Origin of the sequence: Enterobacter sp. 241F3 (assembly GCF_034106785.1) — a bacterium.
Taxonomy (GTDB): Bacteria; Pseudomonadota; Gammaproteobacteria; order Enterobacterales; family Enterobacteriaceae; genus Enterobacter; species Enterobacter vonholyi.
In genome coordinates this window covers 230,686-284,221 of the sequence record NZ_JAWNDD010000006.1, presented here as the reverse complement: position 1 = coordinate 284,221, position 53,536 = coordinate 230,686, and the positions used below count along the sequence as shown (strand labels likewise).

The window sequence follows — 53,536 nt, the reverse complement described above, 5'->3', positions numbered from 1 at the left end:
TGTCTGATAAATTGTTAAAGAGCAGTGCAACGCGGCTTTCGCTCACCGTTGCGAGGTGGCGTATATTACGCTTTCCTCTTTCAGAGTCAACCCGTTATTTCAGGATTTTTTCTCTTCAACCGATCGGGCTGTTTGTGAAGTGATTCACATCCGCCGTGTCGATGGAGGCGCATTATAGGGAGTTCCCGAACGACCGCAACCGAAAAGTTGCAAAAAAATGACTGACTGCTGCATTCCCCAGCAAAACCCCGCCTTATACCCTTTTATGCACAAAGTTATCCACAGTGATGCGAAAAAGTGAAAATGTGCGAGCGTTGCGCAAACGTTTTCGTTAAAATGCTCGCGCTTAACAAGGATGCCTCGTCAGGTGTGTTAGATGAGTTTTTCGCAGGAAAATTCATCTAACGCTCTCTGTAATCGTGAAATCCAGGGGATTTACCATGCAACAACGTCGTCCAGTCCGCCGCGCTCTGCTCAGTGTTTCTGATAAAGCCGGTATCGTTGAATTCGCTCAGGCACTTTCTGCACGCGGTGTAGAACTGCTTTCTACAGGCGGTACCGCTCGTCTGTTAGCAGATAAAGGTCTGCCGGTAACCGAAGTGTCCGATTACACCGGTTTCCCGGAAATGATGGATGGACGCGTCAAAACCCTGCACCCGAAAGTGCACGGCGGTATTCTTGGCCGTCGCGGTCAGGACGACGCTATTATGGAACAGCATGATATCGCCCCAATCGACATGGTTGTCGTTAACCTCTACCCGTTTGCCCAGACCGTTGCCCGCGAAGGCTGTTCTCTGGAAGATGCCGTAGAGAATATTGATATCGGCGGCCCAACCATGGTGCGCTCAGCAGCCAAGAACCATAAAGATGTGGCTATCGTGGTGAAGAGCAGCGATTACGAGACCATTATTAATGAGATGGATGCCAACGAAGGGTCACTGACTCTGGATACCCGTTTCGACCTCGCCATTAAAGCTTTCGAGCACACCGCGGCGTATGACAGCATGATCGCCAACTACTTCGGTAGCCTGGTGCCGGCTTACCACGGTGAAAGCAAAGATCCTTCTGGCCGCTTCCCGCGTACCCTGAATCTGAACTTCATTAAGAAACAAGATATGCGTTACGGTGAGAACAGCCACCAGCAGGCTGCCTTCTATATAGAAGAAGAGGTAAAAGAAGCCTCTGTTGCGACCGCTCAGCAGGTTCAGGGCAAAGCGCTCTCCTATAACAACATTGCCGACACCGACGCGGCGCTGGAATGCGTGAAAGAGTTCAGCGAGCCGGCCTGCGTTATCGTCAAGCACGCCAACCCATGCGGCGTGGCGGTAAGCACCTCTATTCTGGATGCCTACGATCGCGCCTACAAAACCGACCCGACCTCTGCGTTCGGCGGCATTATCGCCTTCAACCGCGAGCTGGATGCTGAAACCGCACAGGCCATTATCTCCCGCCAGTTTGTCGAAGTGATTATCGCGCCATCGGCCTCCGAAGAAGCGCTGAAAATCACCGCGGCAAAACAGAACGTGCGCGTACTGATTTGCGGCCAGTGGGCAGAACGCGTGCCGGGCCTGGACTTCAAACGCGTAAACGGCGGCCTGCTGGTTCAGGACCGCGATCTGGGCATGGTGACAGAAGCCGACCTGCGCGTGGTGACCAAACGCCAGCCGACCGAACAGGAACTGCGTGACGCGCTGTTCTGCTGGAAGGTCGCGAAGTTCGTGAAATCCAACGCCATCGTCTACGCGAAAGAGAACATGACCATCGGGATAGGCGCAGGCCAGATGAGCCGCGTTTACTCTGCGAAAATCGCGGGTATTAAAGCAGGTGACGAAGGTCTGGAAGTCAAAGGCTCCGCCATGGCCTCTGACGCCTTCTTCCCGTTCCGTGACGGTATCGACGCCGCAGCCGCTGTGGGCATCACCTGCGTGATCCAGCCAGGCGGTTCAATCCGCGACGACGAAGTGATTGCCGCTGCCGACGAACACGGCATCGCGATGATCTTCACCGACATGCGCCACTTCCGCCATTAATTTCCGGAGCTGAAAATGAAAGTATTAGTGATTGGTAACGGCGGACGCGAGCACGCGCTGGCGTGGAAAGCGGCGCAGTCTCCGCTGGTGAAAACGGTCTTCGTGGCACCGGGCAACGCCGGTACCGCACTGGAACCCGCGCTGCAGAACGTGGCTATCGGCGTGACCGACATTCCGGCGCTGCTGAGTTTTGCCCAGAGCGAGAAAATCGACCTGACCATCGTCGGCCCGGAAGCGCCGCTGGTGATTGGCGTCGTTGACGCATTCCGTGCAGCGGGCCTGACAATCTTCGGCCCAACGGAAGGCGCCGCGCAGCTGGAAGGCTCCAAAGCCTTCACCAAAGATTTCCTCGCGCGTCATAACATCCCGACGGCGGAATATCAGAATTTCACTGAAGTGGAGCCTGCTCTGGCCTACTTACGTGAGAAGGGCGCGCCGATTGTTATCAAGGCCGACGGTCTGGCCGCCGGTAAAGGCGTGATCGTCGCGATGACGCTCGACGAAGCCGAAGCCGCAGTTCAGGATATGCTGGCGGGCAATGCTTTCGGTGATGCGGGCCACCGCATCGTGATCGAAGAGTTCCTCGACGGTGAAGAAGCAAGCTTCATCGTGATGGTCGACGGTGAGCACGTTCTGCCGATGGCCACCAGCCAGGACCACAAGCGTGTGGGCAATGGCGATACCGGCCCGAATACCGGTGGAATGGGCGCTTACTCCCCCGCTCCGGTAGTGACTGACGAAGTTCACCAGCGCACCATGGATCGCATCATCTGGCCTACCGTGAAGGGAATGGCGGCAGAAGGGAATACCTACACCGGTTTCCTTTACGCAGGTCTGATGATCGACAAGCAGGGTAACCCTAAGGTCATCGAATTCAACTGCCGCTTTGGCGATCCGGAAACGCAGCCAATCATGCTGCGCATGAAATCCGATCTGGTGGAGCTCTGTCTGGCAGCCTGCGATGGCAAGCTGGACGAGAAAACCTCCGAGTGGGACGAGCGTGCGTCTCTCGGCGTGGTGATTGCTGCGGGTGGTTATCCGGGGAACTACAGCACCGGTGATGAAATCCACGGCCTGCCGCTGGAAGAGATTGAAGGTGCGAAGGTGTTCCACGCGGGTACGAAGCTGGCTGGCGACGATCGCGTCCTCACCAACGGCGGCCGCGTGCTGTGTGCAACCGCGCTGGGCCATACCGTGGCAGAAGCGCAGAAGCGCGCCTATGCGCTGATGGCAGATATTCACTGGAACGGTAGCTTTAGCCGTCAGGATATCGGCTATCGCGCGATTGCACGCGAGCAGGGGGAGTAACGGAACCGTCTGTTCCCCCTCACCCTGACCCTCTCCCTCAAGGGAGAGGGGATTTACCTCAGAAACTCTTCTCTGTCGGCTGCCAGGTGCAGAAGTCTTCGTTCGCCACCAGCAGCAGCTGAGAGCCTTCCGGCGCCTCAAGCCACGCCACGCTCACTTCCATTGATGAATGACGCTGACGGCGTTGAATGTGTTCGGTTGCCCAGGATTCGAGCTCAGGCTTGACCGTCTGCCCTTCGCAGGTTGTCACCGACCCATCGGCATGCCAGCGCCCCTGGCGCAGCACAACGCGTCCCAGACGAAGCGCATCGCTGGTCTGGCGGATTTGTTCGGCACGATAACGGTAGAGGGCGATTTGATCGCTGGAAAGCTGCTGTTTTTGACCGCTGACTTCGCGCTGCATAAAGCTCAGCTCGCCATGGTCGTCAAAACGCACTTTCACATGTTCGGGGGTTTTGCTGTAGACGTTCAGTTCAATCAGCGACAGGTCATCTCCCTGCCAGCGATATTCCGCAGTCGACGTATTGCCGTTATGCCACGGGCTGAAGGCAGAAAGCAGATGAACTTCGCCGCCGGAATCTTTGCGCCAGACCCTAACCGCGCCCTGGTTGTCCGCGTAACCGCTGGCGGTAAACGGCGGCAGGGAGGTGTCGTGGCTACAGGCTGACAGCAGCAGCATGCCTGCCAGCGCGAGCGTTCCACGCCAGAAAGACAAAAGGGGCGTTACCGCCCCTTCGCTAAAACTGTTCACTGCCACGCGTCTTACTTAACAGCGTCTTTCAGTGCTTTACCAGAAACAAATGCCGGCACGTTAGCTGCGGCGATTTTGATTTCTTTACCGGTCTGCGGGTTGCGGCCAGTACGCTCAGCGCGGTGGTTCACTTTGAAGGTACCGAAACCAACCAGTTGTACAGCATCACCTTCTTTCAGAGACTCAGTAATAGCAGCCAGGGTAGATTCCAGAGCAGCTTTAGCCTGCACTTTAGACAGATCAGCCTTGTCCGCAATTACATCAATCAGTTGAGTCTTGTTCATAAGTTATCCTTTCAATGTGTTTATCGCTTGCTAAGCATCGAGTGCGACGAAAATGCCAAAAAAGCACTCTCCTGCATACACGCACCGATAGCCACTTTTTTTCGCCCCCCAAATGTAGACCAGACAAGGGGCGAAAGGGAAGAGTCGAGGAGCGACAAAACGGGCGTTATCTCAAGATTTATTGTCTCATTGGTTAAAAATTATACCAATATTGCTCTCGCCAGCCTCTCGTAAGTCCGCGCGCAGCCCTTTTATCAGCTCAATATCGCGTTCTTCACACTCTGCTAACAGGCGGAAAATTTCCCACTGAATGTCCCATTCTTGCTCAACCGCCGGGTTCGCACGCAGCTCTTCGTCGGTCATTTCCCGACCTTCCTGGGTCATTTCCAGCATCGCGACGGTCGTAATAGATGCCTTACTGACTTCAATAGCGTGCTCCAGCGTTTCACCGCTCAGACGGGAGTGAAGCAGTTCGCTTAACGCCACGCAGGCATCAATTGCCGGGTAGACGCCGTACAGGTCAAAATCATCCGCCACCGGGATCGCCTCTTCCAGCTTTTCGAGCTGAGAGTCGAAATTCACCTTCGCGTCTTTCACCGTCAGCGTTTCCCAGATCAGATCCAGAATGCGGCGGTAGATATGGCCATCACCAAAACCCGTCTGCTTGCAGAACGCGGCATAGTTGGGATACATACGCTCGCACAGGCAAGCCATAAAGGTGACGTGCTGCCAGCTTTCCAGCTTTTCAAGGCGCAGGTGAATTGGGTTTTGTAGCATGATGATCTCTCGAATCGAAAATTAGGCGCAGTTTACCTGAATCATCGCTGAATTTCCTGCCAACGAACAAAAGCCGGACGTGAAGACGCCACGGCGTCTGCCCAGCGCGTCGGCTCCGGCAAGCGGTAGCCTTTCATGCAGCGCTGCACCCACGCGAGGGCGCTGTCCATGCTCACACGGTGCCCGGTAGCGATAAAGAGCGGGTTACAGCGTGCCTTGCTGCGCCAGACCCACGCCAGCTGCTCGCCTTTATGGATGAGCGGCGCCAGCGCACCCGGCTCGGGTGAAAGTGGTTCAAACGCGCCGCACAGGCGTTTCTTGGCGACGCCAATGGTCGGCACATCCACCAGCAGCCCAAAATGACTGGCAACGCCTAAACGACGCGGATGTGAGATCCCGTGCCCATCGACAAACAGCAGGTCAGGTTTTTGCGAAAGCTGCTCCCACGCTGCCAGCAGCGCGGGATATTCGCGGAAGGAGAGAAAGCCCGGAATGTACGGCATGGTGGTCGCGATACGCGCGACCTTGTACTCCACCAGCTCAAGCGAAGGGTATTTCAGAACCACCATCGCCGCTCGCGTCACGTCCCCACCCTGCTCGAACCCGACGTCTGCTCCGCCAATGTACTGCGGAGGGTCCTTATCCAGACGATCCTCGCGGATCACCGATGAGGCCAGTTCGATTTGTTGAGCGCGTAGCGACGCGAGATCCATAACGACTCCTTACTTGTGATACTGGGCAGAAAGCCGATGCACCGCCTCCACAAATACGCCTGCGTGTTCTGGCGGCACATCCTGATGAATGCCGTGGCCGAGGTTAAAGACGTGGCCTTCCCCCTGGCCGAAACCAGACAGTATAGTCGACACTTCTTCTTCAATGCGGGCTGGCGGCGCATAAAGCATGGACGGGTCCATATTGCCCTGCAGCGCTACTTTGTCGCCCACGCGACGACGCGCATCGGCAATATCGGTGGTCCAGTCGAGACCCAGCGCGTCGCAGCCGGTTGCCGCCATCGCTTCCAGCCACTGGCCGCCACCTTTGGTGAACAGCGTCACCGGCACGCGGCGACCTTCGTTTTCACGCAGCAGGCCATCAACGATTTTATGCATGTAATACAGGGAGAACTGCTGATAATCGCGCCCGGTCAGCACGCCGCCCCAGGTATCGAAAATCATCACCGACTGCGCGCCCGCCTTAATCTGCGCGTTCAGATAGAGCGTAACGCTCTTCGCCAGCTTGTCGAGCAGCGCATGCAGGGCCAGCGGCTCGGCGTACATCATCTTTTTAATCATGGTGAAGGCTTTGCTGCTGCCCCCTTCCACCATATAGGTCGCCAGCGTCCACGGGCTGCCTGAGAAGCCAATCAGCGGCACTTCACCTTTCAGCTCGCGGCGAATGGTGCGCACGGCGTTCATCACGTAGCCCAGTTCGCCTTCCGGATCGGGGATCGGCAGCTTGTCCACGTCGGCTTTGCTTTTGATCGGAGAGGTGAAACGCGGACCTTCACCGGTTTCGAAGTACAGGCCAAGGCCCATCGCATCCGGAATGGTCAGAATATCCGAGAAGAGGATCGCCGCATCCAGCGGGAAGCGGCGCAGCGGCTGGAGCGTCACTTCACAGGCCAGCTCGGCGTTTTTGCAAAGCGACATAAAATCGCCCGCCTGCGCGCGCGTGGCTTTGTACTCTGGCAGATAGCGTCCCGCCTGGCGCATCATCCACACCGGGGTGACATCAACGGGCTGGCGCAGCAGCGCACGCAGATAACGATCGTTCTTCAGTTCGGTCATTTTTGCAGTTCCTTAAGCGTCATGGCCTCAGTGTAACACTACTCATACTCGGCCCGACACATCGCCACGGTATCTTCTATCAGCCGACGCGCCACGGTACCCGCTGGGGGGAGCAGCGGTAGATCGTCATAGCGATACCAGTTCGCATCCAGCAGCTCTTTCCGATCGATAACGATCTCGCCGCTGTCATATTCGGCCATAAAGGCCGTCATCAGCGACTGCGGGAACGGCCACGGCTGGGAGGTGACGTAGCGCAGGTTCTTCACTTTGATGCCGCTCTCCTCCATCACCTCGCGCGCCACCGCCTGCTCCAGCGTTTCGCCCACCTCGACAAAGCCGGCCAGCACGGTATGGACGCCGTTGCGATGACGGGTATGCTGCGCCAGCAGAATGGAATCATCCCGGCGAATAGCGACGATGATGCACGGCGCAATCTGCGGATAGTAGCGCTCTCGGCAGTGGCTGCAGAGCATCGCCCACTCGGTTTTGCTCGGGTGCATGGTATGACCGCAGTAGCCGCAGTATTTGTGCGAGCGATAAAACTCCGCCAGCTGCACGCCGCGCCCCGCCAGCTGGAACAGGCCCACGTCCAGATCCAACACCTGGCGAACGGATCCCATATCCTGACGACGCGCTTGCTGGATCAACCACACGGGCTCACCCTGCCACTCGCCGATCTCTAGCGCAGGCTGGCCCACGAGATCGAACGTTTCCGCCGCACCGTAGGGCAGTTCTCCACCGGGCAACCATAATTTTTGTTCGTGGCTGACGATCCACCAACCCAGATCTGATTTTTCAATAATACGATCCATATCTATTGCACTACCTTCGCTTCACTGACATGTTGTTAGCATTGTGGTTACATTCTGGATGAGCAGATTCAATCCTACACTTTGCGGAGTCTACCATGTTAAACCAGCTAGAAAGCCTGACTGAGCGCGTTAGAGGAAGTAACAAACTGGTGGATCGCTGGCTGCATGTGCGCAAGCATCTACTCGTGGCTTATTACAATCTGGTCGGCATTAAGCCTGGCAAAGAATCGTTTATGCGGCTGAACGAAAAAGCGCTGGATGATTTTTGTCAGGGCCTGGTCGACTATCTGTCCGACGGCCATTTCAATATTTATGAACGCATTATCCGCGAAATGGAAGGGACAACGCCGTATTTAGCGGCCAGCAAGCTCTATCCGCTGCTGGAAGCCAATACCCAGCAGATCATGGATTACTATGATTCCACGCTCGAGAATGCCATCGATCACGATAACTATCTTGAGTTCCAGAAAGCGCTATCCGACCTCGGCGAAGCGCTGGAGGAGCGATTCACGCTGGAAGATAAGCTGATCTCTCTCGCCCTGGACAATGATTTGAACATCAGTAACGAAGAGAACGTCGCGCGCCCTGCTTGAGTTCTTAATCGTTAACGAGTAATTTACAACCATTCGCCCCTCTCACGAGGGGGATTTTTCTTGTCGGAGTGCCCAGAGCGAAAGCCGGGCTGAGACCGTTAATTCGGGATCCGCGGAACCTGATCAGGCTAATACCTGCGAAGGGAACAAGAGTCACACTGCTGTTGTATCGCCCCCCGGGCGATCCTCTCTTGCTTCATCCGTCGTCTGACAAGCCATGTCCTTCACTTTTGGAATGAGCTATGTCTACTGTAAAACTGACCCGCCGCGAACAGCGCGCACAGGCCCAACACTTCATCGATACCCTGGAAGGCACTGCTTTCCCGAACTCGAAACGCATCTACATTTCCGGCTCGCAGGACGATATTCGCGTTCCGATGCGCGAAATCCACCTCAGCCCGACGCTTATCGGCGGCAGCAAAGAGAATCCGCAGTATGAAGACAACGAAGCCGTGCCGGTGTATGACACCTCCGGCCCATACGGCGATCCTGATGTTGCCATCAACGTCCAGCAGGGGCTGGCAAAGCTGCGCCAGCCGTGGATTGACGCGCGTAACGACTGCGAAGAGCTGAGCGTGCTCAGCTCTGCGTACACCAAAGAGCGCCTGGCCGACGACGGTCTGGACGAGTTGCGCTTTACCGGCCTGCTGACGCCAAAACGTGCTAAAGCAGGTAAATGCGTGACCCAGCTGCACTACGCCCGCCAGGGTATCGTCACGCCGGAGATGGAGTTCATCGCCATCCGTGAAAACATGGGTCGCGAGCGTATCCGCAGCGAAGTGCTGCGCTATCAGCATCCTGGTGAAGGCTTTGGCGCGCGCCTGCCGGAGAACATCACGCCGGAATTTGTACGTGACGAAGTGGCCGCCGGCCGCGCAATTATCCCCGCCAACATTAACCACCCGGAATCCGAGCCGATGATTATCGGCCGCAACTTCCTGGTGAAGGTCAACGCTAACATCGGTAACTCGGCCGTCACCTCCTCCATCGAAGAAGAGGTGGAAAAGCTGGTCTGGTCCACGCGCTGGGGTGCGGACACGGTAATGGATCTCTCCACCGGCCGCTATATCCATGAAACCCGCGAATGGATCCTGCGTAACAGCCCGGTGCCGATTGGCACCGTCCCGATTTATCAGGCGCTGGAGAAGGTCAACGGCATTGCCGAAGACCTCACCTGGGAAGCGTTCCGCGACACCCTGCTGGAGCAGGCCGAGCAGGGCGTGGACTACTTCACCATTCACGCGGGCGTGCTGCTGCGCTACGTGCCGATGACCGCGAAGCGTCTGACCGGCATCGTCTCGCGCGGCGGCTCCATCATGGCGAAGTGGTGCCTCTCCCATCACCGGGAAAACTTCCTCTACGAACACTTCCGCGAGATCTGCGAAATCTGCGCCGCCTATGACGTCTCCCTGTCGCTGGGCGACGGCCTGCGTCCGGGCTCCATCCGCGACGCGAATGACGAAGCGCAGTTTGCCGAGCTTCATACGCTGGGCGAACTGACCAAAATCGCCTGGGAGTATGACGTGCAGGTGATGATTGAAGGCCCGGGACACGTGCCGATGCAGATGATCCGCCGCAACATGACCGAGGAGCTGGAGCACTGCCACGAAGCGCCGTTCTACACCCTGGGACCGTTGACCACCGATATTGCGCCAGGCTATGACCACTTCACGTCAGGCATTGGCGCGGCGATGATCGGCTGGTTCGGCTGCGCCATGCTCTGCTACGTGACGCCGAAAGAGCACCTCGGCCTGCCAAACAAAGAGGACGTGAAGCAGGGGCTGATTACCTACAAAATTGCCGCCCACGCGGCGGATCTGGCCAAAGGCCACCCGGGGGCGCAAATCCGCGATAACGCCATGTCGAAGGCGCGCTTTGAATTCCGCTGGGAAGATCAGTTCAACCTGGCGCTGGACCCGTTCACCGCCCGCGCCTACCACGACGAAACCCTGCCGCAGGAATCGGGCAAAGTCGCGCATTTCTGCTCCATGTGCGGACCAAAATTCTGCTCGATGAAAATCAGCCAGGAGGTGCGCGACTACGCCGCCACGCAAACCATCGAAGTCGGTATGGCGGACATGTCTGAAACCTTCCGCGCCAGAGGCGGCGAAATCTACCTCAAAAAAGAGGAGGCGTAATGTACCAGCCCGATTTCCCTCCCGTCCCCTACCGTTTAGGGCTCTATCCGGTGGTGGACAGCGTGGCGTGGATAGAGCGCCTGCTGGAGACAGGCGTTCGAACGATCCAGCTGCGCATCAAGGATAAACGCGATGACGAGGTGGAAGCCGATGTGGTTGCCGCCATTGCGCTTGGGCGCCGGTATAACGCCCGTCTGTTTATCAACGACTACTGGCGGCTGGCCGTTAAGCACAGGGCGTACGGCGTGCATCTGGGTCAGGAGGACCTGGAAACAACGGATCTCAGCGCAATCCGTGCAGCCGGGCTGCGTCTGGGCGTGTCAACGCACGATGACATGGAGATTGACGTGGCCCTGGCGGCCCGTCCCTCTTACATCGCGCTCGGTCACGTTTTCCCGACGCAAACCAAGCAGATGCCCTCCGCTCCGCAGGGTCTGACGCAGCTGGCAAGTCACGTTAAACGCCTTGCTGACTACCCCACCGTCGCCATCGGCGGAATCAGCCTTGAACGTGCCCCAGCGGTGCTGGAGACCGGCGTCGGCAGCATCGCCGTCGTCAGTGCCATCACCCAGGCCGCAGACTGGCGGTCCGCCACCGAACAGTTGTTACAGCTGGCAGGAGCAGGCGATGAACGATCGTGACTTTATGCGCTACAGCCGTCAGATCCTGCTTGAGGATATCGCCATTGACGGGCAGCAAAAACTGCTCGCCAGCCGGGTGCTGATTGTTGGACTCGGGGGATTAGGCGCACCCGCCGCGCTCTATCTGGCAGGCGCGGGTATCGGCACGCTGGTGCTGGCCGACGACGACGAGGTTCACCTCAGCAATCTGCAGCGGCAAATCCTCTTTACTACTGACGATATCAGCCAGCCGAAAGCGCAAATCACCCGGCAGCGCCTGGCGCAGCTCAACCCGGATATCGAGCTGATTGCCTTACAGGAGCGGCTTAGCGGTGAAAGCCTGCGCCGTGAAGTCGCCCTTGCCGACGTGGTACTGGACTGCACGGACAACATGGCGACGCGCCAGGCGATTAACGCCGCCTGCGTGGCAAATCATACGCCGCTCATTACCGCCAGCGCGGTGGGGTTCGGCGGGCAAATGATGGTCCTGACCCCGCCTTGGACGCAGGGCTGCTATCGCTGCCTGTGGCCAGACGATACCGAGCCGACGCGCAACTGCCGTACGGCGGGCATTCTTGGCCCGGTGGTCGGGGTGATGGGCACCATGCAGGCGCTGGAGGCCATCAAGCTGCTCAGCGGCATGGAGACGGAACGCAATACGCTGCGGCTGTTTGATGCCCGCTCCAGCAGCTGGCGCCAGCTGGCGTTACGCCGCGCCAGCCGCTGCCCGGTATGTGGAGACCGCGATGCGCATTCTGTTTAACGATGAGCCGATGAGATGCGACGACGGGCTTACCGTTGCCGCACTGCTCGACAAGCTGCGTCAGCTCAAGCCGGGAACGGCGCTGGCGCTCAATCAACAGATCCTGCCGCGCGAGCAGTGGGAACATCAGCAGGTCAATGAAGGCGACCAGATCCTGCTGTTTCAGGTTATCGCAGGGGGCTGAGATGTTACGTATTGCCGATAAGGTTTTTGATTCGCATCTGTTTACCGGAACCGGAAAATTCGCCTCGCCGCAGCTGATGGTGGATGCCATTCGCGAAAGCGGCAGCCAGCTGGTGACGCTGGCGCTCAAGCGCGTGGATCTGCGCCACCACAGCGATGCCATTCTGGCTCCGTTGCTGGAAGCAGGCGTCACGCTGTTGCCCAACACCTCCGGCGCCAAAACGGCCGAAGAGGCGATTTTTGCCGCGCAGCTGGCCCGCGAGGCGCTCGGCACCCGCTGGCTAAAGCTGGAAATCCATCCGGATGCCCGCTGGCTGCTGCCCGACCCGATTGAAACGCTGAAAGCGGCTGAAAAGCTGGTGCAGCAAGGGTTTACCGTTCTGCCTTACTGCGGCGCTGACCCTGTTCTGTGCAAACGTCTCGAAGAGGTCGGATGCGCTGCCGTCATGCCGCTGGGGGCCCCCATTGGCTCCAACCAGGGGCTGGAAACCCGCGCGATGCTGGAGATCATCATCGAGCAGGCCACCGTGCCGGTGGTCGTTGATGCGGGCATTGGCGTGCCCAGCCATGCCGCGCAAGCGCTGGAGATGGGCGCCGACGCGGTGCTGGTCAACACGGCCATCGCGGTTGCCGACGACCCGGCCATGATGGCGCGTGCATTCCGCATGGCCGTAGAGGCTGGCCTGCTGGCAAGGGGAGCCGGCCCCGGTTCGCGCAGTTTCCAGGCGCAGGCCACCAGCCCGCTGACCGGTTTTCTGGAGGCGATCTCATGAGCACGTTTACCGAGCGCTGGCGGCAGCTTAACTGGGACGACATTGCCCTGCGCATCAACAGCAAAACGGCGGCTGACGTGGAGCGCGCGCTGCATGCCCGCCATCTGACCCGCGAGGATCTGATGGCCCTGCTCTCCCCCGCGGCGAGCGCGTACCTCGAACCGATGGCCCAGCGAGCACAGCGGCTCACCCGCCAGCGTTTTGGCAACACGGTGAGCTTCTACGTGCCGCTCTATCTCTCCAACCTGTGCGCCAATGACTGCACCTACTGCGGTTTTTCCATGAGCAACCGCATCAAGCGTAAAACGCTCGATGAAGATGAGATTTCCCGGGAGTGTGCGGCCATTCGTGAAATGGGCTTTGAACATCTTCTGCTGGTTACGGGCGAACATCAGGGAAAAGTGGGAATGGACTATTTCCGTCAGCACCTTCCCGCCATTCGTCGTCAGTTTGCGTCGTTGCAGATGGAAGTGCAGCCCCTGTCGCAGGAGGAGTACGCAGAGCTCAAAAACCTCGGGCTGGACGGGGTCATGGTCTACCAGGAAACCTATCATGAGGCGACGTACGCCCGGCACCACCTGAAGGGTAAGAAACAGGATTTCTTTTTCCGGCTGGAAACGCCGGACAGGCTCGGCCGCGCGGGTATCGACAAAATCGGTCTGGGTGCGCTGATCGGGCTCTCCGACAGCTGGCGGGTGGATTGTTATATGGTGGCGGAACATTTGCTGTGGCTCCAGCAGCACTACTGGCAGAGCCGTTATTCCATCTCCTTCCCGCGCCTGCGCCCCTGTGCGGGAGGGATCGAACCGGCTTCGCTAATGGATGAACGCCAGCTGGTGCAGACGATCTGCGCGTTTCGCCTGCTCGCCCCGGAAGTTGAATTATCGCTCTCAACGCGTGAGTCCCCGGCGTTTCGCGATCGCGTTATCCCGCTTGCGATTAACAACGTCAGCGCGTTTTCCAAAACGCAGCCTGGCGGCTACGCCGACGATCGTCCGGAGCTGGAGCAGTTTGTGCCGCATGACGGGCGACGTCCGGAAGCGGTCGCCGCAGCCCTGACGGCGCAGGGCCTTCAGCCTGTCTGGAAAGACTGGGACAGCTGGCTGGGAAGGGCCTCGCAATGACGTTGAAACGCACAGCAACATCATAGAAATTTGTCGAGACGCTACGAAAAGGCAAAACCGGATGATTGTCATCGATCGTCCGGTTTTTTATTGTCGCAAGGTCAGCAACGGATGCTGACCGGGGCGAAAAGCTTCTTCCTCGTTTCGCCCTGCTTCTGATTCATTTCACAAACTGCCCCCGGCAAATGAATAAGTATTTTCTTAATGATTCTTAAGATAAATCATCTCGTCAGAAATCGTGCGCCGTATAATTCACCGCTAACCGCAGGACAGCGACTATGCTGAGAGGATATCGGCAGACGAAAAATATTCACCATCAGGAACGATGTACAGCTCATGGCACTTCACAGCAAAAAGCTCTCTTTTACACGGCCAATCATGCTCAGCTTTGCGGGGATCCTCTGCAGTTTTGCGGTGATCGCGATCGCGGTAACGCTTTCGCAACGAAAGGATTTTCTTGAGGATTATCATAAGATCAATAGCAACTTCACGCATAACCTGGCGGTGAACTACACCGAATCTATCCTGCGTGAAAACGACTATATCCTGGGCCGTTCCGCGATGTACTTTGCCCGCGACGACAGGCTAAACGAGACGCTCAACGTCAACCCGACGCAAGGGCTGCAGATGATGATGCATTTGCAGAACCTGATGCCGACCGTCTCCTCCATCTCGCTGGCGGACACGCAGGGGCATTATCTTCGCGCACCAGAGGTGCTCCCCACGGAGACGAGTAAAACCTTCGATCCCCGGACACGCCCGTGGTTCGTCGCTCAGGCGGAAGCCAGTATCTTCAGTCACTATACCCGTCCCTACATGGACTACTTCACTGGCCATCCGACGGTAACACTCTATAAGCCTTTGATTTCGCCTGAAGGGAGACTGAAGGGAACGCTCGCTTTCCATCTCGATTTGACGTCTATGGGCTTCACCCTGCGCCAGATGGTGGCGCCCGTTCAGGGGGAATTCTTCGTCGTCGAACGCGATGGTGCCGTGGTGCTGCATCCGGATACCGGCGCGCTGTTCAAACAGTACGTGAGCGAAGCGCTGATGGACAAAATGACCAGCGGCGAAGGTCATCTTTACGACAAGAAAAGCAACGCCTGGTATTACTACTACTCGTTTACCAACCCGGACTGGTTTGTCATCTACCGGGTCTCTGGCGAGACGCTCACCGATATTACCCGTCACGAAACAACTATCGTTGGTTGGGGGTTTGCGCTGGCCGCCATCATCATCATCCTCTTCGGCTTATACCTCCGCCACGCCTCGCGTTCAGTGCTGATGCACATTATCAATGCCATCAAAACTGGCGATGTTAGCGAGGCGCCGCGCCTGGAAGCGATGCTGAGCCACACGATTCAATCCAATAAAGAGCGTGAAATGGCGTATGTTCGCCAGGCCACTCACGATGCGCTGACGGGCTGTAAAAACCGCCGCGCGTTCGACAGCGATGTCGCGGAGCTGCTGAATGCCCAACAGCCTTTCGCGATGGCGCTGGTAGACATTGATAACTTCAAGTCAATTAACGACACGCTGGGCCACCTGACCGGTGATATTGTTCTGCGTAACGTGGCTCGCGAAGGGATTCAGATCATGCAGCCACATCACGTCTCAATTTACCGTTATGGTGGAGAAGAGTTCGCGGTAATCTTCCAGGCTGAGCAGATGTCTTCCGCGCTCTCATTGCTGGAAGCGTGGCGTACCGCCGTTGAAAAGCGCGTCTGGCGGGAAGAAAACCTGCGGGTTACGTTCAGCGGCGGTCTTGGAGAGTGGCATTTTGAACCGCTGGAGCAATTTGTCGGGAGCGTTGATAATGCCCTCTACAGCGCCAAACAGCAGGGCAAAAACCGCATTAACCGAACGTCCATCAGCTAATCCTGCCTCTTTCACCCTGCCCGTTTCCACGGGCCGGGTGCCCGACAATGCAAAATTGTAACCGGTTTCAGAAAATCACCGGTTTCTTTGTGATGCCTGACACACAATCGCGGTAAAGCGGTTGTTGAAGCGGTCTGCACGGGATAATTATCAATAAACACATGTAGATCGAGGCTGATTATGAAGAACATCGTTTTATGCTGTGCAGCGGGAATGTCAACCAGCATGCTGGTTCAACGTATGAAAGACGCCGCGCAGAAAAAAGGAGTTGAAGTCACCATTAAAGCCGTTCCGGTTGCGGAGTTTAAAGACAACATCGCGACGGCCGACATCGTATTGCTGGGGCCACAGGTTAAATACGAGCAGGCTAAACTCCAGGCGCAGGCCGACCCGCTGGGTAAAAAGGTCGCGGTGATCGACATGATGGATTACGGCATGATGAAAGGTGATGCCGTACTGGAAAAAGCGCTCAAACTTCTGGAGTCATAATGGAAGACTTAGAAACCACGATTATGGAACTGCTGGTCAACGCGGGCGCGGCGCGCAGTGCAGCCCTGACGGCGTTGCAGATGGCGCGTAAAGGTGATTTTGACGAAGCTGAAAAAGCGATGGAAGAGTCGCGTGAATATGTGAAGCATGCGCACACTATACAGACGCAGCTTATCGGTCTTGATGAGGGGACCGGGAAGCTTCCGGTTAACCTGATCACCGTCCACTCGCAGGATCACCTGATGAACGCCATGGTCATTCAGGATCTGGCGGGCGATATGATTGAGCTTTATCGTCGGATCCCGTTGGTGAATTGAATACATGCAGATGTAAAAAAACCCGCCGAGGCGGGTTTTTTATTTACGGCATCAACGATTACTCGTTGTCGGAACCGCCCAGACCTGCATTCAGCAGTTCTGCCAGGCTCGCGGATGCATCTTCAGCAGTCACCTGCGGTGCAGCTGGCAGTTCGCCTGCAGCACGACGACGCATACGATCCTGATGGTACGCATAACCGGTACCAGCCGGGATCAGACGACCCACGATGACGTTCTCTTTCAGACCGCGCAGTTCATCACGTTTACCTGCAACAGCGGCTTCGGTCAGGACACGAGTCGTTTCCTGGAACGATGCTGCAGAGATGAAGGACTCGGTTGCCAGAGACGCTTTGGTGATACCCAGCAGATCGCGCGAGAAGGTCGCACCGATTTTGCCGTTCGCTTCCAGTTCGCGGTTAGCGATCTTGACGCGTGAGTATTCAACCTGCTCGCCTTCCAGGAACTCGGAGCTGCCTGCGTTTTCGATGGTTGCTTTACGCAGCATCTGACGAACGATAACTTCGATGTGCTTATCGTTAATCTTAACGCCCTGCAGACGGTAAACGTCCTGTACTTCGTTGGTGATGTAACGCGTTACTGCGTGTACGCCACGAAGACGCAGAATGTCGTGCGGAGCTTCTGGACCATCGGAAACCACGTCACCACGTTCTACACGTTCACCTTCGAACACGTTGAGCTGACGCCACTTAGGAATCATCTCTTCGTACGGTTCGCTGCCATCTACTGGAGTGATAACCAGACGGCGCTTCCCTTTGGTCTCTTTACCGAAGGAGATGATACCGCTGATTTCAGCCAGGATTGCAGGCTCTTTCGGACGACGTGCTTCGAACAGGTCCGCAACGCGTGGCAGACCACCGGTGATATCCTTGGTACCGCTGGATTCCTGTGGAATACGCGCCAGAGCATCACCCGCACCGATCTGAATGCCATCTTCCAGCTGAACGATCGCTTTACCCGGCAGGAAGTACTGCGCAGGCATGTCGGTACCCGGGATCAGAACGTCGTTACCCTGAGCATCAACGATTTTCAGTGCAGGACGCAGATCTTTACCACCGGTAGTACGTTCAGCAGAATCCAGAACCACCAGAGAAGACAGACCGGTCAGCTCGTCCGTCTGACGAGTAATGGTCTGGCCGTCGATCATGTCAGTGAAGCGGATGAAACCACTTACTTCGGTGATAACCGGCATGGTGTGTGGATCCCAGTTTGCAACGGTTTCACCGCCGGCAACCTGCTCGCCATCACCTTTCGCCATAACCGCACCGTAAGGCACTTTATAGCTCTCTTTGGTACGACCGAATTCGTCGATCAGCTTCAGCTCGGTGTTACGAGAGGTCACAACCAGCTTGCCAGCGGAGTTAACAACAGACTTCGCGTTGCTGAGCTTGATGCTACCTTTGTTTTTCACCTGGATGCTGGATTCAGCAGCCGCACGAGATGCCGCACCACCGATGTGGAACGTACGCATCGTCAGCTGTGTACCCGGCTCACCGATGGACTGTGCCGCGATAACGCCGATTGCTTCACCTTTGTTGATGATGTGGCCACGCGCCAGGTCACGACCATAGCAGTGCGCACATACACCAAAGTCGGTGTCACAGGATACAACGGAACGTACTTTCACTGAGTCAACAGAGTTCGCTTCCAGCAGGTCACACCAGTGCTCGTGCAGCAGCGTGTTGCGTGGAACCAGAATGTCTGCAGTACCCGGCTTCAGAATGTCTTCCGCGGTTACACGACCCAGAACGCGATCGCGCAGTGGCTCTTTAACATCACCGCCCTCGATAACCGGGGTCATGGTGATACCTTCGAGGGTGCCACAATCGTCTTCGGTCACAACCAGATCCTGCGCAACGTCAACCAGACGACGCGTCAGATAACCGGAGTTCGCAGTTTTCAGTGCGGTATCCGCCAGACCCTTACGAGCACCGTGCGTGGAGATGAAGTACTGGAGTACGTTCAGACCTTCACGGAAGTTCGCGGTGATTGGCGTTTCGATGATGGAGCCATCTGGCTTCGCCATCAGACCACGCATACCTGCCAGCTGACGAATCTGTGCTGCGGAACCACGCGCACCGGAGTCGGCCATCATGTAGATGCTGTTGAAGGAAACCTGCTGCTCTTCTACGCCGTCACGGTTAATCACGGTTTCGGTCTGCAGGTTATCCATCATCGCTTTGGATACACGATCGTTCGCCGCTGCCCAGATATCGATAACTTTGTTATAGCGTTCGCCCGCGGTAACCAGACCAGACTGGAACTGCTCCTGGATCTCAGCAACTTCGGCTTCCGCTTCAGAGATGATCTCATGTTTCTTCTCTGGGATGACCATGTCATCGATACCAACAGATGCACCTGAACGCGCTGCGTAAGCAAAGCCGGTATACATTGTCTGGTCAGCGAAGATAACGGTCGGCTTCAGACCCAGAATGCGGTAACAGGTGTTCAGCATTTTGGAGATCGCTTTCTTGCCCAGCGCCTGGTTGACGATGGAGAAAGGCAGACCTTTCGGTACGATCATCCACAGAATGGCACGGCCAACGGTCGTGTCTTTCAGGCTGGTTTTCGCAACGAATTCGCCGTTTTCATCTTTTTCGTATTCGGTGATACGCACTTTAACGCGCGCATGCAGAGAGGCCAGGCCAGCGCGATAAATACGCTCAGCTTCTTTCGGGCCAGTCAGCACCATGCCTTCGCCTTTGGCGTTAACACAGTCACGGGTCATGTAGTACAGACCCAGTACAACGTCCTGAGAAGGAACGATAATTGGTTCACCGTTCGCTGGGGACAGGATGTTGTTGGTAGACATCATCAGCGCACGCGCTTCGAGCTGGGCTTCCAGCGTCAGCGGTACGTGAACAGCCATCTGGTCACCATCGAAGTCGGCGTTATAGGCCGCACAAACCAGCGGGTGCAGCTGGATAGCTTTACCTTCGATCAGGACTGGCTCAAATGCCTGGATACCCAAACGGTGCAGAGTTGGTGCACGGTTCAGCAGTACCGGGTGTTCGCGGATCACTTCGTCCAGGATATCCCAAACGACAGCTTCTTCACGCTCAACCATTTTCTTAGCGGCTTTGATGGTGGTGGCGAGGCCACGCAGTTCCAGCTTGCCGTAGATGAACGGTTTGAACAGCTCCAGTGCCATTTTCTTCGGCAGACCGCACTGATGCAGACGCAGGTATGGACCTACGGTGATTACAGAACGACCGGAGTAGTCAACACGCTTACCGAGCAGGTTCTGACGGAAACGACCCTGTTTACCTTTGATCATGTCGGCCAAAGATTTCAGAGGACGTTTGTTAGAACCGGTGATCGCACGACCGCGACGACCGTTATCCAGCAGGGCATCTACCGCTTCCTGCAGCATACGTTTTTCGTTGCGTACGATAATGTCCGGCGCAGCCAGATCCAGCAGACGTTTCAGACGGTTGTTACGGTTGATAACGCGACGATACAGATCGTTCAGATCGGACGTTGCGAAACGACCACCATCCAGCGGAACCAGTGGACGCAGATCTGGCGGCAGAACCGGCAGAACGGTCAGGATCATCCACTCTGGTTTGTTACCAGACTGAACGAACGCTTCCAGCAGTTTGATACGCTTGGTCAGCTTTTTACGTTTGGTTTCGGAGTTGGTTTCGTTCAGCTCTTCACGCAGCTGCTCGCACTCTTGCTCCAGATCCATGCTCTTCAGCAGGGCCTGAATAGCTTCCGCACCCATCTTCGCGTCGAATTCGTCACCGAACTCTTCCAGCGCGTCCAGATACTGCTCTTCAGTCAGGATCTGATGACGTTCCAGGTTCGTCATCCCGCCTTCGATAACCACATAAGATTCGAAGTACAGAACACGTTCGATATCGCGCAGCGGCATATCCAGCAGCAGACCGATACGGGACGGCAGAGATTTCAGGAACCAGATGTGAGCGGTCGGAGACGCCAGCTCGATGTGGCCCATGCGCTCACGACGCACTTTGGTCTGGGTCACTTCAACGCCGCACTTCTCACAGATCACACCACGGTGTTTCAGGCGCTTGTACTTACCGCACAGGCACTCGTAATCTTTTACTGGCCCGAAAATACGCGCACAGAAAAGGCCGTCACGTTCAGGTTTGAACGTACGGTAGTTGATGGTTTCCGGCTTTTTAACTTCACCGAAAGACCATGAACGGATCATGTCTGGCGAAGCCAGAGCAATTTTGATCGCATCAAACTCTTCGGTTTTAGTCTGCGCTTTCAGAAACTTTAATAAATCTTTCACGGATTTGCTCCCGTCGGAGTTAGCACAATCTGGTGCCGGGGGTTAACCCGGCACCAGTGACCTGTTTGAGCGAGAATTACTCGTCTTCCAGTTCGATGTTGATACCCAGCGAACGAATCTCTTTCAACAGTACGTTGAAGGATTCTGGCATGCCCGGCTCCATCTGATGGTTGCCGTCCACGATGTTTTTATACATCTTGGTACGACCGTTCACGTCATCAGACTTAACGGTGAGCATTTCCTGCAGGGTGTATGCCGCGCCGTATGCTTCCAGCGCCCACACTTCCATCTCCCCGAAGCGCTGACCACCGAACTGTGCCTTACCACCCAGCGGCTGCTGAGTAACCAGGCTGTAAGAACCGGTAGAACGAGCGTGCATCTTGTCGTCGACCAGGTGGTTCAGTTTCAGCATGTACATGTAACCTACGGTTACCGGACGTTCGAACTGTTCACCAGTACGGCCGTCAAACAGCGTAATCTGACCAGAAGTTGGCAGACCACCCAGTTGCAGCAGCTCTTTAATTTCAGCTTCTTTTGCACCGTCGAATACCGGCGTTGCAATTGGCATACCTTTGCGCAGGTTCTCTGCCAGACGCAGCACTTCTTCATCGCTGAAGGTGTTCAGGTCGACTTTCTGACGCACGTCGGTACCCAGATCGTAGGCACGCTGGATGAATTCGCGCAGTTTCGCGACTTCCTGCTGCTGTTTCAGCATGGCGTTAATCTTATCGCCGATGCCTTTTGCAGCCATACCCAGGTGAGTTTCCAGGATCTGACCAATGTTCATACGAGACGGTACGCCCAGCGGGTTCAGTACGATATCTACCGGCGTACCGTTAGCATCGTGCGGCATATCTTCGATCGGGTTGATCTTAGAGATAACACCCTTGTTACCGTGACGACCTGCCATCTTATCACCAGGCTGGATCTGACGTTTAACAGCCAGATACACCTTAACAATCTTCAGCACGCCTGGTGCCAGATCGTCGCCCTGAGTGATTTTGCGGCGTTTCGCTTCGAGTTTTTTCTCGAACTCGTGTTTCAGTTCGTCATACTGCTCAGCCAGCTGTTCCAGCTGATTTTGTTTCTCTTCGTCGGTCAGGCCCAGTTCCAGCCAGCGATCGCGTGGCAGTTTGTCGAGCTTCTCAGCTTCAACGCCACCGGCAACCAGCACCGCATAGATACGGCTGAACAGACCCGCTTCGAGGATCTGCAGTTCTTCAGACAGGTCTTTCTTAGCCTGTTTGAGCTGCATCTCTTCGATTTCCAGCGCACGCTTATCTTTCTCAACGCCGTCACGGGTGAAGACCTGAACGTCGATAACCGTACCGGAAACACCGTTTGGTACGCGCAGAGAAGAGTCTTTAACGTCAGACGCTTTCTCACCGAAGATTGCACGCAGCAGTTTCTCTTCTGGCGTCAGCTGGGTTTCACCTTTAGGCGTAACCTTACCAACCAGAATGTCGCCGCCGGTCACTTCAGCACCGATGTAAACGATACCGGATTCATCCAGTTTGGAGAGCGCAGCTTCACCCACGTTAGGGATGTCAGCGGTGATCTCTTCTGGCCCCAGCTTGGTGTCACGGGACACACATGCCAGCTCCTGAATATGGATGGTGGTGAAACGATCTTCCTGAACCACACGCTCGGAGACGAGGATGGAGTCTTCGAAGTTGTAACCGTTCCACGGCATGAACGCTACGCGCATGTTCTGACCGAGCGCCAGTTCACCGAGGTCGGTGGACGGACCGTCTGCCAGCACGTCGCCGCGCTCAACTGGCTCACCCAGAGACACGCAAGGCATCTGGTTGATACAGGTGTTCTGGTTAGAACGGGTGTATTTGGTCAGGTTATAAATGTCGATACCTGCTTCGCCCGGATACATCTCGTCTTCGTTAACTTTGATAACGATACGGGATGCATCGACGTACTGAACAGTACCGCCACGTTTAGCAACTGCAGTAACACCGGAGTCAACGGCAACAGCACGCTCCATACCGGTACCAACCAGCGGCTTATCAGCGCGCAGAGTTGGAACGGCCTGACGTTGCATGTTCGCACCCATCAATGCACGGTTGGCGTCATCGTGTTCCAGGAACGGGATCAGGGACGCACCGACGGATACCACCTGCTGGGTGGATACGTCCATGTAGTCAACCTGGTCGCGGCTGAACAAGCTGGATTCCCCTTTGCTACGGCAGGTAACCAGATCTTCTACAAAGTGGCCTTCGTCATCCAGGTTGGAGTTCGCCTGAGCGATAACGTAGTTACCTTCTTCAATAGCAGACAGGTAATGAATTTCATCGGTTACAACACCGTCGGTCACTTTACGGTACGGGGTCTCAAGGAAACCGTATTCGTTAGTCTGTGCGTACACGGACAGGGAGTTGATCAGACCGATGTTTGGACCTTCAGGCGTTTCGATTGGACATACGCGACCGTAGTGCGTCGGGTGTACGTCTCGAACTTCAAAGCCTGCACGTTCACGGGTCAGACCGCCTGGGCCGAGTGCAGAGATACGACGTTTGTGCGTAATCTCAGACAGCGGGTTGTTCTGGTCCATGAACTGAGACAGCTGGCTTGAACCGAAGAACTCTTTCACTGCTGCAGAAATCGGCTTGGCGTTGATCATATCCTGAGGCATCAGGGTATCCAGATCGCCCAGAGACAGACGCTCTTTCACCGCACGCTCTACGCGTACCAGGCCAACGCGGAACTGGTTTTCCGCCATTTCGCCTACGGAACGGATACGACGGTTGCCGAGGTGGTCGATATCGTCCACTTCGCCTTTACCGTTACGGATATCGATGAGCTTCTTCATCACTTCGATGATGTCGTCTTTGCTCAGGATACCGGAACCTTCGATTTCGTCGCGCAGCAGAGAACGGTTGAACTTCATACGACCAACCGCAGACAGATCGTAGCGGTCTTCGGAGAAGAACAGGTTCTCGAACAGGCTTTCCGCCGCTTCGCGAGTTGGTGGCTCACCAGGACGCATCATGCGGTAGATTTCTACCAGCGCGCTCAGACGATCGGTGGTTGGGTCGACGCGAATAGTCTCAGAGATATACGCACCGTGGTCCAGATCGTTGGTGAACAGCGTTTCGATACGTTTGTGGCCAGACTGGCTCAGCTTAGCCAGCAGATCCAGGCTCAGCTCCATGTTCGCCGGGCAGATCAGCTCGCCAGTTGATTCATCAACGTAGTCTTTCGCGGCTACTTTTCCTGCAATGTATTCAACCGGAACTTCGATGTGTTTGATATCATCTTTTTCCAGCTGGCGGATGTGGCGCGCGGTGATACGGCGACCTTTTTCCACATACACTTTGCCGTCGGCTTCGATGTCGAACGACGCGGTCTCACCACGCAGACGTTCCGGCACCAGCTCCATCTGCAGCTTGTTGTCGCGGATTTCAAAGATCACTTTCTCAAAGAACAGGTCCAGGATCTGCTCAGTGGTATAGTTCAGTGCACGCAGAATGATGGTTGCAGGCAGCTTACGACGACGGTCGATACGGACAAACAGGTTGTCTTTCGGATCGAACTCAAAGTCCAGCCATGAACCACGGTAAGGAATGATGCGTGCGTTATACAGTACTTTACCGGAAGAGTGTGTTTTACCTTTATCGCTGTCGAAGAAGACGCCCGGGCTACGATGCAGCTGGGAAACGATAACACGCTCAGTACCGTTGATTACGAAAGTACCGTTGTCTGTCATGAGTGGAATTTCACCCATGTAGACTTCTTGTTCTTTAATGTCTTTTACGGTGCCTTCCGGAGCTTCGCGCTCGTAGATCACCAGACGCAGTTTTACGCGCAGCGGTGCGGAATAGGTCACGCCACGGATCTGACATTCCTGAACGTCAAACACCGGTTCGCCAAGGCGGTAGCTGACGTACTGCAGCTCGGAGTTACCGCTATAGCTCTGAATCGGGAACACGGAGCGGAAGGCTGCTTCCAGACCGTACTGCCCTTCAGGATCTTGCTCGATAAACTTCTGGAACGAGTCAAGCTGGATAGAAAGGAGATATGGAATGTCCAGAACTTGTGGACGTTTACCAAAATCCTTACGAATACGTTTTTTCTCGGTATAGGAGTAAACCATAGGGTTCCTCAGCTCGCTGACAAGTCGACCCATCTGTCCGACGAAGGGACAGTTTGTGCAACACCATTTTGTGGACCGGAAAATTGAATACTTTCCGCAATACCTGTTGCTATCACGCTTAAATCATTTCGTCGCGATTTACACAGAGCGAGCACCCTGTCGCAATATATTAAGTCGTCGATAGAAACATGCATTGTCAGGACAATCAGCAGTCAAACAGTGTGAAATGCTACTGATGCCTTACAGCGCAAAAAGGCTGGTGACTAAAAAGTCACCAGCCATCAGCCTAATTACTCAGGCTGCAACCAGAAAAGTTGGCTTATTTAACTTCAACTTCAGCGCCAGCTTCTTCCAGAGATTTTTTCAGTGCTTCTGCGTCGTCTTTGCTCACGCCTTCTTTCAGCGCAGCTGGAGCAGATTCTACCAGGTCTTTAGCTTCTTTCAGACCCAGGCCAGTTGCGCCACGTACTGCTTTGATAACAGCAACTTTGTTAGCGCCAGCAGCTTTCAGAATTACGTCGAATTCAGTTTTTTCTTCAGCAGCTTCAGCCGGGCCCGCAGCTACAGCTACAGCAGCAGCAGCAGAAACACCGAATTTTTCTTCCATTGCAGAAACCAGCTCTACAACGTCCATTACGGACATAGCTGCTACTGCTTCAATGATTTGATCTTTAGTGATAGACATTTAAATTGTTCCTGAAAATCAGAATAAGTTTATACGTAAGCAAATGCTTTATAAAGATAACTGCGATTAAGCAGCTTCTTTCGCATCGCGTACAGCAGCCAGAGTGCGAACCAGTTTGCCAGCCGCAGCTTCTTTCATGGTTGCCATCAGGCGTGCAATTGCTTCTTCGTAGGTCGGCAGGGTTGCCAGGCGATCGATTTGCGATGCCGGGATCAACTCACCTTCAAAGGCTGCAGCTTTGACCTCAAATTTTGCATTCGCTTTCGCGAACTCTTTGAACAGACGAGCAGCAGCGCCCGGGTGTTCCATAGAGTATGCAATCAGGGTCGGACCAACAAACGTGTCTTTCAGGCACTCGAACTGAGTACCTTCAACTACGCGGCGCAGCAGGGTGTTACGAACAACACGCATGTATACGCCAGCTTCACGACCTGCTTTACGCAGTTCAGTCATTTTGTCTACAGTAACGCCACGGGAATCCGCAACTACTGCAGACAGCGCGCCTTTGGCTACTTCGCTGACTTCAGCAACAATCGCTTGTTTGTCTTGAAGATTTAAAGCCATTAGCTTTGCTCCTGGATGTTTGCCGGAACTCATGTTCCGGAACTCACTTCACTCTCCCCAACGGAAAGAGCGTCTTAATACGGTGAGCAGAAACAAGCCAGAGTATCCAAAAATAATCTTAGCGTTCTGTCACCGTCTACGCAGGGGATTAAGTCTCTTGCGAAACACCTGCGGTCTTCGACGGAGGCCTGGATTAGGCCAGGCTCCAACGAACAAATCTTTTAGCCGCTAACTTTTGTTAGCAAACGTGGGGGTAAGATTGTAGACAAAATCACCGCCCACGTAAAGGCATTAGTTTGCAGCAGCGCTCAGGCCAGCCTGGTCAACTGCAACACCTGCACCCATAGTGGTGGAGATGCTAACTTTCTTGATGTACACGCCTTTCGCCTGAGTTGGTTTCGCTTTTTTCAGCGCAACCAGCAGAGCTTCCAGGTTTTCTTTCAGTTTGTCAGCGTCAAAGTCCACTTTACCGATGGTGGTGTGGATGATGCCGTTTTTGTCGTTACGATAACGAACCTGACCTGCTTTAGCGTTCTTAACCGCTTCAGCAACGTTAGGGGTTACAGTACCAACTTTCGGGTTTGGCATCAGGCCGCGTGGACCCAGAACTTGGCCCAGCTGGCCAACAACGCGCATTGCATCTGGAGAAGCAATAACAACGTCAAAGTTCATTTCGCCTTTCTTGATCTGATCAGCCAGATCTTCCATACCTACCAGTTCAGCGCCGGCAGCTTTAGCAGCTTCAGCGTTCGCACCCTGAGCAAATACAGCTACGCGAACGGAACGGCCAGTACCGTGTGGCAGTACAGTTGCGCCACGAACGTTCTGATCGGATTTACGCGCGTCGATGCCGAGGTTAACGGCAACGTCAACGCTTTCAACGAACTTAGCAGTTGCCAGTTCTTTCAGCAGAGCGATAGCTTCGTTGATGTCGTACTGTTTGGTCGCATCAACTTTGTCACGGATCACGGACATGCGCTTGGTCAGTTTAGCCATTTCTTAGTCCTCCACTACCAGGCCCATGGAACGTGCAGTACCTTCGATTGAGCGAGTCATCGCTTCAATGTCGGCACCAGTCATGTCGGCAGCTTTGGTCTGCGCGATTTCCTGCAGCTGAGCGCGGGAAATTTTACCCACTTTGTCTTTGTTCGGTTTACCGGAACCAGACTTGATACCAGCCGCTTTCTTCAGCAGAACAGCTGCTGGAGGGGTTTTGGTAACGAAAGTGAAAGAACGGTCAGCGTAAACAGTGATTACGACTGGGATTGGCAGACCTTTTTCCAGGGATTCAGTTTTTGCGTTGAACGCTTTACAGAATTCCATGATGTTCACACCCTGCTGACCCAGAGCTGGACCAACTGGTGGACTTGGGTTCGCCATACCAGCTGCAACCTGCAGCTTGACGTAGGCTTGTACTTTCTTAGCCATTCTAAAATCCTCTGATTGGGTGATAGCGCCTCAGGGAGGCTCCCCGTGAATAAAATTCGTTTTACGGGCCGGGGCCCATAAAAACAAAAGGCGCGAAATTGTATTCCAATCTCGCGCCCTGTGCAACGATTAAATCGCCGCTTTTTTGATCGCTGCTTAGGCTTTTTCGACCTGCGCAAAGTCCAGTTCTACCGGGGTCGCACGACCGAAGATAGAAACAGAAACTTTCAGGCGGGACTTCTCGTAGTCCACTTCTTCAACGACGCCATTAAAGTCAGCAAACGGACCGTCGCTAACACGAACCATTTCACCCGGTTCAAACAGCGTTTTCGGACGCGGCTTATCACCCACCTGCTGCAGGCGGTTCATAATCGCATCAACTTCTTTATCGCTGATTGGCGCCGGACGGTCAGACGTGCCGCCGATAAAGCCCATCACGCGCGGTACGCTGCGCACCAGGTGCCAGCTCGCATCGTTCATCACCATCTGAACCAGCACGTAACCCGGGAAGAATTTACGCTCGCTTTTGCGACGTTGGCCGCCACGGATCTCAACCACTTCTTCGGTCGGAACCATAACTTCGCCAAATAACTCTTCCATGTTGTGTAATTTGATATGCTCACGCAGCGACGTTGCTACGCGGCCTTCAAAACCGGAAAACGCCTGAACGACGTACCAACGCTTTTTAGGGGCTTCAGACATCTTAGAACCTCAGGCCAGTAATAAAGGAAACCAGGCGAACCAGAATACCATCCAGTCCCCACAGGATCAGTGACATTACCGCAGTCACTGCAGCCACGATCAGCGTGGTGTGCAATGTTTCCTGGCGAGTCGGCCAAATGACCTTGCGGACTTCGGTACGTGCTTCACGAGCGAAAGCAACGGTCGCTTTACCCTTAGTCGTCAACAGCGCGACACCGCCCGCTGCAGCAATCAGAATCACCACTGCCAGCGCGCGGAGCGGCAGCATCATGTCACGATAAAGATAGTTGCCAACGATTGCCACAATCAGCAGCACGGCAACAGCGACCCACTTCATCGCTTCCAGGCCGCGCCCGCTCCCTTGAGCTTCGGTATTCGCACTCATAAACCAACCTGTCAGAAGAATTCTACAAATAATTTCACCCCGCGATTGCGAGGCGAGCCAAATCGAAACGCTAATCCCTTTATGGATTATACGCTCTCTGCAGAGCCTGTCTCAGCAATGATTATGACAAAAATAATCACTGATGAGCCAGGTTCTGATGTGAAAGCGTGCAAAAAGGGCATCAAATGATGCCCTTTTCATGCGCATTGCGTCAAATGTTATCAGCGATTAGCCGAGAACTTTAGCAACCACGCCCGCGCCAACGGTACGGCCACCTTCACGGATTGCGAAACGCAGACCGTCGTCCATCGCGATTGGGTGGATCAGAGTCACAACCATCTTGATGTTGTCGCCTGGCATTACCATCTCAACGCCTTCTGGCAGTTCGATGGTACCGGTCACATCAGTTGTACGGAAGTAGAACTGTGGACGGTAGCCTTTGAAGAACGGAGTATGACGGCCGCCTTCGTCTTTGGACAGAATGTACACTTCAGATTCGAACTTGGTGTGTGGCTTGATTGAGCCTGGCTTCGCCAGAACCTGACCACGTTCGATTTCTTCACGTTTGATACCACGCAGCAGAACACCAACGTTCTCACCAGCACGGCCTTCGTCCAGCAGTTTGCGGAACATTTCAACGCCAGTACAGGTAGACTTCGCAGTCTCTTTGATACCAACGATTTCAACTTCTTCACCAACTTTGATGATACCGCGCTCTACACGACCGGTAACAACGGTACCACGACCGGAGATGGAGAATACGTCTTCGATTGGCAGCAGGAATGGCTTGTCAATCGCACGCTCTGGTTCTGGGATGTAAGAATCCAGGAAGCCAGCCAGTTCGATGATTTTCGCTTCCCACTCTGCGTCGCCTTCCAGCGCTTTCAGAGCAGAACCACGAACGATTGGAGTATCGTCGCCTGGGAAATCGTACTGAGACAGCAGTTCACGAACTTCCATCTCAACCAGTTCCAGCAGCTCTTCGTCATCAACCATGTCGCACTTGTTCAGGAACACGATGATGAAAGGAACGCCTACCTGACGACCCAGCAGGATGTGCTCACGAGTCTGAGGCATTGGGCCGTCAGTCGCAGCAACAACCAGGATCGCGCCGTCCATCTGCGCAGCACCGGTGATCATGTTTTTAACATAGTCGGCGTGGCCTGGGCAGTCTACGTGTGCGTAGTGACGAGTCGGGGTGTCGTACTCAACGTGAGAGGTGTTGATGGTGATACCACGAGCTTTTTCTTCTGGTGCGTTATCGATCTGGTCGAATGCACGAGCAGAACCACCGTAGGTTTTTGCCAGAACGGTAGTGATTGCAGCGGTCAGCGTTGTTTTACCATGGTCAACGTGGCCGATAGTACCGACGTTAACGTGCGGTTTTGTACGTTCAAACTTTTCTTTAGACATCGATTGTCCCTCTAAGACACGGATAAATCGGTGATATCACCACATCAACCAGGCGAAATGCCTGAATTGTTGAATACAGTAAAATTGAAACAGAGAGAAACGGGAAGGAGAAGTGAAGTGGTGCTGATACCCAGAGTCGAACTGGGGACCTCACCCTTACCAAGGGTGCGCTCTACCAACTGAGCCATATCAGCACGTATTGGAGCGGGCAGCGGGAATCGAACCCGCATCATCAGCTTGGAAGGCTGAGGTAATAGCCATTATACGATGCCCGCATCCTGAAACTCGGCTACCCAGTTCTTTCTGTAACAAAAAAAGAGATTTCTCTCTTTTTCAGTTTGAGCTGGCTAATTTTTCCAACCAGCTCCGGCGGCATTTACGCTGCCAGAAAGTGGTGGTGGGGGAAGGATTCGAACCTTCGAAGTCTGTGACGGCAGATTTACAGTCTGCTCCCTTTGGCCGCTCGGGAACCCCACCGGACTTGATGGTGCCGACTACCGGAATCGAACTGGTGACCTACTGATTACAAGTCAGTTGCTCTACCTACTGAGCTAAGTCGGCATCAAGTAGCGCGCATTCTATGGATACCTGCGCGGTCATGCAACTAAAAATTTGCATAAAACGTTCTTTCGCTCACATTTTATGCGAACAGCGTATAGAGCGCTGTAAAAGTAGCCATTCGAGGTCAAATATTCAACATATCATCGTGATTTGCACCGTATTCACCGTAGCGTGACGGCTTCCGCGTAACGCAGCGCTTTCCATCTTTTTTCTTATTATTCCCGTCATCTGGTGTTAACCTCCTGCCCATTGTCCAAAATTAACTGTGTGATGAGCCACGATCCGGCAGTGTGGTGCTGGCTCGCTGAAGCATGCTTATGAGCAAAAAAGAGCAAACGTTAATGACGCCTTATCTTCACTTTAACCGCAGCCAGTGGGCTGCCCTGCGTGATTCCGTCCCTATGACGCTGACGGAAGGTGAAATCGCACGGTTAAAAGGGATAAACGAAGATCTGTCCCTGGAAGAGGTGGCAGAAATTTATCTCCCCCTCTCTCGCTTGCTTAACTTCTATATCAGCTCAAACCTGCGTCGTCAGGCCGTGCTGGAGCAGTTTCTCGGGACGAACGGTCAACGCATTCCTTATATCATTAGTATCGCAGGCAGCGTGGCCGTGGGTAAAAGTACCACCGCGCGCGTCCTGCAGGCGCTGTTGAGCCGCTGGCCGGAACACCGCAGCGTGGAGCTGATCACCACCGACGGTTTTCTGCACCCGAACGAGGTGTTAAAAGAACGCGGGCTGATGAAGAAGAAGGGCTTCCCGCTCTCTTACGATATGCACCGTCTGGTGAAATTTGTCTCTGACCTGAAATCCGGCGTGCCGCACGTGACTGCGCCAGTCTATTCGCACCTGATCTACGATCGCATCCCGGATGGGGATAAAACGGTGGTTCAGCCGGATATTCTCATTCTGGAAGGTCTGAACGTGCTGCAAAGCGGCATGGACTATCCTCACGACCCGCATCACGTATTCGTCTCGGATTTCGTCGATTTCTCTATTTATGTCGATGCGCCGGAAGACCTGCTGCAAAACTGGTACATCAACCGCTTCCTGAAGTTCCGCGAAGGGGCGTTCACCGATCCGGATTCCTATTTCCACCACTATGCTCAGCTTTCTGAAGAAGAAGCGATCAATGTGGCGACGGGGCTATGGAATGAGATCAACTACGTGAACCTCAAAGAGAACATCCTGCCGACGCGCGAGCGTGCGAGCCTGATCCTCACCAAGAGCGAGAAGCACGCCGTCGACCAGATTCGCCTGCGGAAATAATCAATCAGACATAAAAAAACCGGCTTAGCGCCGGTTTTTTTCGTTATGCGTGTGGCTTTTCGCCATTTTCATCCTGATCGACCGCAAAGCAGGCAACCAGCTGGCCGCCATAATCCTTCAGCTGCGGCTGGAGCTGGGTGCACGGGCCAAAGCGGCGGCTGCAGCGGGCGTTGAATGCACATCCCGGAGGCGGATTCAGCGGACTTGGCAGTTCACCCGTCAGCTTAATACGCTCACGACGATCGTCCGGGTTCAGACGCGGTGTCGCAGACAGCAGCGCCTGGGTATACGGGTGACGAGGATTATTAAAGATCTGGTCTTTGGTCCCCTTCTCCACGCAGCGCCCCAGGTACATCACCATCACTTCATCAGCAATGTGCTCCACTACCGACAGGTCATGGGAGATGAACACGTAAGACAGCCCCAGCTCCTGCTGCAGATCCATCATCAGGTTCAGCACCTGCGCACGTACGGACACGTCGAGCGCGGAGACCGGCTCATCGGCAATCACCACGTCCGGATCGAGCATCAGCCCGCGCGCGATAGCAATACGCTGACGCTGGCCACCGGAGAACATGTGCGGATAGCGATCGTAATGCTCGGTTTTGAGGCCGACCTTCGCCATCATCGCCAGCGCTTTTTCACGGCGCTGCTCTTTGCTCAGATTACTGTTGATCAGCAGCGGCTCTTCCAGAATCTGTCCCACTTTTTTACGCGGGTTCAGCGAACCATACGGGTTCTGGAACACAATCTGGATTTTCTGGCGACGCAGCTTCTGCGCCTGCGGATCGTGCTTAAGCAGATCTTGCCCCTGATAATAGAGCTCACCGCCGGTCGGCACTTCAATCATCGTCAGCAGACGGCCCAGCGTGGATTTCCCGCAGCCTGACTCTCCCACCACCGCCAGCGTTTTACCGCGTTCGAGGTTAAAGGAGACGCCGTCCAGCGCTTTTACCAGGCGTTCAGGGGCAAACAGTCCCTTCTTCACCGGGTAGTATTTTTTCAGGTCGATGGCCTGCAACAGCGGCTGTTGCGTGGTGGCCTGTTGCGTACTCATAGTGTTGGCCTCCCGGCATCATCGAGTGGGTAGTGGCATTTCGACTGACGACCATCAGCCAGCTGGTTCAGATCTGGCTCCTCCGCCCGGCATTTGTCCGTCGCATATGGACAGCGCGGATTAAGCAGACAGCCCTGCGGACGGTCATATTTACCCGGCACCACACCCGGCAGCGACGCCAGACGCGCTTTGTCCTGAGCAAACTCCGGCAGCGCGCGTAAAAGCGCCTGGGTATACGGGTGACGCGGCGCGCGGAAAATATCGCGAGAATTTCCGGTCTCAACCACCTGGCCCGCATACATCACGATGATTTTGTGCGCGGCTTCGGCTACCAGCGCCAGATCGTGCGTAATCAGCACCAGCGCCATATTCTCTTTCTGCTGCAGCTCCAGCAGCAGTTCGATGATTTGTGCCTGAATGGTCACATCCAGCGCCGTCGTCGGTTCATCCGCAATCAGCAGCTTTGGCCGACAGGCAATCGCCATCGCGATCATCACGCGCTGGCTCATCCCACCGGAGAGCTGATGCGGGTAAACGTCCAGGCGCGATGCCGGGTCAGGAATACCTACCTGGTTCAGCAGATCGATCGCGCGCTGGCGACGGGTTTTCTTATTCCCACCCTGATGCACCTTAATCGCTTCCATAATCTGGAAACCAACGGTGTAGCAGGGGTTAAGGCTGGTCATCGGATCCTGGAAAATCATCGCCACTTCGGCGCCCACCAGCTGGCGGCGCTGTTTTTCAGAAATGCGCTTCAGATCCTGACCGTTGAACTGTAGGTTTTCCGCCATCACGCGGCCCGGGTAATCAATCAGCCCCATGATCGCCAGTGAACTCACCGACTTACCGGAACCGGACTCCCCGACAATGCCTACCACTTCGCCCTGATTTACGCTGTAGCTGATGCGGTCCACGGCGCGAAACGGGGTGCCTTCGTCGCCGAAGTGCACCGATAATTTATCTACATTTAATAACGCCATCTCGTGCCTCTTACTGCTTCAGTTTGGGATCAAGCGCATCACGCAGGCCATCACCCATCAGGTTAAATGCCAGCACCGTCAGCAGGATTGCCAGACCCGGGAAGGTGACAACCCACCAGGCGCTTTGTGCGAACTGCAACACGTCGGAGAGCATGGTGCCCCACTCCGGTGTTGGCGGCTGCGCACCCATGCCCAGGAAGCCAAGAGCGGCCATATCAAGAATGGCGTTAGAGAAACCGAGCGACGCCTGAACGATCAGCGGCGCAAGGCAGTTAGGGAAGATATTCACGAACATCTGGCGCATCGCACCGGCACCCGCCACACGAGAGGCGGTAACGTAATCGCGGTTCACTTCCACCAGCACCGCCGCACGGGTTAAACGCACGTAGTGAGGAAGCGCCACGAACGTCAGCGCCAGGGCGGCGTTACCGATCGACGGACCGAAGATCGCCACCAGCACCAGGGCCAGCAGCAGGCTTGGCAGCGCCAGCATGATGTCGACGATACGCATGATGATGTTATCAACGATGCCGCCGAAGTAACCGGCAACCAGGCCGAGAACGATCCCCATAATCAGGGAGAGCACCACCACCAGGCAACCGACCAGCAGCGACAGGCGCGCGCCGTACATCAGACGCGACAGCACATCGCGGCCCACGTCATCGGTACCGAGCAGGTGCGCCAGGCTACCGCCGTCCTGCCACGCAGGTGGCGCGAGCAGCGCATCGCGGAACTGGTCCGCCGGATTATACGGTGCGAGGAAGTTCGCAAACACCGCAATCAGGATCATGATAGCAACATACACCAGACCTACTACCGCACCTTTATTGCGCTTGAAGTAGTGCCAGAATTCCTGCAGCGGCGTCATAGGAACCGGTGCCGCGACCGCTTTATTTTGAGTGACTTGTGACATGATGGTCCCTTACTTCTTATGACGAATACGCGGGTTCACCACGCCGTACAGCAAATCGACCAGCAGGTTGACGAGGATAATCATCGTCGCGACCAGCAGTACACCGCCCTGCACAACCGGATAGTCACGGCGTTGCAGCGCGTCAATCAGCCAGCGGCCCAGGCCCGGCCAGGAGAAGATGGTTTCGGTCAGAATCGCCCCCGCCAGCAACGTCCCCACCTGGAGACCGATAACGGTCACCACCGGCAGCATGGCATTACGCAGCGCGTGAACAATGATGACGCGCATACGCGCCAGGCCCTTGGCGCGCGCGGTGCGTATATAATCCTCACCCAGCACTTCCAGCATCGATGAACGGGTCATACGCACGATCACCGCCAGAGGAATGGTCCCCAGCACCATGGCAGGCAGGATCATGTGCGCGACGGCATCCATGAAGTTGCCCTCCTCGCCCCAGATAGCCGTATCAATCAGCATAAAGCCGGTGAGCGGGTTGGAGTCATCCAGGAAGACCATATCGCTAACGCGCCCGGAGACCGGGGTCAGGTTAAGCTGCACCGAGACCAGCATGATCAGCATCATGCCCCACCAGAAGATAGGCATGGAGTAGCCGGTCAGCGCCAGGCCCACGGCGGTATGGTCAAAAATAGAGCCACGCTTAACGGCTGCCAGTACCCCAACCGGGATACCTACCGCAGTGGCGAAAATCATGGCGCAGACGCCAAGCTCCAGCGTCGCTTTAAAACGCGGCACGAACTCGTCCCACACCGGAAGACGGCTTTTCAGCGAAATCCCTAAATCACCGTGCAGCACGCCCCAAATATAGTGGAGATACTGCTGCCACATCGGCTTATCGAGACCGAGTTCAGCCAGCAGCTGTGCATGGCGCTCAGGGGAAATACCACGCTCGCCCGCCATAATCATTACCGGGTCGCCGGGGATCATATGGACGAAGGCAAAAGTGAGAAGGGTGATACCGATAAACGTGGGGATAACAAGTCCCAGACGTCGGAGGATGAACTGCAACATAACCCGGATTCTCTCTGATGACGCACGACCAGTGGCGTGACGTCTGTATTGCTCACAAATGTAAATTTCTTCTCCCTTGAGAGAAGATGAGGGTGAGGGGATGCATGCACGCCCCTCACCCCTGCCCTCTCCCGGAGGGAGAGGGAAAACACCCTACTTATTATTCAACAGATACGTTCTCGAAGTGGTGTTTGCCCAGTGGATCAACCACGTAGCCCTTCACTTCTTTACGCACTGGCTCGTACACGGTGGAGTGAGCAACAATCAGTGCCGGAGCCTGATCGTGCATAACAACCTGAGCCTGCTTGTACAGTTCAATACGTTTGTTGTGATCGTCCGTCGCACGCGCCGGCTGGATCAGGTCTTCAAACGGCTTGTAGCACCAGCGAGAGTAGTTAGAACCGTCTTTTGCCGCCGCGCAGCTGAACAGGGTGGCGAAGAAGTTGTCCGGATCCCCGTTATCACCGGTCCAGCCCATCATTACTGCCTGGTGCTCACCCGCTTTGGCGCGCTTCAGGTACTCGCCCCACTCGTAGGTCACAATCTTGGCCTGAACGCCAATCTTAGCCCAGTCAGCCTGAACCATTTCTGCCATGCGGCGTGCGTTCGGGTTGTACGGACGCTGTACCGGCATCGCCCACAGCTCGACGGTGAAGCCTTTATCCTGGCCCGCTTCTTTCAGCAGCGCTTTCGCTTTCTCAGGATCGTAGCTGTAGTCTTTAACGTCGTCGTTATAGCCCCACATGGTTGGTGGGATCAGGTTTTTGGCTGCAACGCCAGCGCCCTGGTAAACCGCCTTGATGATCGCTTCTTTGTTCACCGCGTAGGTCAGCGCCTGACGCACTTTCACGTCATCAAACGGTTTCTTCTCGGTGTTGAAGGAGAGATAACCCACGTTCAGGCCAGCCTGCTCCAGCAGGTTGATGTTCTTGTCCTGCTTCATGCGGGCAATGTCAGCCGGGTTCGGGTATGGCATAACCTGGCATTCGTTTTTCTGCAGTTTTGCATAACGCACTGATGCATCAGGCGTAATGGAGAAGACCAGACGGTCGATCTGCGGCTTGGTGCCCCAATAGCCTTCGAACGCTTTGTACAGAATGCGGGAGTCTTTCTGGTACTGCAGCAGCTGGAATGGACCGGTACCGATTGGGTTCAGGTCGACTTTTTCCGGCGTACCGGCTTTCAGCATGTTGTCCGCATACTCTTTGGACAGAATTGAAGCAAAGTCCATAGCCAGGTCAGCCAGGAATGGCGCTTCCGGACGCGTCAGCACGAACTGAACGGTATTGTCGTCCACTTTTTTCACTTCAGAAATCAGATCCGGCAGGCCCATCCCTTCGAAGTATTCATAGCTGCCGCCAGACACTTTGTGGTACGGGTTCTGCGCGTTTTTCTGACGATCGAAGGAGAACACAACGTCGTCGGCGTTAAAGTCGCGCGTTGGTTTGAATTCTTTGCTGTCCTGCCACTTCACGCCTTTGCGCAGGTGGAAGGTATAGGTTTTGCCGTCTTCGCTGACGTCCCACTTCTCTGCCAGCCCCGGAATCACTTCCGTGGTACCGGTTTTGAATTCAACCAGACGGTTATAGATCGGTACAGAGCTTGCGTCGTATGTCGTACCAGAGGTAAAGAGCTGTGGGTTAAAGCCTTCCGGCGAGCCTTCAGAACAGTAAACCAGGGTTTTTGCCTGTACGCTTGCTGCCACGGTCATAGCCACCAGGCTCAGACCAAGCTTCAGCATCCCTGACTTCTTCAAGGAAATACTCATTATTCTGCTCCAATGTGATGTTTTGCTTTGTTGTGTTACGCCGCCAGACCTTTATTTATTTTTTACCCGGTCCGGTCGGTGATGCCCGAAGGCTTTAAAGGGATGGAGAATCCTTTCAGAAGAGCGTTTGAGTTGCAGCGCAGATCGTCCCTGAAATGCCCCTCATGCCCTACAATCTGTCAACAGAATGTGAAAACGTCAATACAGGTGACGGGGATTTACGCTGAGTGTGAGAAACCGCAAACAAAGATTAAAAAAACTATGTATGCCAGTTTTCAGCAGGGAAATTTATGCTACTCGCTATCCTGCAGCACAAGTCTCTTCATATTTCGCAACAATCAGTGATTAACTTTTATTCAGAATGGGTAAATTTTCTTGCAGAATGGTGATTATCTGAGCACTAAATTCCATGAACGCTAAAACGCACAGCGAAAAATGCTGAGGTTATCCATAAGCAACGCGAAAAAAGATCAATCTATATATAAAAAAATACAATGGATTATGTCACAAAATCGTTAACAGGCAGGAAGAAGCGGACCTAAGGGGCGTTTTGGATACTCTGACGGGATAAGGTCATAATGCAAAAAGGGCTAACCTTGCGGTTAGCCCTTTTCAGAATGTGGTCGGCGAGAGAGGATTCGAACCTCCGACCCACTGGTCCCAAACCAGTTGCGCTACCAAGCTGCGCTACTCGCCGAATGCGGAGCGCATCTTACTGCTGAGGTGCGCCCCCGTCAATCCCTTATTTTCAAAAAGCCATTCAACTGGCGATATTCTCGCCAGAGCAGCTACTGCGCGGCTTTTACGCTGTTAGCAGGGAGTTTACACCAGTTGTTGTTTTCGTTAATCCCACCGTTCGGTGAGGTATAGCCGAGACAACCCATAATGGTGTCGTACAGCTCAACGTGACGACGCGGCACCTTCATCTCCGCCTCTTTCTTCAGCTGAGCAAACATCTTCGCCTTCTCCGGGTTTTCCAGGTACTTATCCGACATCCACATGATCATCGGCACGCGGAACTGTTCAGGCGGTGCCAGCTTGCGCGGCGTACCGTGCAGATGCTCTTTCTCGTTGATGGATTCACCGTGGTCTGCCGCATAAATCACAATCGCTTTCTTATCGCGCAGCTGGTCGATCACCCGGCTCAGGAAGGTATCCACATACAGCACCGAGTTATCATAGGCATTGATCAGCTCCTGCTTGCTGCAGTCTTTATTAATGCCCACGCACTCAGGCTGCCACTTCGCGAAATCACGCGTGTAGCGCTGGTAATAGCTGTAATGCGATCCTTTGGTATGCAGAATGACAAGATGCTTGCCCTGCGGATGATTCTTGAGGGATTGCGACATCTCTTCCAGCAGCAGCATGTCGTCGACGTTTTTACCGCGGTTACGCGGTTCGGCGCCAATCTGCTCACGGTACGCGATGTTATCTGCCAGGGTATTGGTGTAGAACCACATCTCACTTTGCATGGCGAACAGGTCTGAGCTAAATCCAAGCTGCTTTAGCACGGCAAAGACGTTTTGCTCTTTCAGCGTGCGCTGCGGGTTATCGCTTGCACCGCCTTCGCGAACAAACATACAGCGCAGCGAAAGCTTGGTCGCGGTATCGCAGGAGTAACCCCGGTAAGCCACCAGGTTCTTCTCCTGCGCCAGCTTTGGCGTGGTATCCCGGTTATAGCCGAGAATGCCCATATGATCCCAGCGCGTCGTTTCGCCAATGACAAAAACGACGTACGTATCATCAAGCCCGTCGGCTGGCGGCTGGTAGGTGAATTTTTTCAGTGGATTGATCAGCGACTTAACATCACCGGATTCATCCGCCTGCGCCCAGGCATACAGACCTAACGCTGACAGCCAGTTAGACGGCAAATAGGAGTTTGCCACCACGCCGCCATAGCTTGGCATATCCACGCCCGTCGCTTTTTCAACGCGTTTTTGCTGCGTTTCCATCAGGCGGATAGGCGCCCATACCAGCAGACCGGCCAGCAGGACGACGACGATATTGCGGATCCGCTGTCCACGCGTGCGCAGCTGGCGTAACAGCGTATAGCGGCACGTATTGTTCCAGATAAAGAACAGCGGGATCAGACAGGTTAAAACCGTCCAGACGATAAAGCCTTTCCCTACCACCTCTTTCGAGAGATCGATATCCGTGGTCATCACCGAGGCAACAATACCGTACCCAATGACCACGTTCATAAAGGTCATGTAATAGCTTGCGGCGGCAGAAATAATCACCACCAGCGAGGCCAAAATTTGCCAGGTACGTCGGCCAAAAAGGGACAGCAGGCGTAAGAGGAAGAAGGTAGCGAGGACGGAGCCGAACACTTCAATTGCGGCAAAAATACAATTACTTACGGTAAGGTTTTCGAAATAACCTTCCACTCTTCTGAACAGTACCGCGCCATTCAGAAATAATCCGATATAGACAGCCAGCATCAGACACAATCTTTGCTGGGTAAGAGACCTAATGTATTTCATGCAAACAACCCTGGGGGAAGGGGTATAAAGACCCGTCGAATCTCAAAGAGAAAGCGGACAGAGTAAGTAAATGCGTAAGGAAGCGTTATGAGAAACGTCTACAAGCGCGGTAAGTAGACCACAGCGGGAGAGAAAAGTGGCAGCAGAGAGTGTGATCGGTGTAAATTTTTACAAAATATCGAGACGGGAAGCGTCTCGCATAAAGACAAAAGAGGCCACAGAGGCCTCTTTCATACAGCTTACGCATGCGCTTCTTTGAATACTTCGCGCTGCGGCTGGCGAATCGTGGTTGAGAGCGCCAGCGAGATAATCAGCAAGGCAAATATTACGCAGAAGGTCACGTAGAACCCGCCGAACAGGGAGGCAATCAACGAGCCGCAGATACTGCCGATCCCGAAGCCCAGATAGATAACCCCATAGTTTTTCGCCAGATTGTTCAGGCCAAAGAACTCGCTCACCAGTGACGGGAAGACGGTAATGGTGCCGCCGAAGTTAAAGGCCACGCAGGCAATCGCCGCAAAGAAGGTGGCTTCATTCAGCGGAGCGAACAGCAGCGCCGCCATACCGACCAGCGAGACCACCTGCCCAATCGTAATCACGCGGATGCGGGCAATTTTGTCAGACAGAATACCGAGCACCAGACGACCGGAGAGGTTGGCAATGGAGATGACCGTCACCGCATTCGCCGCCGTGGCCGCATCCAGCTTCACCATGCCCTGCGCGATATCCTTCGCCACGCCGATAACATACAGACCGCTCATGCAGGCAGTCAGGAACATGACCGCCAGCATCCAGTACTGTGGCTTACGCATGGACTGCGCGAGGGTGAAGTCGTTCTCCACCACGCCGTTCACGGATTTAACCTCCTGCTGCGGCGCATCTTTCATCAGCGTGGCGCCGAACAAAATCATCACCAGCACGATTGCGCCCCAGATCATAAAGGTTTTTTCGAGGCCGACGGACGCCAGCAGGTGGGAGTCGATAAATTTGAACCCGAGGCTGCCCAGGCCATATGAGCCGATGGCAAACGCGGAGATTAAACCTTTACGCTCCGGGAACCACTTCACGCAGTTCGACAGGGTCAGCAGGTAACCTGCGCCATCGGCCAGCCCCACCAGCACGCCGGCGCTTAGCCACAGCATCATCAGGTTGCTGGAGTGCGCCGTCAGGAAAAAGCCCAGACCCAGCAGGATGCCGGACGCCATGGTCACACGCTTCACGCCAAAACGCTCCTGCAGCTTACCCGCGACGGAAGACGAAATCGCCAGACCCAGGCTCAGCAAACCAAAGGAGAACGCGACCTGGCTGACCGGTGCGCCGAGTTTGTCGGAAAGCGCGCTGTTGAACAGGCTCCATGTATAGACCGACCCCAATGCAAACTGAGTGACGATGGTGCCAAAGAGCGTGAGCCAGCGCGTGCGGTTATAGGTTGATGTGTTCATGGCAGTTGTCCTGCAAGAGAAATTAAGGAAGTTCGCTGAGGACAACGATAAACAAAACCTTAAAACGCATGGGGTAAAACGGCATGAAATGCAGGCAGAACGGAATGAAATGCCTGGAATCGGGAATGAATGACCTGGCACGGGAATAAAGCAATAGCATGTTAGTATCTGCTATCGCTGTAAAGCCCGTGGTTATTGTATTCGAGATGTTACCGTAACGTTTAAAAAAGTAACAACTCTAGAAATTTGCGCTGACGCCGAGTGTGTATAAAAACTCCTCACCGGTGGTGGTGTGCTCCCCCTGAGCCAGCGACGCGTAGGCCGCCATGCGCGTGTTAAAGGGAATATCCGTTCCCACAGTGACATCCATCCAGCTACCGTTTTGGGCAGGGGCTGGCGTTTGCGGCATGCCAAACTGCGATTTCCACTGGTTTTCACCAAACTGCTGGTTATAGCTAATCTGCGCCCACGGACGGAGATCGCCATACTGGGTATTCACGCGCCACCCCAGCGTGCTGACGCTGGCATGCCAGAGCGGGTCGGTGATTGCTTGCGTCGACGCGCTATCACCATACTCGTTGATCATCATGGGAGTCGTGCCGTCGTACCGCCATGCCACCACCGGGCCGGTGGTGATGCGTGCTGAAACGGGAAAATTCCAGCCCACGCTCATTGCCCCCTCCGTCGTTCTGCCAGACGGTATATTCAGGGCAAGTCCCGGCGCGTTCTGCGAAGACTGAATACGCTCAGCCAGAATATCCTCATAACGCGGTTGGTGATCCGCGTCCCATGTATAGCGTTCCGCCGTATTATTCTGGGCGTCTGAAACGATATATTCCTGTTGCCAGGCAGACGCTGTATTACAAAAGAACAGGCAGGCTGAAATTCCCACCAGGCCAGAAGCAGCATGGCGACCACTGATTTTTTTTATCATCATCAACGCGACCCCAGAGAGAGCCGAATTCGGCGATATTTGTCGTTATTCAGGAAGAGCTTAGAGAGCATATGGCCCTGTATTAACTATTGTCTTTATAGTAAACACGTCAAGCCAGTCAGAACGAAATTTTTGCGAAATCAGTATCAATAAGGGAGATGACGGATGGAACGTTGCGGTTGGGTAAGCCAGGATCAGCTTTATATCGACTATCACGATCGGGAATGGGGCGTGCCGGAAAGGGATGGCAAAAAGCTCTTCGAGATGATCTGCCTGGAGGGCCAGCAGGCGGGGTTATCATGGATTACGGTACTGAAAAAACGTGAAAATTACCGCAACGCTTTCCATCAGTTCGATCCCGTCGCCGTCGCTGTGATGACCGATGAGGACGTGGAGCGGCTGGTGCAGGACGCCGGCATCATCCGCCATCGCGGTAAGATCCAGGCCATCATCGGCAACGCACGCGCTTACCTGGCGATGGAGCAAAACGGCGAATCATTTTCAGATTTTGTCTGGACGTTTGTGAACAACAAACCGCAACTCACTCAGGCCGCCACGCTCGCGGAAATCCCGGCCTCCACCCCGGCCTCGGATGCGCTCTCGAAAGCACTGAAAAAACGCGGCTTTAAGTTTGTCGGCTCCACCATCTGCTACGCCTTTATGCAGGCCTGTGGCCTGGTAAATGACCACGTTACCGGCTGCTTCTGTCATCCGGGAGGCCATCATGATCCGCAAATGGCAAAATGAGAATACCGCGCCGCTTTTGAGCCTGTGGCTTGAAAGCACCACGGAAGCGCATCCGTTTATCGAGCCGGGTTACTGGAAAGAGAACGAGGCCATGGTGCGGGACGTTTACCTGCCGTCGGCGGAAACCTGGGTTTGGGAACAGGATGGCGAACCTTACGGATTTATCAGCGTGATGCAGTCTCAGTTTGTCGGCGCCCTGTTTGTGGCGCCGTCATGCATCGGGAAAGGCATCGGGCGCGCGCTGCTGAACCATGTTCAACAGCGCTTCCCGCACTTAACTCTGGAGGTGTACCAGAAAAATGTCCGGGCGGTGAATTTCTATCATGCTCATGGCTTTCGCATTGAAGACAGCGCCTGGCAGGATGATACTCAGCACCCGACATGGATCATGAGCTGGCAGGCGGATCAAACGCCGTTAAGGTAAGCTCGGGCCCCTCATATTTCTCGACCCAGGCCAGCGCCGTGTTCCCTGCGCAACCATTCCCCAGCTTCGAGCTGGGGAGATCTTTGGTCAGCACGTTAACCGCCCCGTTTTTACAGATACCGCCCTCGGCGGGCTCAAGGTCGGGCCATGCGCCCTGATGAATACAGATCACGCCCGGTTTAATCCCGTCGCTCACCACCGCCCCTGCCAGCACCTGCCCGCGCGAGTTCCAGACGCGCACCACGTCACCATCGGCAATCCCGCGCGCTTTCGCATCATGGGTATTCAGCGTGATGGGCTCTCGCCCGGCGACTGCATACTGCTCGCGCAGGGACGTATAGTTAAGCTGGCTGTGCAGACGGTGCGCGGGATGCGCAGACAACACCTGCAGCTGTTCCGGCCGGGCGTTGCCGTGCCACTCATCCGGCTCGAGCCAGGTAGGGTGCGGCGGGCAGTCGGCATAGCCAAAGCTGGCGATGCGCTCGCTGTAAATCACGATCTTTCCGCTCTCTGTTTTCAGCGGGTGGTTCTCGGGGTCGCGACGGAAATCGGCAAAACGGACAAACTTCGCGTTCTGCTCGCTCTCCGGCATCTCGACAATCTGGTTCGCCTCCCAAAACTCAGCGAATGGCGGAAGCGTCACGCCCTGCGCCGCACCGCGCTGTCCGGCAATCTGGTAGAAGGTCTCCAGCCATTGCAGATCGCTTTTCCCTTCGGTAAAACGCTCGCGGCCGCCCGTTTCCCACAGTTCGCTCAGTTCAGCAAACACATCAAAATCATCACGTGCTTCATCTCGCGGGGCCACTACGCGCTTCATCGGAACCATATGCTGGTTGCTGTAGTCACCGGTCATGGTGAGATCGTTACGCTCAAACGAGGTGGTGGCCGGCAGCACGATATCTGCATGCTTAGCCGAACCGGTCCAGAAGCACTCGGAAATCACCACCAGCTCCGGCTTTTGCCAGGCGCGGATCAGGCGGTTGGTATCCTGATGGTGCGTGAAGTTCGACCCGCCAGCCCACCAGACAAATTTAATGTCCGGGAAATGGCGGTCCAGACCGTTGTGCTGATAAAAACCACCGGGGTTTTCAAGGGCTTCAACAATACGCGCCACCGGGATTTTATCCACGGCATCCACACCGCCCTGCACCGAGCCCTGCAGAGACGCCAGCACCGCCGCTTTACGCGTGGGGTTGCCGCCGTTAGCAAAGTGATAGGAGAGACCAAAACCACCGCCCGGCGTGCCGATCTGCCCAAGCATCGCAGCAAGGGTCACCAGCATCCAGTGTTTTTGCTCGCCAAACTGCTGGCGCTGCATCCCCCAGCCGGACATTAACATCGTGGTATTTTTATGGAACAACGCCGCCAGTTCGCTGATTTTCTCCGCAGGAACGCCACAAATATTTGCCGCCCACTCTGCCGTTTTCGCAATCCCATCGGATTGACCCGTCAGGTAGTCGGCGAATTTATCGAAACCGGTGGTACAGCGCGTCAGGAATTCGACATCGTGCCAGCCGTTCTCCACCAGCGTATGGGCGATACCCAGCATCATTGCCACGTCGGTGCCCATATGCGGGGCAACCCACTCGGCGCTGTCGCCAAAGAAATCCATGGTTTCAGAACGCATCGGGTCAATGCAGATGATGCGCTTGCCGCTTTTACGCAGCGCGTCGAAATACCCAATGCCCTGCTCGTCGCTGGCATTCCAGGCAATTTTCAGCGTGTTAAGGGGGTTAGCGCTCCACAGTACGACCACATCGGTATGCTCCAGCACCAGCGGCCAGCTGGTCTGCTGCTGGTACACTTCGTTCCCGCCCACGACGTACGGCATGATCGCCTGCGCCGCGCCGGTGGAGTAATCCCCCAGATGACCGGTATAGCCTCCCGCCAGGCTCATGTAGCGCTGCAGCAGCGTCGAGGCTTTGTGCAGCACGCCGTTTGAACGCCAGCCGTAGGACCCGGCAAAAATGGACGACGGACCGTAGCTGTTGCGGATACGCTTGTGCTGGGCGTGGATCAGCGCCAGCGCGTCATCCCAGCTCACGCGAACAAACTCATCCTGACCGCGAATACCCTGCGGCTTGTCCGGCGAGGCCAGAAAACCTTTACGCACCATCGGCCAGCGCACGCGCGTTTTGCTGTGCACCTGATCGCGAACGACGGTCTGTAACGAGTTGGGATGTTGGGTTGGCAGTGCCCCGCGGGACGACAGAACATTTTCGCCATCGGTTTCGACCAGCATCGGACCCCAGTGGGCGGCGGTCAGAATGGTTTTCGTTGAGGTGCTCAAGCGTGCGCTCCTGGTTGCGTGCAGGTTTTACGGCCTTCTTTGCTGAGGCAGTTTATGGTTTGTCACAAATTTCAGAGTTATACCCGGAATTTTCTCCGTATGTGGACGTCATAATCAACTGCCACGCTCGCCGTGGCAAAGAATAAAAAGGATTAAGGAAAGAAGATGAAAAAACGCGTACTCGTTATTGCCGCTCTGGTGAGCGGTGCCCTGGCTGTTTCTGGCTGCACAACCAACCCTTACACCGGTGAACGCGAAGCGGGTAAATCCGGCATTGGCGCAGGTATCGGCTCGCTGGTCGGCGCAGGCGTTGGGGCGCTCTCCTCCTCGAAGAAAGACCGCGGCAAAGGCGCTCTGATTGGCGCAGCGGCGGGCGCGGCGCTGGGCGGCGGCGTTGGTTATTACATGGACGTGCAGGAAGCGAAACTGCGCGACAAAATGAAGGGAACCGGCGTGAGCGTGACGCGCAGCGGCGATAACATCATCCTGAACATGCCGAACAACGTGACCTTCGACAGCAGCAGCGCAACGCTGAAACCAGCAGGTGCGAACACGCTCACCGGCGTGGCAATGGTGCTAAAAGAGTACAACAAGACTGCCGTGAACGTGATGGGCTATACCGATAGCACCGGCAGCCAGGAGCTGAACATGCGTCTGTCCCAGCAGCGTGCCGACGCCGTGGCCAGCTCGCTCATCACTCAGGGCGTTGAAGCAAACCGCATCCGCACCAGCGGCATGGGCCCTGCCAACCCTATCGCCAGCAACAGCACGGCGGAAGGCAAAGCGCAGAACCGCCGCGTTGAGATTACGTTGAGCCCGATTCAGTAATTGCATTTCCTCCTCTCCCAGTGGGAGAGGGTCGGGGTGAGGGCATCAAGCCGCACACCCCAGCATGAACCACTTGCCATCGTTGATTTTCCCGCTAAGGTATTCTCACTAAATTCAGGGAAATCAGCGATGAGCAAACCAGCCCGGGCCACCATCAGCGACGTGGCGAAAGCCGCCAAAACCGGTAAAACCAGTATTTCGCGCTACCTTAACGGTGAAAAACACCTGCTGTCCGATGCGTTGCTGGCGCGAATTGAACAGGCCATTGCCGATCTCGACTACCGTCCCAGCCTCATGGCGCGCGGGCTAAAACGCGGTCGCACCCGTCTTATCGGACTTATCATCGCCGATATCACTAATCCCTACTCCGTTAACGTGCTCAGCGGTATCGAAGCCGCCTGTCGCGAGAAGGGCTTTACGCCGCTGGTCTGTAATACCAACAATGAAGTCGACCAGGAGCTGCATTATCTCGACCTGCTGCGCAGCTATCAGGTGGAAGGGATTGTGGTCAACGCGGTAGGCATGCGTGAAGAGGGGTTAAACCGCCTGCAGCAGTCCTCTCTGCCTATGGTCCTCATCGACCGTAAAATTCCTGAATTTGCCTGCGATGTCGTCGGGCTGGATAACACCCAGGCCGCCACGACCGCTACCGAACATCTCATTGAACAGGGCTTCGAGGCTATTCTGTTTCTGAGTGAACCGCTGGGGATGGTCAATACCCGTCGCGAGCGCCTGAGTGCATTTCGCGCCACGCTGGAGCGATATCCCGGCGTGATCGCCGAAAATGCCGAAACGCCGCTTCACGAAGCCGGGCAGCTCGACAACACCCTGCGTCAGTTCCATACGCGCCATCGCGGGATGCGCAAAGCCGTTATCTCGGCCAACGGGGCGCTGACGCTTCAGGTCGCCCGCTCGCTCAAGCGCATTGGCCTCCACTGGGGCAGCGACATCGGTCTGCTGGGGTTTGATGAACTGGAGTGGGCGGAACTGGCTGGCGTAGGCATTACCACCCTCAAGCAGCCCACCTGGCAAATTGGCTATGCTGCTGTTGAACAAGTGGTTCGTCGTATTGAAGGCACCAGCGATGCCGTTCGCGAGCAGGTCTTCTCCGGCGAGCTGATCGTTCGTGGCTCCACCGCGCGTTAAATTTCCCTTGTGATAGCGATCATAAATTCAACATCCTGACCTTTTCTTTGGAACCGGTTCCATCTAGCGTAATAGTATTGATATGTTGCGATGGAGTCCGAAGATGGGCAGGAAAATTATGGTGGTCACCGCCGCGTACGGTGCGGAACAGGTGCGACAGGCAGGCGGTCAGCGGGCGATGCTTCCCGTTATTGCAGGCGCAGGGGCAGACGGCGTGGAGATCCGCCGGGAACTGTTCAACAGCGAAGAGCTGCTGGCACTGCCTGCGCTGGGTGAATCCATTGAACTGCTGGGCCTGCTTGCGTGCTACTCCGCACCCGCCGCCCTGTTTATGCCCGACGGCAACCTCAACCCGGACCTGCCCCGCTATCTTTCTGAAGCCAACACCCTGAACGCCCTGTGGCTGAAGGTTTCCCTGGGCCATTTCCGCGACGCGCAGCCTCTTGACGACTTGCGTAGCCTGCTTAATGCAAGCGGTATGGCGCTGGTCGTGGAGAACGATCAGACCGACTGCGGGCAGCTCGCCCCCATGCAGCGCTTCCAGGTCGCCTGTCGGGAAATGGCTTTACCCGTCACGCTAACCTTCGACATGGGCAACTGGCTATGGGTTGGCGATTCCCCCGAAGAGGCCGCGCGTCATCTGGCCCCTGCGGTGAGCTATATCCACGTGAAGGCCGCCGTGCCGCATAAAGATAACTTCCGCGCCGTGGCGCCGGACCGCGCCGATGCGCGCTGGCTGGATCTGCTCGGCCAGCTGCCTGCCGATGCCCCGCGCGGTATCGAGTTCCCGCTGGCAGGGGCGGATTTAACCGCCGTTACCCGCCATTACGTCAACCTGCTGCGCGAGGAGTAAACCATGAACAAGACGCTGGATGTCATCACGATCGGCGAGGCCATGGCGATGTTTGTCGCCACCGAAACGGGCGAGCTGAGCGCGGTAGAGCACTTTATTAAACGCGTCGCAGGCGCTGAACTCAACGTCGCAACCGGCTTGGCGCGTCTTGGCCTGAACGTGGGCTGGGTCAGCCGCGTGGGGGATGACAGCTTTGGCCATTTCGTCCTCGATTCGCTGAAAAAAGAGGGGATTGATGCCGCAGGCGTCACCCTCGACGGACGCTTCCCTACCGGCTTTCAGCTTAAATCTAAGGTCGAAAATGGAACCGATCCCATCGTGGAGTATTTCCGAAAAGGATCGGCCGCAAGCCACCTGTCTGTCGCGGATTACCACACAGATTACTTTGCCTCCGCGCGCCATCTGCACCTGAGCGGCGTGGCGGCCGCGCTGTCTGCCAGCTCGTATGAGCTGCTGGATCATGCGGCAGCCACCCTGAAAGCCCAGGGGAAAACCATATCGTTCGACCCCAACCTGCGCCCGGTGCTGTGGAAAAGCGAAGCGGAAATGGTGGAGAAACTGAACCGTCTGGCGTTCAGGGCGGACTGGGTTCTGCCAGGCCTGAAAGAAGGGATGATCCTCACCGGCGAAAGCACGCCGGAAGGCATTGCCGATTTCTATCTGAATAAAGGGGTAAAAGCGGTGGTGCTGAAAACCGGTGCTGATGGCGCATGGTTTAAAACGGCCGACGGCGAACAGGGCGCGGTCGCGGCGGTGAAGGTCGAGAACGTAGTCGACACCGTCGGCGCGGGCGACGGCTTTGCCGTGGGCGTGATTAGCGCACTGCTGGAAGGCAAAACGCTGCCGCAGGCCGTCGCGCGAGGCAACAAGATTGGCTCGCTGGCCATTCAGGTGCAGGGCGACAGCGAAGGATTACCAACGCGAGCACAGCTCGGCGTTTAAATTCCCTCTCCCTGTGGGAGAGGGCCAGGGTGAGGGCAGCAAGCCGCACCAAATAATTAAGCCACCGTGTACCCTACAGACAACGGCGGTAACAACCTCAACAACAGAGGCAAGCCTATGAACAGTTCGACCAATGCAGTAAAACGCTGGTGGTACATCATGCCAATCGTGTTTATCACGTACAGCCTGGCGTACCTTGACCGTGCCAACTTCAGCTTCGCGTCCGCCGCGGGGATCACCGAGGACCTCGGGATCACCAAAGGGATCTCCTCCCTGCTGGGTGCCCTTTTCTTCCTGGGCTACTTCTTCTTCCAGATCCCCGGCGCGATTTATGCGGAACGCCGCAGCGTGCGTAAGCTGATCTTCATCTGTCTGATCCTGTGGGGCGCCTGCGCGTCGCTGACCGGCATGGTGAACAATATTCCTGCCCTGGCCGCCATTCGCTTTATCCTCGGCGTGGTTGAGGCGGCGGTTATGCCCGCGATGCTGATCTACATCAGCAACTGGTTCACCAAATCTGAGCGCTCGCGCGCGAATACCTTCCTTATCCTCGGTAATCCGGTCACGGTACTGTGGATGTCGGTGGTGTCCGGCTACCTGATCCAGGCCTTCGGCTGGCGCGAGATGTTTATCATTGAAGGGGTACCGGCAATTATCTGGGCCTTCTGCTGGTGGGTGCTGGTGAAAGATAAACCAGCCCAGGCGAAATGGCTTTCCGAAGACGAAAAAGCGGCGCTGCAGGCTCAGCTGGACAAAGAACAGCAAGGCCTGAAGGCGGTGCGTAACTATGGTGAAGCCTTCCGCTCGCGTAACGTGATCCTGCTCTGCGCGCAGTACTTTACCTGGAGCATTGGCGTGTACGGCTTTGTGCTGTGGCTGCCGTCCATTATCCGCAGCGGCGGTGAAAACCTCGGCATGGTCGAAGTAGGCTGGCTGTCATCCGTACCGTATCTGGCGGCAACCATCGCGATGATTATCGTTTCCTGGGCGTCGGACAAGCTGCAGAACCGCAAGCTCTTTGTCTGGCCGCTGCTGCTGATTGCCGCCTTCGCCTTTATTGGCTCCTGGGCCGTGGGCGTAAACCACTTCTGGGTCTCTTATACGCTGCTGGTGGTTGCCGGTGCGGCCATGTACGCCCCTTACGGACCGTTCTTTGCCATCATCCCCGAGATGCTGCCGCGTAACGTGGCGGGTGGCGCGATGGCGCTGATTAACAGCATGGGTGCGCTGGGTTCGTTCTGCGGCTCCTGGTTCGTCGGTTACCTGAACGGTGCCACCGGCAGCCCGTCCGCATCGTACATCTTTATGGGGGTGGCGCTTTTCGCCTCGGTATGGCTTACTCTGATTGTTAAGCCTGCTAATAATCAACAACACCCTGTCGGCGCTCGCCACGCCTGAATCCTTAAAAAAATCAACGGAGATTAGCATGAAGCCGTCCGTCATTTTGTATAAAACCCTGCCGGAAGATCTGCAGAAACGCCTTGAAGAGCACTTCACCGTCACGCAGGTGAAGAACCTGCGCCCGGAAACCGTGGCACAGCACGCCGACGCATTCGCGAGCGCGGAAGGCCTGCTGGGTTCAAGCGAAAAAGTGGATGTCGCCCTGCTGGAGAAAATGCCGAAGCTGCGTGCTACCTCAACCGTTTCCGTGGGTTACGACAACTTCGACGTGGATGCGCTTAACGCCCGCAAAATCCTGCTGATGCATACCCCGCATGCTCTGACGGAAACCGTGGCCGATACGCTGATGGCGCTGATGCTCACCACGGCCCGTCGCGTGGTGGAAGTAGCTGAGCGCGTCAAAGCGGGCGAATGGACAAAAAGCATTGGTCCGGACTGGTTCGGCGTGGACGTTCACGGCAAGACGCTGGGCATTGTCGGTATGGGTCGTATCGGGCTGGCGCTGGCGCAGCGCGCGCATTTTGGTTTTAACATGCCGATTCTGTATAACGCGCGTCGCCATCACGGTGAAGCCGAAGAACGCTTCAACGCTCGTTACTGCGAGCTGGATACCCTGCTGCAGGAAGCCGATTTTGTCTGCCTGGTTCTGCCGCTCACGAACGAAACCCGTCATCTGATTGGCAAAGAGGCGTTTGAAAAAATGAAGACGTCAGCCATTTTCATCAACGCGGGTCGTGGTCCGGTGGTGGATGAGAAGGCGCTGATTGAGGCCCTTAAAAACGGTGAGATCCATGCAGCAGGTCTGGACGTGTTTGAGCAGGAGCCGCTGCCGGTGGACTCCCCGCTGCTGACAATGCCTAACGTGGTTGCCCTGCCCCACATCGGCTCAGCCACCCATGAGACGCGCTACAACATGGCGGCCACCGCGGTCGATAACCTTATTGCCGCCCTTAGCGGAAAGGTGGAGAGAAACTGCGTGAACCCGCAGGTGCAACGGTAGAAACGAAAAAACCCGCCAGAAGGCGGGTTTTTAAATTCTTTGCTACTGGGTTGGAAGCTTACAGGCTTACAACGTTACCAGCTGCTGGGCCTTTAGCGCCGCTTTCGATGGTGAAGGACACTTTCTGACCTTCGTCCAGAGATTTGTAGCCATCGTTCTGGATAGCAGAGAAGTGTACGAACACGTCTTTAGAGCCATCGTCAGGAGTGATGAAGCCGAAACCTTTATCAGCGTTGAACCATTTTACCAGACCAGTCATTTTAGCAGACATAGAAATTACCTTATTAACAAATATATTGTGCCTTCCGGCTTGATGGATTGCGTTACAGATTTTTAAGCGATGAAGGAAGGGTCACTACGAAGGGTATCTATGGATAACAATCTGGACTGCTTTACTAAACTGCTTTAGGTCTGTGTAACAAACCGACGGGAATAGTTATACCGATGTGGTAGAGGAATGACAAGCGTTATTTTCGCAACGCATAAAAAAAACCCCGCCAGAAGCGGGGTTTTTTCGGTTTATTCTGTGGCAGCGACTGCGGCACTCCAGGCCTGGCTAAAGGCCTGATGCTGGGAGGCCAGCGGCCCAATCAGCGTATTATACTGGCTTGCCTGTTGCGAGGTCGGGAACTGAATACCATTGGCAACAAAGCTCACCTGCGTATCCTGCTGGGCGATAAAGTCACCCACCTGAACCAGTTGCTGCGTGAAGATTTGCGCAGCCGGAATCAGCGGTTGCAGCGCTTCAGAAGGCTTGGTCACCACTTTCTCATACACTTTGTCGAAGACCGGTTTAAGATCGTCACCTTGCTTGAGCGCAGAACGTGACGCGTCAGCCTGCATTTTCGCATTTTGCAACTGCTGGCTCAGCACGCCAAGCGCACCGTTGGACTGGCGCAGCGGTTCACGCTGCGTCACATAATCCTGTGGAACGCGGATGGCGTTCACGCTATCCACTACCGGGCGGATACCGGAATCCATCGCCTGGCTCACCTGCTGTGAATAACCATAAAGAATGGCGTAATCGGACACGAAGGGACCAAACTGTTTTTTCTGATCCGCAGTCAGCGTCGGCAACCGCTCCCCGCTGCGCATCACTGTATTCTGCAGAAAATCGATAAACGCTTTGCGCTGATCGCCTTCTTTATCAAAACACCCACTCAGGCTAACAACCATCAACAACGCCGCAATAGGCGCAAACCAGCGAGAGCAGGACTTTCCTGTCGCCATTTTATTACTCCTTTCACCCAAAAAAGCGCACACCGGCACACGCGTGCCC

Annotated in this window: 47 protein-coding genes, 5 tRNA genes and 1 riboswitch; of the genes, 21 read left to right on the top strand and 31 right to left on the bottom strand. The window is 55.4% G+C overall.

All coding sequences use genetic code 11. The features are described 5' to 3' along the window. The first annotated feature begins 440 nt into the window (after positions 1 to 440). Together purH and purD are read left to right on the top strand one after the other, a co-directional pair. Positions 441 to 2,030, top strand: a complete 1,590-nt coding sequence (gene purH, locus UR504_RS17105) for a bifunctional phosphoribosylaminoimidazolecarboxamide formyltransferase/IMP cyclohydrolase (RefSeq protein WP_111966118.1) — start codon at positions 441 to 443, stop codon at positions 2,028 to 2,030. A gap of 15 nt (positions 2,031 to 2,045) precedes the next feature. Beyond that, positions 2,046 to 3,338 carry a phosphoribosylamine--glycine ligase gene (gene purD / locus UR504_RS17100; RefSeq protein WP_302238345.1) on the top strand — a complete coding sequence of 431 codons (1,293 nt, stop codon included), beginning with the start codon at positions 2,046 to 2,048 and terminating at the stop codon, positions 3,336 to 3,338. A 58-nt stretch (positions 3,339 to 3,396) separates the two neighbouring features. Here purD and UR504_RS17095 read toward each other — a convergent pair whose 3' ends face one another. The 6 genes from UR504_RS17095 to nudC all read right to left on the bottom strand — a co-directional run bounded on the left by UR504_RS17095 (position 3,397) and on the right by nudC (position 7,749). Continuing rightward, positions 3,397 to 4,089, bottom strand: a complete 693-nt coding sequence (locus UR504_RS17095) for a DUF1481 domain-containing protein (protein WP_115877041.1) — start codon at positions 4,087 to 4,089, stop codon at positions 3,397 to 3,399. An 11-nt stretch (positions 4,090 to 4,100) separates the two neighbouring features. After that, positions 4,101 to 4,373 carry a nucleoid-associated protein HU-alpha gene (hupA, locus tag UR504_RS17090; protein WP_002445246.1) on the bottom strand — a complete coding sequence of 91 codons (273 nt, stop codon included), beginning with the start codon at positions 4,371 to 4,373 and terminating at the stop codon, positions 4,101 to 4,103. Positions 4,374 to 4,559: 186 nt separating this feature from the next. Then, positions 4,560 to 5,150 carry a YjaG family protein gene (locus UR504_RS17085; RefSeq protein ID WP_008503468.1) on the bottom strand — a complete coding sequence of 197 codons (591 nt, stop codon included), beginning with the start codon at positions 5,148 to 5,150 and terminating at the stop codon, positions 4,560 to 4,562. A 41-nt stretch (positions 5,151 to 5,191) separates the two neighbouring features. Continuing rightward, complete coding sequence (nfi, locus tag UR504_RS17080; protein ID WP_302238350.1) at positions 5,192 to 5,863, bottom strand: deoxyribonuclease V; 672 nt, start codon at positions 5,861 to 5,863, stop codon at positions 5,192 to 5,194. A 9-nt stretch (positions 5,864 to 5,872) separates the two neighbouring features. Beyond that, positions 5,873 to 6,937 carry a uroporphyrinogen decarboxylase gene (hemE, locus tag UR504_RS17075; protein WP_029742041.1) on the bottom strand — a complete coding sequence of 355 codons (1,065 nt, stop codon included), beginning with the start codon at positions 6,935 to 6,937 and terminating at the stop codon, positions 5,873 to 5,875. 38 nt (positions 6,938 to 6,975) lie between these two features. Next, positions 6,976 to 7,749 carry an NAD(+) diphosphatase gene (gene nudC, locus UR504_RS17070; protein WP_302238353.1) on the bottom strand — a complete coding sequence of 258 codons (774 nt, stop codon included), beginning with the start codon at positions 7,747 to 7,749 and terminating at the stop codon, positions 6,976 to 6,978. A 95-nt stretch (positions 7,750 to 7,844) separates the two neighbouring features. Between nudC and rsd the strand changes: the two genes are divergently transcribed. From rsd to UR504_RS17020, 10 genes are all read left to right on the top strand, one after another. Further along, complete coding sequence (rsd, locus tag UR504_RS17065) at positions 7,845 to 8,342, top strand: sigma D regulator (RefSeq protein WP_111966112.1); 498 nt, start codon at positions 7,845 to 7,847, stop codon at positions 8,340 to 8,342. Positions 8,343 to 8,396: 54 nt separating this feature from the next. Then, positions 8,397 to 8,505: riboswitch (TPP riboswitch) on the top strand. 79 nt (positions 8,506 to 8,584) lie between these two features. Then, positions 8,585 to 10,480, top strand: a complete 1,896-nt coding sequence (gene thiC, locus UR504_RS17060; protein ID WP_302238358.1) for a phosphomethylpyrimidine synthase ThiC — start codon at positions 8,585 to 8,587, stop codon at positions 10,478 to 10,480. Then, positions 10,480 to 11,121, top strand: coding sequence for a thiamine phosphate synthase (thiE, locus tag UR504_RS17055; protein WP_302238361.1), 642 nt, complete (start codon positions 10,480 to 10,482; stop codon positions 11,119 to 11,121). Before thiC ends, thiE begins: the two co-directional genes overlap by 1 nt. After that, positions 11,108 to 11,863 carry a HesA/MoeB/ThiF family protein gene (locus UR504_RS17050; RefSeq protein WP_271369726.1) on the top strand — a complete coding sequence of 252 codons (756 nt, stop codon included), beginning with the start codon at positions 11,108 to 11,110 and terminating at the stop codon, positions 11,861 to 11,863. Before thiE ends, UR504_RS17050 begins: the two co-directional genes overlap by 14 nt. Next, entirely contained in the window at positions 11,847 to 12,047 is a 201-nt protein-coding gene (thiS, locus tag UR504_RS17045) for a sulfur carrier protein ThiS (protein ID WP_032644502.1), read from the top strand. Before UR504_RS17050 ends, thiS begins: the two co-directional genes overlap by 17 nt. Before the next feature lies 1 nt (position 12,048). After that, positions 12,049 to 12,819 (top strand): thiazole synthase, encoded by a 771-nt coding sequence (gene thiG, locus UR504_RS17040; protein ID WP_302238367.1) that lies wholly within the window; start codon positions 12,049 to 12,051, stop codon positions 12,817 to 12,819. Beyond that, the gene (gene thiH, locus UR504_RS17035; RefSeq protein WP_111966107.1) at positions 12,816 to 13,943 is read left to right on the top strand and encodes a 2-iminoacetate synthase ThiH; all 1,128 of its coding nucleotides are present in this window, start codon (positions 12,816 to 12,818) and stop codon (positions 13,941 to 13,943) included. The genes thiG and thiH overlap by 4 nt, the downstream gene beginning before the upstream one ends. Before the next feature lie 336 nt (positions 13,944 to 14,279). Then, positions 14,280 to 15,821, top strand: a complete 1,542-nt coding sequence (locus UR504_RS17030) for a sensor domain-containing diguanylate cyclase (RefSeq protein ID WP_115877033.1) — start codon at positions 14,280 to 14,282, stop codon at positions 15,819 to 15,821. Between the two features lie 180 nt (positions 15,822 to 16,001). Further along, on the top strand, positions 16,002 to 16,310 hold the full coding sequence (locus tag UR504_RS17025; RefSeq protein WP_010425948.1) for a PTS sugar transporter subunit IIB: 309 nt from the start codon (positions 16,002 to 16,004) through the stop codon (positions 16,308 to 16,310). Beyond that, complete coding sequence (locus UR504_RS17020) at positions 16,310 to 16,627, top strand: PTS lactose/cellobiose transporter subunit IIA (protein ID WP_003862327.1); 318 nt, start codon at positions 16,310 to 16,312, stop codon at positions 16,625 to 16,627. Before UR504_RS17025 ends, UR504_RS17020 begins: the two co-directional genes overlap by 1 nt. A 58-nt stretch (positions 16,628 to 16,685) precedes the next feature. On the opposite strand, the gene rpoC is transcribed toward UR504_RS17020, so the two are convergent. The 13 genes from rpoC to UR504_RS16955 all read right to left on the bottom strand — a co-directional run bounded on the left by rpoC (position 16,686) and on the right by UR504_RS16955 (position 30,752). After that, entirely contained in the window at positions 16,686 to 20,909 is a 4,224-nt protein-coding gene (rpoC, locus tag UR504_RS17015) for a DNA-directed RNA polymerase subunit beta' (protein WP_023309968.1), read from the bottom strand. A gap of 76 nt (positions 20,910 to 20,985) precedes the next feature. After that, a complete protein-coding gene (gene rpoB / locus UR504_RS17010) occupies positions 20,986 to 25,014 on the bottom strand; it encodes a DNA-directed RNA polymerase subunit beta (RefSeq protein WP_032644498.1) in 4,029 nt (1,342 codons plus the stop codon). A gap of 319 nt (positions 25,015 to 25,333) precedes the next feature. Next, positions 25,334 to 25,699 carry a 50S ribosomal protein L7/L12 gene (gene rplL, locus UR504_RS17005; RefSeq protein ID WP_002445276.1) on the bottom strand — a complete coding sequence of 122 codons (366 nt, stop codon included), beginning with the start codon at positions 25,697 to 25,699 and terminating at the stop codon, positions 25,334 to 25,336. Between the two features lie 66 nt (positions 25,700 to 25,765). After that, a complete protein-coding gene (rplJ, locus tag UR504_RS17000) occupies positions 25,766 to 26,263 on the bottom strand; it encodes a 50S ribosomal protein L10 (protein ID WP_003862338.1) in 498 nt (165 codons plus the stop codon). Positions 26,264 to 26,554: 291 nt separating this feature from the next. Next, positions 26,555 to 27,259, bottom strand: a complete 705-nt coding sequence (gene rplA / locus UR504_RS16995; RefSeq protein ID WP_006810530.1) for a 50S ribosomal protein L1 — start codon at positions 27,257 to 27,259, stop codon at positions 26,555 to 26,557. Positions 27,260 to 27,262: 3 nt separating this feature from the next. Continuing rightward, positions 27,263 to 27,691 (bottom strand): 50S ribosomal protein L11, encoded by a 429-nt coding sequence (gene rplK / locus UR504_RS16990; RefSeq protein WP_008503452.1) that lies wholly within the window; start codon positions 27,689 to 27,691, stop codon positions 27,263 to 27,265. Positions 27,692 to 27,847: 156 nt separating this feature from the next. Beyond that, positions 27,848 to 28,393, bottom strand: coding sequence for a transcription termination/antitermination protein NusG (gene nusG / locus UR504_RS16985; RefSeq protein WP_002438628.1), 546 nt, complete (start codon positions 28,391 to 28,393; stop codon positions 27,848 to 27,850). A gap of 1 nt (position 28,394) precedes the next feature. Further along, positions 28,395 to 28,778: a preprotein translocase subunit SecE gene (secE, locus tag UR504_RS16980; protein ID WP_014068449.1), complete on the bottom strand. Its 384-nt coding sequence runs from the start codon at positions 28,776 to 28,778 to the stop codon at positions 28,395 to 28,397. A 228-nt stretch (positions 28,779 to 29,006) separates the two neighbouring features. Next, positions 29,007 to 30,191, bottom strand: a complete 1,185-nt coding sequence (gene tuf, locus UR504_RS16975; RefSeq protein WP_023309456.1) for an elongation factor Tu — start codon at positions 30,189 to 30,191, stop codon at positions 29,007 to 29,009. Between the two features lie 118 nt (positions 30,192 to 30,309). Beyond that, positions 30,310 to 30,385: transfer RNA gene (locus UR504_RS16970), tRNA-Thr, on the bottom strand. Between the two features lie 6 nt (positions 30,386 to 30,391). Next, positions 30,392 to 30,466: transfer RNA gene (locus tag UR504_RS16965), tRNA-Gly, on the bottom strand. 117 nt (positions 30,467 to 30,583) lie between these two features. Beyond that, positions 30,584 to 30,668: transfer RNA gene (locus UR504_RS16960), tRNA-Tyr, on the bottom strand. An 8-nt stretch (positions 30,669 to 30,676) separates the two neighbouring features. Continuing rightward, positions 30,677 to 30,752 (bottom strand) — tRNA-Thr (locus UR504_RS16955). 317 nt (positions 30,753 to 31,069) lie between these two features. Here UR504_RS16955 and coaA point away from each other — a divergent pair. Then, a complete protein-coding gene (gene coaA, locus UR504_RS16950; protein WP_032654569.1) occupies positions 31,070 to 32,020 on the top strand; it encodes a type I pantothenate kinase in 951 nt (316 codons plus the stop codon). Between the two features lie 43 nt (positions 32,021 to 32,063). Here coaA and dppF read toward each other — a convergent pair whose 3' ends face one another. From dppF to UR504_RS16905, 9 genes are all read right to left on the bottom strand, one after another. Next, entirely contained in the window at positions 32,064 to 33,077 is a 1,014-nt protein-coding gene (dppF, locus tag UR504_RS16945; protein WP_032644494.1) for a dipeptide ABC transporter ATP-binding subunit DppF, read from the bottom strand. Then, positions 33,074 to 34,057 (bottom strand): dipeptide ABC transporter ATP-binding protein, encoded by a 984-nt coding sequence (gene dppD / locus UR504_RS16940; protein ID WP_302238330.1) that lies wholly within the window; start codon positions 34,055 to 34,057, stop codon positions 33,074 to 33,076. Before dppD ends, dppF begins: the two co-directional genes overlap by 4 nt. Positions 34,058 to 34,067: 10 nt before the next feature. Continuing rightward, positions 34,068 to 34,970, bottom strand: a complete 903-nt coding sequence (gene dppC, locus UR504_RS16935) for a dipeptide ABC transporter permease DppC (protein ID WP_274241657.1) — start codon at positions 34,968 to 34,970, stop codon at positions 34,068 to 34,070. Positions 34,971 to 34,979: 9 nt separating this feature from the next. Then, positions 34,980 to 35,999, bottom strand: a complete 1,020-nt coding sequence (gene dppB, locus UR504_RS16930) for a dipeptide ABC transporter permease DppB (protein ID WP_302238324.1) — start codon at positions 35,997 to 35,999, stop codon at positions 34,980 to 34,982. A 160-nt stretch (positions 36,000 to 36,159) separates the two neighbouring features. After that, a complete protein-coding gene (dppA, locus tag UR504_RS16925; RefSeq protein ID WP_111964353.1) occupies positions 36,160 to 37,767 on the bottom strand; it encodes a dipeptide ABC transporter periplasmic-binding protein DppA in 1,608 nt (535 codons plus the stop codon). A gap of 620 nt (positions 37,768 to 38,387) precedes the next feature. After that, a tRNA-Pro gene (locus UR504_RS16920) sits at positions 38,388 to 38,464 on the bottom strand. A gap of 91 nt (positions 38,465 to 38,555) precedes the next feature. After that, complete coding sequence (eptB, locus tag UR504_RS16915; protein ID WP_115876656.1) at positions 38,556 to 40,250, bottom strand: kdo(2)-lipid A phosphoethanolamine 7''-transferase; 1,695 nt, start codon at positions 40,248 to 40,250, stop codon at positions 38,556 to 38,558. 239 nt (positions 40,251 to 40,489) lie between these two features. Then, the gene (locus UR504_RS16910; RefSeq protein WP_115876657.1) at positions 40,490 to 41,692 is read right to left on the bottom strand and encodes an MFS transporter; all 1,203 of its coding nucleotides are present in this window, start codon (positions 41,690 to 41,692) and stop codon (positions 40,490 to 40,492) included. A 238-nt stretch (positions 41,693 to 41,930) separates the two neighbouring features. Then, positions 41,931 to 42,629 carry an autotransporter domain-containing protein gene (locus UR504_RS16905; protein WP_320739945.1) on the bottom strand — a complete coding sequence of 233 codons (699 nt, stop codon included), beginning with the start codon at positions 42,627 to 42,629 and terminating at the stop codon, positions 41,931 to 41,933. Positions 42,630 to 42,791: 162 nt separating this feature from the next. On the opposite strand from UR504_RS16905, the gene tag reads away from it, so the two are divergent. Both tag and UR504_RS16895 read left to right on the top strand, forming a co-directional pair. Next, positions 42,792 to 43,373 (top strand): DNA-3-methyladenine glycosylase I, encoded by a 582-nt coding sequence (gene tag, locus UR504_RS16900; RefSeq protein ID WP_115876659.1) that lies wholly within the window; start codon positions 42,792 to 42,794, stop codon positions 43,371 to 43,373. Continuing rightward, positions 43,351 to 43,797, top strand: a complete 447-nt coding sequence (locus UR504_RS16895) for an N-acetyltransferase (RefSeq protein WP_115876660.1) — start codon at positions 43,351 to 43,353, stop codon at positions 43,795 to 43,797. The genes tag and UR504_RS16895 overlap by 23 nt, the downstream gene beginning before the upstream one ends. Here UR504_RS16895 and UR504_RS16890 read toward each other — a convergent pair. Continuing rightward, complete coding sequence (locus UR504_RS16890) at positions 43,760 to 46,039, bottom strand: molybdopterin guanine dinucleotide-containing S/N-oxide reductase (RefSeq protein WP_320739951.1); 2,280 nt, start codon at positions 46,037 to 46,039, stop codon at positions 43,760 to 43,762. The genes UR504_RS16895 and UR504_RS16890 overlap by 38 nt on opposite strands. A gap of 213 nt (positions 46,040 to 46,252) precedes the next feature. Here UR504_RS16890 and UR504_RS16885 point away from each other — a divergent pair, with 213 nt between their 5' ends. From UR504_RS16885 to ghrB, 6 genes are all read left to right on the top strand, one after another. Continuing rightward, complete coding sequence (locus UR504_RS16885; protein ID WP_032650803.1) at positions 46,253 to 46,915, top strand: OmpA family lipoprotein; 663 nt, start codon at positions 46,253 to 46,255, stop codon at positions 46,913 to 46,915. Between the two features lie 129 nt (positions 46,916 to 47,044). Further along, complete coding sequence (locus tag UR504_RS16880) at positions 47,045 to 48,061, top strand: LacI family DNA-binding transcriptional regulator (protein WP_008502761.1); 1,017 nt, start codon at positions 47,045 to 47,047, stop codon at positions 48,059 to 48,061. 103 nt (positions 48,062 to 48,164) lie between these two features. After that, positions 48,165 to 48,914 (top strand): sugar phosphate isomerase/epimerase family protein, encoded by a 750-nt coding sequence (locus UR504_RS16875; RefSeq protein WP_302238311.1) that lies wholly within the window; start codon positions 48,165 to 48,167, stop codon positions 48,912 to 48,914. 3 nt (positions 48,915 to 48,917) lie between these two features. Continuing rightward, positions 48,918 to 49,856, top strand: coding sequence for a sugar kinase (locus tag UR504_RS16870; protein WP_320739944.1), 939 nt, complete (start codon positions 48,918 to 48,920; stop codon positions 49,854 to 49,856). 117 nt (positions 49,857 to 49,973) lie between these two features. Then, the gene (locus UR504_RS16865; protein WP_047071213.1) at positions 49,974 to 51,254 is read left to right on the top strand and encodes an MFS transporter; all 1,281 of its coding nucleotides are present in this window, start codon (positions 49,974 to 49,976) and stop codon (positions 51,252 to 51,254) included. Positions 51,255 to 51,282: 28 nt separating this feature from the next. After that, positions 51,283 to 52,257: a glyoxylate/hydroxypyruvate reductase GhrB gene (ghrB, locus tag UR504_RS16860; RefSeq protein ID WP_302238303.1), complete on the top strand. Its 975-nt coding sequence runs from the start codon at positions 51,283 to 51,285 to the stop codon at positions 52,255 to 52,257. Between the two features lie 58 nt (positions 52,258 to 52,315). On the opposite strand, the gene cspA is transcribed toward ghrB, so the two are convergent. Further along, positions 52,316 to 52,528 (bottom strand): RNA chaperone/antiterminator CspA, encoded by a 213-nt coding sequence (gene cspA / locus UR504_RS16855; RefSeq protein ID WP_003860775.1) that lies wholly within the window; start codon positions 52,526 to 52,528, stop codon positions 52,316 to 52,318. A gap of 248 nt (positions 52,529 to 52,776) precedes the next feature. Further along, the gene (locus UR504_RS16850; protein ID WP_271369161.1) at positions 52,777 to 53,487 is read right to left on the bottom strand and encodes a DUF3053 domain-containing protein; all 711 of its coding nucleotides are present in this window, start codon (positions 53,485 to 53,487) and stop codon (positions 52,777 to 52,779) included. Between the last annotated feature and the right edge of the window lie 49 nt (positions 53,488 to 53,536).

Excerpts from the sequence above, each read along its gene's own strand:
- purH (WP_111966118.1), top strand. The coding sequence starts at position 441 with ATGCAACAACGTCGTCCAGTCCGCCGCGCTCTGCTCAGTGTTTCTGAT.
- purD (WP_302238345.1), top strand. The coding sequence starts at position 2,046 with ATGAAAGTATTAGTGATTGGTAACGGCGGACGCGAGCACGCGCTGGCG.
- hupA (WP_002445246.1), bottom strand. The coding sequence starts at position 4,373 with ATGAACAAGACTCAACTGATTGATGTAATTGCGGACAAGGCTGATCTG.
- UR504_RS17085 (WP_008503468.1), bottom strand. The coding sequence starts at position 5,150 with ATGCTACAAAACCCAATTCACCTGCGCCTTGAAAAGCTGGAAAGCTGG.
- nfi (WP_302238350.1), bottom strand. The coding sequence starts at position 5,863 with ATGGATCTCGCGTCGCTACGCGCTCAACAAATCGAACTGGCCTCATCG.
- hemE (WP_029742041.1), bottom strand. The coding sequence starts at position 6,937 with ATGACCGAACTGAAGAACGATCGTTATCTGCGTGCGCTGCTGCGCCAG.
- nudC (WP_302238353.1), bottom strand. The coding sequence starts at position 7,749 with ATGGATCGTATTATTGAAAAATCAGATCTGGGTTGGTGGATCGTCAGC.
- rsd (WP_111966112.1), top strand. The coding sequence starts at position 7,845 with ATGTTAAACCAGCTAGAAAGCCTGACTGAGCGCGTTAGAGGAAGTAAC.
- thiC (WP_302238358.1), top strand. The coding sequence starts at position 8,585 with ATGTCTACTGTAAAACTGACCCGCCGCGAACAGCGCGCACAGGCCCAA.
- thiE (WP_302238361.1), top strand. The coding sequence starts at position 10,480 with ATGTACCAGCCCGATTTCCCTCCCGTCCCCTACCGTTTAGGGCTCTAT.
- UR504_RS17050 (WP_271369726.1), top strand. The coding sequence starts at position 11,108 with ATGAACGATCGTGACTTTATGCGCTACAGCCGTCAGATCCTGCTTGAG.
- thiS (WP_032644502.1), top strand. The coding sequence starts at position 11,847 with ATGCGCATTCTGTTTAACGATGAGCCGATGAGATGCGACGACGGGCTT.
- thiG (WP_302238367.1), top strand. The coding sequence starts at position 12,049 with ATGTTACGTATTGCCGATAAGGTTTTTGATTCGCATCTGTTTACCGGA.
- thiH (WP_111966107.1), top strand. The coding sequence starts at position 12,816 with ATGAGCACGTTTACCGAGCGCTGGCGGCAGCTTAACTGGGACGACATT.
- UR504_RS17030 (WP_115877033.1), top strand. The coding sequence starts at position 14,280 with ATGGCACTTCACAGCAAAAAGCTCTCTTTTACACGGCCAATCATGCTC.
- UR504_RS17025 (WP_010425948.1), top strand. The coding sequence starts at position 16,002 with ATGAAGAACATCGTTTTATGCTGTGCAGCGGGAATGTCAACCAGCATG.
- UR504_RS17020 (WP_003862327.1), top strand. The coding sequence starts at position 16,310 with ATGGAAGACTTAGAAACCACGATTATGGAACTGCTGGTCAACGCGGGC.
- rpoB (WP_032644498.1), bottom strand. The coding sequence starts at position 25,014 with ATGGTTTACTCCTATACCGAGAAAAAACGTATTCGTAAGGATTTTGGT.
- rplL (WP_002445276.1), bottom strand. The coding sequence starts at position 25,699 with ATGTCTATCACTAAAGATCAAATCATTGAAGCAGTAGCAGCTATGTCC.
- rplJ (WP_003862338.1), bottom strand. The coding sequence starts at position 26,263 with ATGGCTTTAAATCTTCAAGACAAACAAGCGATTGTTGCTGAAGTCAGC.
- rplA (WP_006810530.1), bottom strand. The coding sequence starts at position 27,259 with ATGGCTAAACTGACCAAGCGCATGTCCGTGATCCGTGACAAAGTTGAT.
- rplK (WP_008503452.1), bottom strand. The coding sequence starts at position 27,691 with ATGGCTAAGAAAGTACAAGCCTACGTCAAGCTGCAGGTTGCAGCTGGT.
- nusG (WP_002438628.1), bottom strand. The coding sequence starts at position 28,393 with ATGTCTGAAGCCCCTAAAAAGCGTTGGTACGTCGTTCAGGCGTTTTCC.
- secE (WP_014068449.1), bottom strand. The coding sequence starts at position 28,778 with ATGAGTGCGAATACCGAAGCTCAAGGGAGCGGGCGCGGCCTGGAAGCG.
- tuf (WP_023309456.1), bottom strand. The coding sequence starts at position 30,191 with ATGTCTAAAGAAAAGTTTGAACGTACAAAACCGCACGTTAACGTCGGT.
- coaA (WP_032654569.1), top strand. The coding sequence starts at position 31,070 with ATGAGCAAAAAAGAGCAAACGTTAATGACGCCTTATCTTCACTTTAAC.
- dppF (WP_032644494.1), bottom strand. The coding sequence starts at position 33,077 with ATGAGTACGCAACAGGCCACCACGCAACAGCCGCTGTTGCAGGCCATC.
- dppD (WP_302238330.1), bottom strand. The coding sequence starts at position 34,057 with ATGGCGTTATTAAATGTAGATAAATTATCGGTGCACTTCGGCGACGAA.
- dppC (WP_274241657.1), bottom strand. The coding sequence starts at position 34,970 with ATGTCACAAGTCACTCAAAATAAAGCGGTCGCGGCACCGGTTCCTATG.
- dppB (WP_302238324.1), bottom strand. The coding sequence starts at position 35,999 with ATGTTGCAGTTCATCCTCCGACGTCTGGGACTTGTTATCCCCACGTTT.
- dppA (WP_111964353.1), bottom strand. The coding sequence starts at position 37,767 with ATGAGTATTTCCTTGAAGAAGTCAGGGATGCTGAAGCTTGGTCTGAGC.
- eptB (WP_115876656.1), bottom strand. The coding sequence starts at position 40,250 with ATGAAATACATTAGGTCTCTTACCCAGCAAAGATTGTGTCTGATGCTG.
- UR504_RS16910 (WP_115876657.1), bottom strand. The coding sequence starts at position 41,692 with ATGAACACATCAACCTATAACCGCACGCGCTGGCTCACGCTCTTTGGC.
- UR504_RS16905 (WP_320739945.1), bottom strand. The coding sequence starts at position 42,629 with ATGATGATAAAAAAAATCAGTGGTCGCCATGCTGCTTCTGGCCTGGTG.
- tag (WP_115876659.1), top strand. The coding sequence starts at position 42,792 with ATGGAACGTTGCGGTTGGGTAAGCCAGGATCAGCTTTATATCGACTAT.
- UR504_RS16895 (WP_115876660.1), top strand. The coding sequence starts at position 43,351 with ATGATCCGCAAATGGCAAAATGAGAATACCGCGCCGCTTTTGAGCCTG.
- UR504_RS16890 (WP_320739951.1), bottom strand. The coding sequence starts at position 46,039 with ATGCTGGTCGAAACCGATGGCGAAAATGTTCTGTCGTCCCGCGGGGCA.
- UR504_RS16885 (WP_032650803.1), top strand. The coding sequence starts at position 46,253 with ATGAAAAAACGCGTACTCGTTATTGCCGCTCTGGTGAGCGGTGCCCTG.
- UR504_RS16880 (WP_008502761.1), top strand. The coding sequence starts at position 47,045 with ATGAGCAAACCAGCCCGGGCCACCATCAGCGACGTGGCGAAAGCCGCC.
- UR504_RS16875 (WP_302238311.1), top strand. The coding sequence starts at position 48,165 with ATGGGCAGGAAAATTATGGTGGTCACCGCCGCGTACGGTGCGGAACAG.
- UR504_RS16870 (WP_320739944.1), top strand. The coding sequence starts at position 48,918 with ATGAACAAGACGCTGGATGTCATCACGATCGGCGAGGCCATGGCGATG.
- UR504_RS16865 (WP_047071213.1), top strand. The coding sequence starts at position 49,974 with ATGAACAGTTCGACCAATGCAGTAAAACGCTGGTGGTACATCATGCCA.
- ghrB (WP_302238303.1), top strand. The coding sequence starts at position 51,283 with ATGAAGCCGTCCGTCATTTTGTATAAAACCCTGCCGGAAGATCTGCAG.
- cspA (WP_003860775.1), bottom strand. The coding sequence starts at position 52,528 with ATGTCTGCTAAAATGACTGGTCTGGTAAAATGGTTCAACGCTGATAAA.
- UR504_RS16850 (WP_271369161.1), bottom strand. The coding sequence starts at position 53,487 with ATGGCGACAGGAAAGTCCTGCTCTCGCTGGTTTGCGCCTATTGCGGCG.